Raw genomic sequence first — 55063 nt, forward strand, 5'->3', positions numbered from 1 at the left:
GCTGGTCCTCGCGCACGTCCGCGGCGCCCTCGGGAGGCGCGGGCTCAGGCGGTGCCGACTCCGAGGGAGCCGACTCAGGTGGTGCCGACTCAGGTGGTGCCAACTCCGACGGCGCGGCCGGCCCCGGTGGCGGGGTCGACACGGGCCCGGCGAGCGCCGAGGTGGCCGTCGCCGGGGCGGCGACCGGGACCGGACCCGCCACCGAGAGCGCGACCAGCGCTCCCGCCGCCCAGAACCGCCGCCTCAGCACACGTTCCCCTGGGTGCACTGGGGCACGGCGCTGGGCTCGTCGCCGAGGGCGCGGGCGATGCGTCCCGCGACCGCCTGGGCCGCGGGCCACAGTTCGCTGTGCAGGATCTCCTCGGGGGAGACCGCCTGCCGGGTGCGGCCGTCGGTGTAGCCGGCGGTGGAGAAGACGATGTAGGGACCGACGCCCACCCAGGCGTTGCGCTGGCGTTGCGCGGCCCCGAACAGCTCGGTCGCCGTGCCGGGGAAGGCCACGGGGCGCACCCCCACCCGATCGTCCACGGCCAGCTGCGCGGAGGCGGCGATCCGCCGCTCCTCGTCGCCGAGCACGGCGATGCCCACGGTGAAGGCGAAGGAGGACGTCTGGTCGACGTAGGTGGCCCGCAGCAGGGTGCGGCAGCCGTACTCCGAGAGCACCGAGCCCACCGGCGCGTCCGTTCCGGCCGCGCAGGCCACCTCGGGGGCGAGGCCGACCCTGCGGGCGTACTGCTGGACCCTGCCGAGGCCGATGTACTGCAACTCGACGGGAAAGACCAGGTCGGCGCTCCAGGTGTGCCAGCGCCTGGCGATGTCGTCCTGGATGTAGCGGGCCTGCTCGGCGGCGGTCAGCGGGCGCGAGCTCGTCTCGCGCACCAGACCGACCGTACCGGTCAGCACGTTGGTGGCGGCGATGGCGAGGATCGTGCCCATCAGGATCAGGAAGATCGTACGGAAGCGGATGCCCTGTTCCAGGGTCGCCAGCTCGGTCCGCCTGACCGCCGCGCGGTCGCGCCCCGCCGCCGGCCAGGCCCGCACGCGGGCCCGCCTGGCCGCGGAGCCCGGCGCGGGCGCCCGCCGGATCCGGCCACCGCCGGACCCGCCGATGCCGCCCACCCGGGAGCCTGACGGCGGCCAGCCGCCGCGAGCGCGGGGGGCGGGGGTTCCCAGAGGCCGCTCCGGCTCCTGGGACCGCCCTTGCTGCGACATACTCCGATGCTACGTCGAAGGACCTCTCCGCCCTATCTGCGGCGGGTATTTTCGCGGCACTCCGCGTGGCCGGACCGGGCCTCGGGAGTTCGCCCGGCGCCGCCGGGAGCTCACCGCCAGGGGGCCGCGACCGGGTCGGGCCCGGGTTCTTCGAAGGCCTCCGGCGGGCGGGTGCGGCCGACGAACACGGCGAGCGCGATCAGGGAGACGACCGCGCCGAACCCGGCGGCCACGGCCACGCCGCCGTACAGGGTGATCCGGTCCCGGTCGCGGTGGACGACCCGCACCGGCTCGACCGGCAGGCCCAGCGGGCGGGCGGGGTCGTGTCCCCCTGCCCCCTCGGCGGTGAGGGTGTGCCGGGAGATCCTGGCGGCGGCGGCGAGGGCCCGGGTCGCGTTGACGACGCCGAAGCCCGTACCGGTGTCGTAGCCGCCCGTGGGCCGCCGGGTGGCTCCCTCGGTGATCGCCTGCACGACCAGCACGGGCGACATTTTTGGATATTTGGCCTTAATGAGGGCGACAACCCCCGACACCAGGGCAGTCGCCTGAGAGGTGCCCCGGCCGACCCAGTACTCGTCCCCCGGACCGGCACCGAGGATGTCCACCCCCGGCGCGGCCACCAGGACCGAGGGGTTCCGGTTGGAGAACGAGGCCCGGCGCAGCCCGCGGTCCGTCGCGGCGACCGAGACCACTCCCGGGAAGGCCGCCGGGTAGGAGTAGGGGGCGTGGCCGCCGGCGTCCGGCTCCTCGGCGCCCTCGTTGCCCGCCGCCGCGACGAGCACGACCCCCTTGGAGATCGCGTAGCGGATCGCCGATCGCTCCTCCCTGGTCGCCAGCTCCTTGGAGATCGACATGTTGATCACGTCGGCGCCGCGGTCCACCGCGTGCCTGATGCCCCTGGCCACCACGTTCTCGTAGCGCTCGGCGGTGTTGAACTCCCGGAAACCCGGCTCCTCGTCCTCCAGGATGACCCGTACCGACAGCACCCTCGCGCGGGGCGCGACGCCGATCACCCCGTCGGCCCCGCCCGGCCCGTGGCCGTGCCCGGCGATCAGCGACGCCATGTACGTGCCGTGCAGCCTCAGGGGGCTCACCCCCGGCGGGTTGGCCCCGGCCGTGAAGTCCTTGCCCTCGGTCACCGAACCGACCAGGTCACGGTGGTCGCGGTCCACCCCGGAATCGAGCACGGCCACGGTCACGCCCCTGCCCTCGGAGATCCGCCAGGCGGCGGGCAGGTCGAGGGTCCGCAGCACCTCCCGCTGGCTGTCCCTGACGTCGTCGGCCCGCGCGGCCGGAACCGGGGCCAAGATCACCGGCACCACCACCACCGCCAGCACCACCGGCACCGTCCGCCTCGCAACGTTCCACAGCGCCCCCAGCGCCCGCAGCGTCCCCAGTGCTCCCGGCACCCGGCCCTCCGGCCTCGTCCTCGCGGACGGTCCGGCGGTGGCGGGGAGACGCCCCGGCGTGGTCAGCATCGCCACTCCGTGGAGACGCAGTCGGGGCGGGCGGGCATGGACAGATCGGCGAGGATGCGGTCGGCGATGTCCCCGGTGAACGCGAACAGGGTCGGCCGCTGCTCGCCGACCGCCCTGGCGGGCCGGCCGTCGGTCTGGCCGGCCGTGGCCATCACCACGTACGGGCCCGCCTGCCGGACGAGGCCCGCCTGGCGTCCGGCGGAGACGAACCGGTCGGTCACGGTGCCGCGGAAGGCCAGCGCCCTCAGGCCTGGCGAGGGAGCACCGCCCCCGGGCAGCGCCGCTCTGGCCCTGGTGGCGCCGGACTCGTCCGCGAAGGCCGCGACGCCGACGGTGACCACGATCCCCTGGAGCGCGTCGATGTAGGTGGCCCGCAGGATGCCCAGGCAGCCCGCCCGCCGCAGCGCCTTGCGCAACCTGGCGTCGACCGCGCCGTCACAGCGGGTCTCCGGCGAGATGCCCACCCGGCGGGCCTTCTCCTCACCGCCCTGCTCCGCGGCGTAGGGGACGGTCTCGGGGAAGACGCGCCCGGCGGGCCAGGCCTGCCAGCGCCTGGCCACCTCGTCGAGGGCGGCCCGGTCGAGCTCCGCCTGGGTCGGCCCCCGGGTGAGTTCCGTCGCCGCGGCGCTGCTCGCCACCCCGGCCACGATCGCGCAGAGCAGCGTCAGGGCGGAGGCCACGACCAGCGTCGGCCATGAACGCCGCCGCTGACGTGGGACTTCATTCACGCACCCGACCTTAATGCGGTGTGGCGGGTGTCATCCGCCGTTCCGTCCAGATCCGTCAGCGTGGAGAGGACTTGGTGACCTCGGCGGAACCCCGGCGGAACCCTGAACGGCGAGCGCCCCGCGGAGCGGGTGCTCCACGGGGCGCGGGTCGCGCGGGACACGAGGCCTTTCGGATCGTGCGGGCAGTCGTGCGGGCATGAGGCCTTCGGACGGAGCCCTCGGACAGGGCCTCAGTAGGTGGGCAGGCTCGGGTCGACCGTCTTGATCCAGCTGAGCACGCCGCCGCCCACGTGGACGGCGTCGGAGAAGCCGGCGCTCTTGACGACCGCGAGGACCTCGGCGGAGCGGGCACCGGACTTGCAGTGCAGGACGATCTTCTTGTCCTGCGGCAGCCTCTCCAGCGCGGAGCCGTTGAGGAACTCGCCCTTGGGGATGAGCACGGCGCCGGGGATGGACACGATCTCGTACTCGTTCGGCTCGCGGACGTCGATCACGTAGATGCTCTCGCCCTTGTCCTGCCAGGACTTGAGCTCGGCGGCGGTGATCGTGGAGCCGGAGGCGGCCTCCTGGGCCTCCTCGGAGACCGCGCCGCAGAACGCCTCGTAGTCGTCGAGCAGCTGAGTGACCGTCGGGTTCTTGCCGCAGAGCACGCACTCGGGGTCCCTGCGGACCTTGACCGAGCGGTAGTTCATCTCCAGGGCGTCGTAGATCATCAGACGGCCGACCAGCGGCTCGCCGATGCCCGCGAGGAGCTTGATGGCCTCGTTGACCTGGATGGAGCCGATCGACGCGCACAGCACGCCGAGCACGCCGCCCTCGGCGCACGAGGGGACCATGCCGGGCGGCGGGGGCTCGGGGTAGAGGCAGCGGTAGCAGGGACCGTGCTCGGCCCAGAAGACGCTGGCCTGGCCGTCGAAGCGGTAGATCGAGCCCCAGACGTACGGCTTGCCGAGCAGGACGGCCGCGTCGTTGACCATGTAACGGGTGGCGAAGTTGTCGGTGCCGTCCACGATCAGGTCGTAGGCGGCGAAGATCTCCATCACGTTGTCGGTGGTGAGAGCCTCGTTGTGGACGACCACGTCGACCAGCGGGTTGATCTCCCTGACGCTGTCGGCGGCGCTCTCCGCCTTGGGGCGTCCGACGTCGGACTGGCCGTGGATGACCTGCCGCTGGAGGTTGGACTCGTCGACCACGTCGAAGTCGATGACGCCGAGCGTGCCCACTCCCGCGGCGGCGAGATAGAGCAGCGCGGGGGAACCCAGGCCTCCGGCGCCCACACAGAGCACCTTGGCGTTCTTCAGGCGCTTCTGCCCGGCCATGCCGACGTCAGGGATGATCAGATGGCGCGAGTAACGACGCACCTCGTCGACGGTCAGTTCGGCTGCCGGCTCTACCAGCGGTGGCAACGACACAGTTCTGCTCCCGTTTCAGGGGTCCTTGATGCGGCTGGCGCAGCACGCTCCCCTCACAACCTAACCCGGTGCCCCTGTCATTCCCCAACCGGCGCGAGGGCCGTCTCGGCGATCAGGAGCCCGGCCTCGCGGGCCACCCGCTCGGGGAACTCCATCTGGGCCACGTGCCCGGCGTCGGGCAGCAGCATCAGCCGCACGCGCGGGAACGTCCGGACGGCGCGGGCGGCCATCCGGGGGTTGACGAGGCGGTCGTGGCGGCCGTGGATGACCAGCGTGGGCGCGGTCACCATGGCCGCCTGCCGCCACAGGTTCGTCTCCCCGCGCCTGAAGTACTCGGCGACGATGCCGCGGGCCGAGTTGATCACCGCCTCCACCGCGTACGGCAGGCCGTCCCTGCGGCGCAGCTCGTCGGCCGCCTCCTTGAGCCGGTCCGGGTGGATCCGCCCCATGTCGGCGTAACACATGGCGAGCGTGACGCCGAGCCTGCGCTCGGCGGGCACGAGGGTGAGCCGGCCCGCCGCCCACTCGCCGATGCGGGGCACGGTGGACAGCGCCACCCGCGCCGGGCCGTACCGGGGCAGGAGGTCGGGCAGGGCCGGCGAGATCAGGGTCAGCGAGCGGACCAGGTCGGGGCGGGTGGCGGCGACCCGCACCGAGACGGCGCCGCCCAGGGAGTTGCCGAACAGGTGTACGGGGGTGCCGGAGACCCGCTCGATCAGGGCGGTGACGGTCCGGGCGTGGGCGTCGACGGAGTAGTCGCCGCCGGGCGGCTCCGGCGAGTATCCGGCGCCGGGCAGGTCGAGAGCGTGCCCGGACACCACTCCGGACAGCTCGCCCATCAGGTCGGTCCAGTTGGTCGCGGAACCCGCGAGACCGTGCACGTAGACGGCCGTCTCGGCGGGCCCTCGCGGCGTCGACCGCACGTGGATCCGCTGGTCGCCGAGGTCGATCATCTCGCCCGGCCATATGGGGATTGGGCTGTTCACCGCGCCTCCTCCTGTCGTTCCACTGCCTTCCACGATAGTTCGGCCCACCACACGCCAGGCAACAGCCTCCGGCTATCACAAAAGACACATAAGCCTATTTTCCCCAGATGTCTTTTATTGCATGATTTATCATCATTAACTCGGTGGCGTTTCCGCTCCGCCCCCGCCCGTCGAGCGCGACCCCGGCGGCGGAACCCCACCCACCCTCGATGAACAAAAGCGACATTGAAGACATTTCACTTCAAAACAACTAATAAGAGTTCAACACGTGCCATAAATAGATAAGAGGTTAGCAAAACCCCTCGATTCCCGTTTCTCGCCAGACATAGGTGGAAATCATGACAAGCAGGGATGGCTCATCACCGGCCATCTCTGGCAATTCCGCCTTATGCGGAAAATGTCGAAAATCGGGGTAACCGATCATTTCAAGGGGGAAACGCATGCCCAAGTTCAAGAGTGTCATCGCAGGGCTCGCGATCAGCACCGCGCTGACCGGTGGAGCCGTCGCCATGGGCGCAGCGACCACCGTCACGAGCGCCAGCGCGATGACCACCGCGATCACCACGGCCGCCTACCCGACCTGGGGCGGCGGCTGCGGCTGGCGTCGCGGCTGCGGCCGTTGCTGCGGTGGCCACCGCCACCACCGTCGTAGCCACCACCGCTTCAAGCTGATCATCAACAACCACAACAACAACGACAACTACCTGCGCAACGACAACCGCAGCGACCGCCTCCGGCCCCTGACCCTCGGTGGCGACGACGACTAGTCGCCAGGCCTGGAACCGCGCGCTCGTGCGGAGGCGCGGCATCGTCAGAGGACAGGACCACTCACGGCTCGATCCGCGATTTCCGGCGGCTTCGAAACCGTGACGGAGGGACAGGACCACCGCGTTCGCCGCGGCGCCGCCTCTCACCCAGAGACGCCGGCCAAACAGCGACAGCGGAAACTTGAGGAGAGATCCCCAGGACCCTGACCCTCGCCACAGTGCGAGTTCTCATTTCACGAAGTCACAAGCGAGGCCCCGTGGTTTCCGGACCGCGGGGCCTTCGCGCGCGCCCCGGCTTCCCGCGCACCGCCTTTCCCGTCACCGCCCCGCACTCCGCCCCCCACCCCACCCCCATCCCCGCCGCCTCGGCGCCGGTACGCGAGGGTCGCACCGGCTCACCGGCGGGCGGCGCCCCGCCCCCTTCTCCGTTTCCAAAGAACAAATCCGACATTAAATACATTTCATTTCAAAACGACCAATAGGCATCCAACATCGACGATAAATAGCTAAGAGGAGTGCAAAAGCCTTCGATGTCCGTTTGTCAGCAGACATGTGAGGAAACTATGACAACCAGGGATGGCTCATCACCGGCCATCTCTGACGTTTTCCGGTTTATAAGGAAAATGTCGAAAACAGGGATAATTAGTCCTTCCAAGGGGGAAACGCAATGCCCAAGTTCAAGAGTGTCCTCGCAGGGCTCGCGATCAGCACGGCACTGGCCGGCGGGGTCGTCACCATGGGCGCGGCGACCACTGTCATGAGCGCCAACGCGATGACCACCACGGTCACCGCCGCCGCCTTCCAGACCTGCGGTGGCTACGGCGGGCGTCGCTGCTGCTGCGGCGGCGGCCACTGCCACCGTCACCACAGCCGCAAGCGCTTCAGGCTGATCATCAACAACCACAACAACAACGACAACGAGCTGTTCAACGACAACCGCAGCGACCGCATCGTTCCGCTTCTCACCGGCGGCGTCCGCGACTAGTCGTCGACCCGAGGCCGTACCCCTGATCGGGGCGCGGTCGCAGGACGGGCTCACTCACGGCCGGATCCGCGATCGTCCGCGGCTTCGAGACCGTGACGGAGGGACAGGATCCCCGTATCCGCCACGGCCGGGATTCCCACCCGGAAACATCGGCCGAACGGCGACAGCGGGAACCTGAGGGGAGACCCCCAGGACCCTGACCCTCATTTACAGTGCGAGTTCTTCATTTCACGAAGTCACAAGCGAGGCCCCGCGGTTTCCGAACCGCGGGGCTTTCGTCCGTTATATCCCGTTCATGGCACACCCCCTGTTCTCCGCCACCTCGGAACTCCCGTCTCCACCACCTCGAAGCCGAAGCACGCAGGCGGATCGCCCGCGGCAGGGACCGGTCCCCTCCACACCCCGTCCCCTTCCCGGAGTCCTGGACCGCACTCCGGAGCCGAGGCCTCGTGGCGGCACCGAGCGGCACGCGAGAGGACATGTGCGAGCGGCACCGGCTCGCCCCCGGCGATACCCGGTCCCATTCTTCTCCGCTCCGGAGAACAAATCCGACATTAAATACATTTCACTTTAAAGCGACCAATAAGTATCCAACGTCGACGATAAATAGCTAAGAATAGGGTAAAAGCCTTCGATCTCTGTTTGTCGGCAGACATGCGAGGAAACTATGACAACCAGGGATGGCTCATCATCGGTCATCTCTAGCCATCTCTGGCAATTTCCGACTCATACGGGAAATGCCAAAAATTGGTAAATCAATCCTTTCAAGGGGGAAACGCAATGCCCGAGTTCAAGAGTGTGCTCGCAGGGCTCGCGATCAGCACGGCGCTGGCCGGCGGGGTCGTCGCCATGGGCGCGGCGACCACCGTCACGAGCGCCAACGCGATGACCACCGCGGTCACCGCCGGCACCTTCACCACCTGGGGCGGCGGCGGCTGCTGCGGCCGTCGTCACCACTACCGTCGTACTCACCACCGCTTCAGGCTGACTCTCGACCAGGACAACTGCAACCGCAACCGCCTGGAGAACAAGACCCGTTCCGACCGCCTCGTGCCCCTGGAGACGGACAACAGGCCTCCTGGCCCTCCCGGACCGCCCCTGGCTTCGGCCGCGTCCTGATCCACGCTTGACACGGGATCGGAATACGACACCGGAAACGGCTGGAACCGCGTTTCAGAGCGGCTCGGAAACCGTGACGGTGGGCTAGAAGTCCCGTATCCACCAGGGTCGCGCTCCTCCACGGAGAAACGTCGATCCGAACGGTGAGAGCGGAAGGCCGGGGAGAGATTTCCCGGGATCCCGGCTCTCGATACAATGCGAGTTATCATTTCTCACGAATTGCAGGCGGGGGCTCCGCGGTTTTCCGACCGCGGAGCCCCCGCCCTGTCATATCCGGGCCCCCGCCCTGTCACATCCGAGACATCCGAAGCCCGGCACGGGAGCCCCCCGCCGGCATTCCCCTGCCCTCCCCCTCAGGCCACCCGCCTCCCCGCAGCCACTCGCCCCCCTCCCGCCTCAGACTGCGCGGCACACCTCCCGGCCGCCCTGCCTCCGGCTCCCGGGCCCGGCACGGTTCTCCCGGCCGGACGCCTCGTCACCGGCATCGCACTCACGTTCGAAACAGGCCCTCATGGATGCGAAACGCCGTCAATGCGGCAGGTGCCGTCATGGGCAATCCGATGCCGCGTCTTTCTCGGCGCGCGGCATCCGAGGTCGTACGCTGGGCGATGTCCGACGTTTGCAGGAGCCGGGTGAGGAGAGGGAACGTGCCGGAGCCCGGATGACGACAGGGGATGTCAGACATATGAACGCGCGCGGCGACACATCGCACGGGAAAGCGGTCGACGACCTTCCCGAGGAGCTCTCCGTCGAGACGCCCGAGGCCGACGCCGCCGAGCAGCACCGGCCGGTGCGCGAGAACGGCTCCGACGTGCCCGTCGACCTCCCGGCCGAGGTGGACCCCGCCGACGCCGCCGAGCAGAGCCGCACGGTGCGCGAGGAGGAGGCGGAGTGGCCCGACTCCATCCCCCTGGAGGCCGACCCCGCGGACACCTTCGAGCAGCGGCGCACCGTCGAGCTCGACGAGGACGATTATCGCTGACCCGGGTTACCCGCGCGTAGGATGGCCACGAACGCCAGGAGCTTGACACGAGGAGACCACGTGACCGCTACCCCGGACGCCAAGCCCCGGGGCACCCGGCTGCCCCGGACGGCCCGCCGCCGCCAGTTGCTCAGCGCGGCGCAGGAGGTGTTCGTGGAGAACGGCTACCACGCGGCCGCGATGGACGAGATCGCCGAGCGGGCAGGGGTCAGCAAGCCGGTCCTCTACCAGCACTTCCCCGGCAAGCAGGAGCTCTATCTGGCCCTGCTCGACCTGCACGTGGACGACATGATCACCCGCTGTCGCGACGCCCTCGCCTCCACCACGGACAACAAGCAGCGCGTCCAGGCCGCGATCGGCGCCTTCTTCGACTTCGTCTCCAGCCAGGGTGAGGCGTTCCGGCTGGTGTTCGAGTCGGATCTCCGTAACGTCGCCCCGGTCCGCCAGCGCATGGAGCGCAACCTCCGCGAGAGCGCCGAGATGATCAGCCAGGTCATCCAGGAGGACACCGGCTGCTCCAGCGACGAGGCGCGCCTGCTCGGCGTCGGGCTCGTCGGCATGGCCGAGGTCAGCGCCCGCTACTGGATCAGCAGCAACGGCTCCATTCCCAAGGACGCGGCCACCCAGCTCATCGCCCGCCTGTCGTGGCGCGGCATCTCCGGCTTCCCCCGCACCGTCGCCGACCACTGAGAGACCCCCGGCACCGCCCGCGCTCCCGGCGCCGGCCGGGCCGGTTTCCTCCGCTCCCTCGCCGGGCGTCGAGGAATCCCGCGATGTCCCGGCCTCCCGGCCGGCTGTTCGCCTGCCGCGATCATCTGTTCGCTTGACGCGATCAACCGGCGCGTCGGCCTTCCCGTGGGGCGACCATGGGACGAGCAACCCTCATCGAAAGGGAGCACGATGGAAATCAAGATCGGCGTACGTTCCGTACACCGTGAACTCGTAGTGGAGACCGACCTCACGGCCGAGCAGCTTGAGAGCGAGATCAGCGCCGCCCTCGCGTCCAGCAGCGGTGTCTTCACCATCACCGACGTCAACGGCCGGAAAATCATCGTCCCGGTCGCCTCGCTCGGCTTCATCGAGATCGGCGAGGAGGAGGCGCGCCCCGTCGGCTTCGGCGGCACGCTCTGACGGATTCCGGGCTCGCGCCAGGTCGCCTTCGCGGCATGGCGCGGTCCGCGGATCCGGCGCGAGCGTGGCCCTCAGCCGCCCGAGCACTCGTCCCGCTCGCCGAGCCCGCAGCAGCGCGGGCGTCTGACACGGCGGAGATGCTCCCGCCCCCGGCTGATGGCCGGACAGCCCGCGCCTCCCCTGCGCAGCACGGGACGCGAAGTCCAGCGGTTCGGCCCACATCTCGTCAAGGAACTGCCATAGCGGCGCGAGGCCCTCATGTCTCGCACGCTACCGGATCCGTCCGCGGCGCTCCGGCGTTCACGCCAAAGGTGAATCGGGCTCTCCCACGTAGCGGGGCGGAAAACACCGATTCGTCACCACGGCGGACCGGCACCCGGGAGGCCGCCCGCGCCCGGTCCCGCCGGGCGGAAACGGCGGTCACGACGGCCGGAAGGCCGGTGGAGACCCGGCCGCCGCGCTACGGGCCCGGGGTCAGCCCCAGGGCGGTCATCCGCTGGCCGTGCTTCTCGGTCAGCCGGGCGAACATCCGGCTGATGTCCTCCCCTGCCGCCTCCACCAGCAGGGCCGCGAGCTCGGGCCTGGCGGCGGCCACGTGCTGTCCCTGGCTCAACGCCTCCCCCACCAGGCGCCTGGCCCACAGCGCCAGCCGCCCGGCCTGCCTGGGGTCCTCCTGGAGCGCCACGCGGACCCTCTCGACGGCGAACTGCGACCGCCCCTCGTCCGCAAGGACCTCGTCGACGAGGTTCCGCGTCTCGTCGTCCACGCCGATGGCCGCCTCGCGGTAGAAGTCGAGCGCGATCCCCGTGCCGACGTACGCCTTGACCAGAGCCTCCAGCCAGTCTCCGGGAAAGGTCAGGGCGTGCCAGTCGTCCAGCGGCCCGGTGAACGGCGCCATCGCCTTCTCGGGATCCACCCCGAGGGAGGCGAGCCGGTCGCGGAGCAACTCGAAGTGCGCGTACTCGGCCGCCGCGAGACCGCCGAGCGCCGCCTGGTCGGTCAGCGAGGGGGCGTACCGGGTGGCGTCCTCGGCGAGTCTGAGGAAGGCGGTCAGCTCGGCGTAGGCGAGGACACCGAGCAGGTCGGAGACACCGGGAGGGGAATCGGTCATGGAGGCAGCCTACGAGCTGAGCGACCTCGCGATTCACCGGGAATACGAAGAAATCGGTTCTCCGTTGTGGTATCGAGTACACTGCTCTGTGAAAGTGCGACCGCACCGTGTTAATCCGGGATATCCACTCTCGGACGCCCCCAAAAGTCGGCGTGACGCCGCAGCGGTCGCTGATGACATGAGAGGGCTGGACCTTCCGCGAGGACCCGGCACGGGGAACACGTTTTCTGCCCGTGGTCCCGGCAGGCCTGCCTTCAACGGAGATTTAGGCAGGCCAAGCTGACGACGTTCCGAGACCTCGGAGTCACCCCAGAGATCGCCGATGCCCTTGAGACCGAGGGCATCATCGCGCCGTTCCCGATCCAGGAAATGGCACTCCCCCTGGCCCTCAACGGCCAGGACATCATCGGCCAGGCGCGCACCGGCACCGGCAAGACCTACGCCTTCGGCGTGGCGATGCTGCAGCGTGTCGGCAAGCCGAGGAAGAACCGCAAGAAGCCCCGCGGGCTGGTCGTCGTACCGACCCGCGAGCTCGCCGTCCAGGTCACCGAGGACCTCGTGACGGCGGCCGGCAAGCTCGGCTCGCGGATCCTCACCGTGTACGGCGGGCGCGCCTACGAACCCCAGATCGAGGCGCTCAAGCAGGGCGTCGACGTCATCGTCGGCACCCCGGGCCGCCTGCTCGACCTGGTCAAGCAGAAGCACCTCGACCTCAGCCAGATCGGGACGCTCGTCCTCGACGAGGCCGACCGGATGCTCGACCTGGGCTTCCTGCCCGACATCGAGCGCATCATCAAGCTCATCCCCGCGGAGCGGCAGACGATGCTGTTCTCCGCGACCCTGCCGGGCGAGATCGTCGCCCTGTCCAGGCGTTACCTCACCCGCCCCACCCACGTGCGGGCCGAGAACAACGACATCGAGGCCGAGGCGACCCCGCAGACGACGCAGTTCGTCTGGCGCACGCACCGGATGGACAAGATCGAGATCGTCGGCCGGCTGCTGCAGTGCGAGGGCCGCGGGCTCACGATGATCTTCTGTGAGACCAAGCGCGCCTGCGACATGGTCGTCGAGCAGCTCAAGGAGCGCGGCTTCGCCGCCGCGGCCGTGCACGGCGACCTCGGCCAGGGCCAGCGCGAGCAGGCCCTGCGGGCCTTCCGCAACGGCAAGATCGACGTGCTGGTCGCGACCGACGTCGCGGCGCGCGGCATCGACGTCGACGACGTCACCCACGTCGTCAACTACGACTGCCCGCAGGACGAGAAGGCGTACGTCCACCGGATCGGCCGCACCGGCCGGGCCGGCAAGACGGGCGTCGCGGTGACCTTCGTCGAGTGGGAGGACCTCACTCGCTGGAAGGTCATCAACAACGCGCTCTCGCTCGCCTTCCCCGAGCCGGTCGAGACCTACTCGACCTCCCCGCACGTCTTCAGCGACCTGGGCATCCCCGAGGGCACCAAGGGCGTGCTGCCGCGCGCCAACCGCTCCCGGGCGGGCCTGGCCGCCGAGGAGGTCGAGGATCTCGGTGAGACCGGCCGCATCCGCTCCCGCTCTCCCCGCAAGGGGCGCGAGGACGACTCCCGCAGGGGACGCGAGGACGATCGCGAGGAGCGCCGCGAGCGCCCCGCGCGCACGTCCCGCGAGCGCCGTCGCACCCGCGGAGGCCGTACCGGCGAGGAGATCCCCGCGCCGGTCGTGGCCGAGGAGGTTCAGCCCCCTGTCGTCGAGATCGCCGAGGTGGAGACGGACATGGCAACCCGCAGGGACATCCGTGACGAGCAGCCCGCCGAGACCGCGCCCCGCAGGGGCCGGGCTCGCAAGGCCGGGCTGAACCCCGAGGTGAGCCTCGTCGGCACGGCAGAGACCCCGGCGACCCCGGCGACCCCGGCAGCCCCGGCAGCCCCGGTGGCCGCGGTTCACGCCGAGCCCGCGGCGGAGGAGCCGGTTCGCCGGCAGCGCCGTGGCAGGCGCGAGCAGCCGGCGGACGTCCCGGCGACCCCGGCGATCTCGGAGGCCCCTTCGGCTCCGTCGTGGACCGCGGAGCGGGTGGCGGAGTTCACGGATCGCGGAGAGGACGACGACACCATGGCAGAGCGCTGGGACGACGAACCCGTGGTGGAGGCCTCCAAGCCCCGGCCGCAGCCCGAGAAGATCATCCCCCCGAGCCCGTTCGCGGTGATCTTCAAGTCGCCGGACCTCGCGTCGGAGGACGACGAGATCGCCCCCTCGGCGGCCTCGGAACGGGTGCAGAGCCGTCGCCGCCCGCCGGTGCGCGGCGGCCAGCAGCAGCGGGGAACGCGTCGCCCCAACTAGCAAGTGTCACCATGAGAAGGGGCGCGACCATGTCGGTGGCGCCCCTTTTCACGCTCCCGACCCCTCCCGGACGCACGGAGCGATGTCACCAAGAGAGGTATCGTGGGGCCACGTGAGTACGCCGCGTTTTCTGACCCTGCCTCCTGGCGTCCGCTCTCGCCAGATCGAGACGGCGGTGGGCGCCTTCGCCGTACTGGAGGCCCTGCCCGTCAGCGGCATTCCCGAGCGGTGGCCCGCCCTGCTGGTTCCCGGCCTGACCGGCAGCAAGGAAGACTTCATCGCGGTCCTGCAGACGCTCGCGCAGTCGGGCCGTCAGGTCGTCGCGATCGACATGCGCGGCCAGTTCGAGACGAGCGGCCCTGACGACAGGAGCGCCTACACCTGCGCCGCGCTCGGCAACGACGTCGACGTCCTGGCCCAGGTGATCGGCCACGGCGGCCCGATCCACCTGGTCGGCCACTCGTTCGGCGGCCTGGTCACCCGGGAGGCGGTCATCGACGGCCGCACCCGGTTCGTGTCCTACACGCTCATGAGCTCCGGGCCCGCGGCGATCGTCGGGCCCCGCGAGCGCGCGGGCCGCTTCATGATCTCGGAGTTGCCCGGCGTCGGCCTGGAGCACCTGTGGCACACCCGGATGGAGCCGGAGGCCCTGGCCTCGGGGGTGTCCGACGAGATCATCGCCTTCCTGCGCAAGCGGCTGTTCGCCAACTCGCCCGTCGGCATGATCACGATGACCGAGGAGGTGCTCTCCGCGCCGGACCGGTGCGACGATCTCACCCAGGTCGGCATCGACACCCTGGTCCTGTACGGCGAGCACGACGACGGCTGGCCACCGCGCATGCAGTCGGAGATGGCCCGCCGCCTGGACGCCGACTGCGTGGTCGTCCCCGGCGCGGCCCACTCCCCGGCGGTGGAGGCCCCGGAGACCACCGCCGCCGCCCTCATCCGCTTCTGGAACGCCGCCGAGAGCCGTCTGAGGAGCTGAGCCGGGGACCCCGTTGGACGGGCCGCCGGCCGCCGTGTAAGCATGTGCCGACCATGGCGAGCATCGAGGACATCGTCGTCCAGCCCCCGCACACCGTGACGTGGCTGGTGCACATCGACCGCTCCATGTGGATCGGCGGGGTCGGCGGCCTCATGCTCCAGGCCCTGCACCCGCTCGCGATGCGCGGGGTCTGGCAGAACTCCGACTTCCGGCGGGATCCGTTCGGGAGGCTGCACCGTACGGCGGACTTCGTGGGCAGGGTCACCTTCGGCAGTCCCGCGGAGGCCGACGAGATCGGCCGCCGCGTCCGGGGGATCCACCGGCGGCTGCGCTTCGACGACCCCGACACCGGCCGGGTCCGCCGGGTGGACGACCCGGAGCTGCTGCTCTGGGTGCACTGCGCGGAGGTCTCCTCCTACCTGTCCGTGGCACGGCGGGCGGGCCTGGGGCTCAACGACCGCCAGGCCGACCGCTACCTGGCCGAGCAGCGCCGCAGCGCCACCTATGTCGGTCTGCACGCCGAGGACGTGCCCGGCTCCGTGGCGGAGCTGGACGACTACCTCGCCTCGACACGCCCGCTGCTGAGGGTCACCCCCGAGGCCGTGTCCACGGTCCGCTTCCTGATGTGGCCGCGCCTGCCCGCCGGGCTGCGCGCCCTCACCCCCGGCAAACCCGCCTACTTCCCCTTCGGGGCGCTCTGCTACTACGCGCTGCCCGGCTGGGCCAGGCGGATGTACGGCGTGCTGCCCGAGGTGCCGCCGGGCGCGGTGACCGCGGCGCTGAGGGCGTTCCGGCTGGCCATGGACACGCTTCCCGAGCGCGTCCACGACCGGGCGTTCATGCCCGCCACCCGCGAGATGCTCGCCCGCTCGCGCGAGCGGCTCGGCGCGGCGGGCTACGACATGGCGGGAGGGCTCAGGGGACTGACCGATCCGCGCCGCTGGCCGTCCCGGCCCTCCTGACGGCACTGACGGCACTGACGGAACGCTCTCGCGAATGCGACCGCGGCCCCGGCCCGGTCGGGCAGGTCTCGCGACTCAGTCGGCGAGGGCGGCCCAGGGCTCGCGGTCGTCGCCCGCGGCCTGGCCCTCGGGGCAGTGGCGGCGGAAGTCGCACCACGAGCACAGCGGGCCCGTACGGGGCGGGAAGACCGCGTCGATCTCGGGGGGCACCGCGGGCGGGGTGCTGTCGCCGTCGCCGCGCGCCCTGGGCGGGGCGGTCCCCCTGGGCCGGGTGGTGGCCGACCACTCCTTGTAGCGCTCGTCGGCCTCGGAGGCCTCGACGGCGATCTCCTCGGCGTGGCCCAGGTGGCGGGCCAGCGACTCGTCGGTGTGCTCCCACTCCACGATCGAGGCGGTCGGCAGGTGGTGCAGCTCGACCCGGTGGCAGGGGCGGCGCATCATCCGGGAGGAGGCGATGGCGTAGATCGCCAGCGCGAGCGAGGAACGGGCGTCGTCGGTGCTCAGCGGGCGGCGGCCGGTCTTGTAGTCGACCACGACCAGCTCCTCGCCGCGCCGGTCGAGCCGGTCCACGCGGCCGGAGAGCGCCACGACGGAGGTGCGCGTGGCGACCGTGCGCTCGACGCCGACCGGCTCGGCGGACGGGTCGAGGCTCGCCACGTATCCGGAGACCATCTCCCCGGCCCGGTCGCGCCAGGTCCGCGACTGCTCGGCGTCGCGGAAACCCTCGTTGATCCATCCCCTGGTGAGCAGGCTCGCCGCGACCTCGGGCGTGCGCCGCTCGTACGGCTCGCGCCACCAGGCGGCCAGGGCGTTGTGCACGCTGGCGCCCACGCTGTTGTGGGCCCACGGCGGGCCCTTCTGCGGCGTGGGCCGGTCCAGGTAGGTGAACCGGTAGCGGCGGGGGCAGTCGAGCCAGTTGTTCAGCCGCGACGGCGTGCAGGCGTAGAGCCGCCGCGGCATGCCCTCCAGGGGAAGCTGGTCCATTTACAGCAGGTCGTTCCGGGGATTCAGCCGGATTCCCGCCGCGCGCGTGCCGTCGGTCAGCGGACCCTCCTCTTCCGGCGCCTCGGGGCCGCGGGTCAGCGAGCCGGAGAGCCAGGCGTCGAACTGGGGCTCCAGATCGCCGATGGTCGTCTCCTCGCCGTGCGCGGGCAGCACCCGGGTGCGGTGCGGCAGGGTGAACAGCCGCCCGCCGATGGCGGTCAGCTGGTCGGCCAGGGCGGGATACTCACCACCGATCCTGCCGGGGCCGTCGGCCTGGAGGGTCTTGCCGGTGAAGACCACGTCCAGGGCCTCGCAGTACAGCGACACGCCGCCGTGGGAGATGCCCGGGGTGGACATGACCTCCAGCTGGACGCCGCCGACCTCGAACAGGCCCTCGTCCTCCATGTCGATGTCCGGCCAGGTGTCGGGCCAGGTCAGCCGCCACAGTGGCCGGTCCTTCGGGTGGAGTGCGACCACCGCCTCGTCTCTGGCCGCGACCTCGATGGCCGCGCCCACGTGGTCGGGCAGGCCGTGGGTGCAGATGATCGCCAGCACCTCACGCTCGCCGACCTTCTCCAGGATCTTCTCCGCGTCGCGCGCGGCGTCGATGACGATGACATCCTCGTCGTCACCCAGGATCCACGTGTTGTTCTCGACCTTGTGCTCGACGCCGTCGACATCGACGACGCCCTCGGTCACCACTCGCTCGATACGCGCTGTCACGCTTCCGAACTTTACTGCCTCCCCCCGCCCTCCGGTTCGGACGCGAGGGTCAAGGCTCCGGAGAAGGAGCGGGCGGGGAGGGCGACGGGAGGGGCGGGTGCGCGGGCGGTGTCAGGGTGCCGGGACGTCCAGACGCGGGGAGAACGCCCCGAAGGGCAGGTCGAGGGTCTGGTCCTGGTCGCGCAGGTCGCGCAGGGACAGCTCGGCCAGGGTGATCAGGTAACCGGCCTCGGGCGGCCACACGACCGCCCAGAGCCAGTTTCCCAGTGCCTCACCCGCGTAGACGGCCCGGTCGGGGGCGGCGGTGACGCACCACAGGGCGGCCGGATGGCCCCTGACGGCGATCTTGGCGTGCGGCGGGCCCGTGTCGAACCCGGTCCCCGGATCGGTACCCTCCAGCCCCGCGAACGCCGCGCCGAGCCCCACTCCGGGCTCCTCGGCGATGATCAGCAGGTCGGCGGGACCATGGGTCAGCGAGGGACCGGAGAGCGCGACCACGGTGGCCCGCACGTCGCTGCGCTCGTCGCCCACCTCGCCGAACCCCGTGACCAGCCACCCCGTGGGCAGCGGCCAGGGGACCCAGACGGGTACGCGGGAACCTCGGGTGACGGCCTCCACCGCGGCGGAGGACGGAGGTCTGGGTGGCTGGAACGGCAGGACATCGCCGTGGGGACCGCATCTCCAGGAGCTTGACCAAGCACTCGGCGGACGAAGCGGGCCGAAACACCGTGGGCACGTAGGGGCGGCTTTCACGACTACCCACGCTGCTTCTTCGGCGGGCCATCCGTCAAGAGGCCCGGTCGTTATCACAACGTAATCTTTTCCATGTGCGCGTAAATTGTGTCGGAGCGATCATCCTTGACGGCTCGGGGCGGATGCTTCTGGTCCGCCGTGGCCGGCCGCCCGGTGAGGGCCTGTGGTCCATCCCCGGCGGGCGGGTCGAACCCGGGGAGTCCGATCCCGAGGCGGTCGCCAGGGAGGTCCTCGAGGAGACCGGCCTGACGGTCGTCCCCGGGCTCCTGGCCGGGACCGTGGACCGCCCCGGCCCCGGCGGTGTCGTCTACGAGATCCGCGACTATCTCGCCGTCGTCTCCGGTGGCACGCTCGCCGCCGGGGACGACGCCGCGGACGCCCGCTGGTTCGCCCCCGAGGAGCTTGCGCGCCTCCCCCTCGCCCCGGGCCTGCTGGACGCGCTGGTCGAGTGGGCGGTCATCGCGCCCGGGTGAGCTCACGGGGTCCGGTCACGGGACCGCCGCGAGCGTGGAGCACCGCGGTTCCCGGTGCTTCCCGGTGCTTCCCGGTGCTTCCCGGTGCTTCCCGGTGCTTCCCGGTCATCGCGACGAGGTGAGCGTGGAACGCCACAGGGTGAGGTGGTCCGCGCTGTAGGTGGTGGAGCGGCCCAGGGCCACGACCTGGCCGCCGGAGACCGCCACCGCGCCGAGCCACTGGGCGCCCTCGCCGTCCAGGCCGCCCTGGCTCGGGGTGTGGCGCTGCCACTTCAGCCCGTCCTCCGAGGTCCAGGCCGCGCTGTCTCCGGCCCCCGGCGCCCCGTGCCAGCCGACGGCCACCACGCCCTCCGGTGTCGCGGCGAGGTCCTGGACGGCGGACGCCCGGTCCGCGGGGAACCAGGAGAACTCCCAGCTCGCCCCGTTGTCGTCCGACACCGCGCCGAAGGCCTTCATGCCGTCCTCGGTCCTGGCCGTGCCCGCCGCGACGACGTACCCGCCGTACAGGACCACGTGCCGCAGGCCCGCGGACGTCGCCCCCGGGGGCAGGACCGGTTTGCGCGCGGTCCAGTTGACCCCGTCGGCCGACACCCAGACCACCCCGGTCTCGCGCTCGGCCGTGCCGGTGCCGCCGACCGCCACGTACCCGGACGAGGTCGCCGAGACGTCGTGCAGCCGCACCCCCGTACCGCCCGCGGGAAGCTTGGCCGCCCTGGAGTAGCGCTTGAGGTCGGTGGAGAACCACAGGACGGGCACGGTGGCGGCGGGTCCGCGGTCCTCGCCCGCGATGACGTAGCCGGACGGCCCCGCCGCCACCGCGTGCGGGGCGAGGAAGTCGTGGTCGCCCGCCGGAGCGAGGGGACCCAGCACCGGCACCCTGCGCCAGCTCTGGCCGTCGGAGGAGGTGAGCAGCAGCGGCTCGGTGGAGGAGGCGTCGGTCATCGTGCTGCCCGCGGCCAGCCAGCCCCGCCTGCCGTGCGCGACGTCGGCGAGCGCCTGTCGCCTGGGGCCGCCGAGGAGCTGCGCCGGGCCGCCGGCCTTCCAGTCCTCGCCGCTCGCGCTGCTCCAGATCCCGGCGTCGCCGGAGACGGCGCCGACCGCGACGAACCTGCCGTCCCCCGCGGCCACCCTGGCCGTCTCGCGGGCCGCTCTGGCGAGACCCTGGATCCCGCTCAGGGGCACCGGCCTCGGCTCGCCGCCCTCGGGCGCGGTGATGAGGACCACCCGGTTGTCCACGTCGGCGGCGCGCTCGTCGCCGCCGACGACGAGCGTGCCGGTGTCGGACAGCGCGAGTGCCCGCAGCGAGCCCGGCACCTCGCCGAGGTCGGTGGTCCTGCTCCAGTCGCGGCCGTCCTCGCTGGTGTGGACGGTGTAGCGCTCGAAGCCCGACTCGACGACCGCGGCCACCCCCGCAGAGGAGGAGGCGAGGCGCTTGACGCCCGTGCCCTCGGGCCCCAGGCCGGTGATGGTGCCGCAGGCCTTCCAGTCGGCGCCCTCGGGCGAGCAGTAGACGCGGACCTCTCCCTTGTCGCTGCGCTGCTGGGTCGGTACGAGCACGAACCCGCCGGCGGCCACGGCCAGCGCGCCCGGCTCCGGGATGACGTCGTTGAGCGCGGTGCCGGTCCGCTGCCAGCTCCTGCCCCCGTCGGCCGAGCGCAGGATGACCGAGGTGGACTGGCCCTGGGCCGGGTCGGCCAGCGCGACGACGGCGTCCCCCCTGGCGACGACCGCCTTGATGCCGCGCACCTTGTCCGGCATGCCGATCTCGCGGGTCTCCACCCGGTCCCAGGCACGCCCGTCCGGTGAGACCCAGGCGACGGCCCCGGTGGTGCCGTCGTCCAGTACTGCCGCGCCGACCGCGACGAACCCGGAGCCGGTCCTGGCCAGATCCATGATCTTGTCCCCGCGCGTGAAGGCGCCCAGCTCGCCGGGGTCGGCGGCGGTCCAGGTCTGGCCGTCGGAGCTGGTCCACAGGCCGTGCCCGGAGCCGAGGGGGTCGTTGCCCGCGGCCAGCCAGAGGCCGTCGCCGCCCGCCACCCGGCCCACCGTGGTCGGTCCCGTCTCGTATCCCTCCGAGCCGGTCACCTTGCCCAGCCGCCAGGTCGTGCCGCCGTCGGGAGAGACCAGGAACAGCGGTCTGGGGACCGGGCTGGTGGTGTCGCTGCCGACCGCGACCATGACGGAGCCCACCGAGGCCACCGCGTTGAGCACCTGGTTGGATCCGTTGCCGCCGACACCTGCCTGCGGCACGAAGTTGTCGTCGCCCGAGCTCACCTCGTCGCCGACCAGCCGGAGACCGGTGGCGAACGGGCTGCTCACCCAGCCCCACAGGACCAGGCCACCGCCGACCGCGACGGTGAGGACCAAAACCATCAGGAACGGGATCACCAGGCCCCGGCCGCGCCTGCGCCTGGTCGGGGTGGAACGGCGCACGGCGGAGGGCGCGCTGGCCGGGCGGTGGTGCCGCCCGCCGTTCGGCCCCCGCCTGTCGGGCGGGCCCTGCGCGACGAGCAGGTCGGGCCTGGCGGGCCTGCCGCCTGGCGGGCGCCCCACCCGGCGTACGGGCTCGAAGTCGTCCTCGACCGGCACGGAGGACCGCTCGGGTCCGGCAGGCCACTCAGGTCCGGGGCCGGGCGCCGATCCGCGATCCGGACCGGTGTCCGGCCTGGCCCGCGCTCCGGGTTCCGCCCTGGGCTCTGGGCCGGGTTCCGGGGCCGGTTCCGGCGTCGCCGCGATGCTCGGCTCGACCCTGATCCGGTCCTCGGGCGCGGGTGGCGGCGGAGGCTCCGTCCGTTCGTCCCTCGCCGGCTCTCGGGGGGGTGCCGAGGCGACCAGGAGATCGGGCCGCTCCGCCCTTCTCCTGCCCCTGCGCTCGGGGGCCGGCCCGGAGGCGACCAGGAGGTCCGGACGGTCCACCAGGCGCGGCCGCCCCTGCTCGGGCGTGGCGCGGCGTCCCGGCCCCGCGGGTCTCTCCTCCGCGGGCGGAGGAGAGGCGGCGGCAGGGCCGGCGGGAGGCTCCTGCGGGGGCGGCGGTCCGGCGGGCCGGGCGGGAGGCTGGGGTGCGGGGCCGTAGGGGCGGGCGTACGGGCGGCGGCGCTCGCCGCCCAGTCCCTCGGGGCGGGCCTGGGGCGGCTCGCTGTCGTCCGGGGTGGGCGCCGCGAACGGCGGGAGCATCCACGGGGAGGCCATGGGGCGCCCTCGCGCCCCGTCGTCGGAGGGGCCCGGCGGGGAGTGCTGGATCGTCGGCGGGGACGTGTGGGACTCCTGGGACCTGCCTTCGTGTACAGCATCGTCGTGAACGCCGTCGTCGTCCGCCGGCCACTCTTGCGAGCGCGGGTCGTGAGGGCCCGAGGCCACGCTCAGCACCTCCTTGCAGGAAGCCCGTTCCAGCCCGGAGTCACCACCCCGGACCGTTCCAGTCGTCTCCGTAACAGCAGGCCGCAACCCCTACGGATGCGGCAAATCGCACGCGACCCTACTACTACCCCGTTCTCCGGAAACGATCACCTCCCACGGCCGGATACCCGGCCCCGTCCGTACACAGTCAAGAGCAACACGTCCGGGCCGCGATGACGAGACCTCTCTAGTCAGATTTATCAACCGAGCGCCGGAATTGTCGGGTTTTATCCTTTAAATTTCAAAAACATCAGCCACTGGAAGATCCCCCTGAATCCTCTGTCGCGGGGACCGGACGGCCGGCGGGCCCGAGACCGCCTCGGCGCCGGCCGCCCCGCCCCCTCACGGCGTCGCGGGGCATGACCTTTTCGGCCATCAGTCACAACTTTTCCGGTTAATCCGCCTTGAATGACGCCTCGATCCGCCTAGAGTCGCGAATCACCACGATCATCAGCGGCCCGCCTCCGGCGACAAGCTCTTCGGCAAGAAGTTCTCCGCGAAGAATCCGGCTTCGTCCGCCCATGTGCGGATTAGTTCACAGACTCCCGGAACGATGGCATGTACACCTGACTTCACAACCCACCACCCCAGGGAGCAGATATGACACGGCTGGGGCCCGTATACACACTGGCGGCAGGAGCGGTGATGGCCGTCGCCCTCGGCGTGGCCAGCGCCACCACCTCACCCACCACACAGACCGTCAACGCGCAGGACGACGCACCCCCTCCGGTGGCCCAGGTCACCACGGTGGCGTCGCCGACGCCGGAGCCGGAGGTCGTCAAGACGGCCAAGCCCACCCCCGTCAAGGCCGACTACGCCGGGCGGGTCACCGGCAACGGCGGGCTGATCGCCATCTCCATCAGGAACGGCAAGGCGGTCGGCTACTTCTGCGACGGCAAGATCGAGGCCTGGATGAAGGGCAAGGCCGCCGACGGCAAGGTCACCCTGTCCGGTCGCCACGGCGCCTCGCTCACCGCCCAGCTCGGTGGCGGCAGGGCCGCGGGGAGCCTCGGTTTCGACGGCAGGAAGTGGAGCTTCAAGGCTCCGACCGTGAAGAAGCCCTCCGGCCTCTACCGGGCGACCGCGCTCGTCCGCGGCGCGAACGTCCGCGCCGGATGGATCTACCTCGACGACGGCACCAGGGTCGGCCTCACCCTCGTGGGCGACAAGGTCGCCGACGTGCCGATCCCAGAGCCGGGCGAGAACGCCGTCGTGAACGGCGTGGAGGTCGATCCGCAGGACGTCGACGAGTTCATCGAGGGGTTCTGATGAGTGACACGCAGATCACACCTGTCCAGCACCGGCAGCCGAACAACCTCGCGCCGCTCCTCGTCCCGCTCGTCGTCGGCGGGCTGGTCGCGGTCGGGCTGGGCGTCTACGGGCGGGTCCACGCGCCCACCGGGTACGCGATCGGCCTGGCCGGATTCTCCGGGGCGCTGGCCATGAAGGCCTGGCTCACCACCGGCGCGTTCCTGCTGGCACTGGTCCAGCTCTTCTCCGCACTGGTCATGTGGGGCCGGATCAAGCTGGACGTGCCGTGGATCGGGACCCTGCACCGCTGGTCGGGGCGGGTGGCGTTCATCCTGACGATCCCGGTGGCGCTCCACTGCCTGTACGCGCTGGGCACCCAGTTCGACGTGCCGCGCGTGATGATCCACTCGCTGCTCGGCTGCTTCTTCTACGGTGTCTTCACCGCGAAGATGCTGTCGCTGCCCAAGCGGGGCCTGCCCGGCTGGACCCTCCCGGTCCTCGGCGGGCTGACCTTCGTCGCCCTGACCGGCCTCTGGCTGACCTCGTCGTTCTGGTTCTTCACCACCATCGGGGTCAAGTTGTAGGCGGGGTGAAGGCCGTGGTGCGCCGCAGACCTGCGGCCCTGCCCTTCGCCGCGACCACCAGCGCCATCTTCCTGGACGCCTCGTCGATCATCTCGTCGCCGAGCATGACCGCGCCGCGCCTCTCGACCGTCGTGTAGTACTCGTACGCGTCGAGGATCAGCTCGGCGTGGTCATAGTCCTCCTGCGACGGCGAGAACACCTCGTTCGCGATCTCGATCTGGGAGGGGTGCAGCACCCACTTCCCGTCGAATCCGAGCGCCGCGGCCCGCCCCGCCACGCGGCGGAAGCCGTCCAGGTCCCTGATCGCCAGGTACGGGCCGTCGATGGCCTGCAGGTCGTGTGTCCTGGCGGCCATCAAAATCCGCATCAGGATGTAGTGGTAGGCGTCGCCCTCGGTGTAGCCGGGCGGCTGCTCCCCGACCACCAGGGTCCGCATGTTGATCGAGGCCATGAAGTCGGCCGGGCCGAACACGAGCGCCTCCAGGCGCGGGGACGCTCCGCCGATGGCGTCCACGTTGACCAGGCCCCTGGCGTTCTCGATCTGGGCCTCGATGCCGATCCGGCCGACCGGGAGGCCGTTCGCCCTCTCGATCTGGGTGAGCAGCGTGTCGAGCCACATCACCTGGGCCGCGTCCTCCACCTTGGGCAGCATCAGGCAGTCGACGAACTCCCCCGCGCCCTCCACGACCTCGATGACGTCCCGGTAGGTCCACTGGGTGCCGAGGTCGTTGACCCTGACGACCCTCGTCCTGCCCGACCAGTCGCCCTCGCGCAGGGCGGCCACGATGTTCTTGCGCGCGCCCTCCTTGGCGAGCGGCGCGACGGAGTCCTCCAGGTCGAGGAAGACCTCGTCGGCGGGGAGCCCCTGCGCCTTCTCCAGGAATCTGGGGTTGCTGCCGGGCACCGCGAGGCACGATCGTCGGGAACGCATGGGGAACACGCTAACGCCCGTCGGGGGACGGACGACAGACCGGACGGACGTTATGGCGTCCGCACAAAGACCCCGCTTCGTTCTTGGCGATGATCTCGTAGGACCCTTGCCGGAGATGTCAGAAGAATGGACATCAAGAATCTGCCAAAGGAGACACGCACCATGGCAAACGCTTCTTCGGTGGCCAGGCCCGCCGTACTGTCCGACCTCATCCCGGCCTCCCGCGTCCGCGACGTCGCGCTCGTGGCCGGTGGCGCCGCCCTGACGGGCCTGGCGGCGCAGCTCAGCTTCCCGCTGCCCGGCTCGCCGGTGCCGGTCAGCGGCCAGACCTTCGCGGTCGTGCTGGTCGGCGCCGCCCTCGGCATGAACCGCGCGGTGCTGAGCATGGCGCTCTACATGCTGGCCGGTGTCGCGGGCGTGCCGTGGTTCGCCGACGGCGCCTCCGGCTTCGGCGGAGCGTCCTTCGGGTACGTCATCGGCTTCATCGCCGCGGCGGCCGTCGTCGGCAAGCTCGCCGAGCGCGGCGGTGACCGCACCGTCCCGCGCACGATCGGCACGATGATCCTCGGCAACCTGGTCATCTACGCCTTCGGCCTGCCGGTCCTCGTCGCCGTCGCCCAGGTGGATCTCGCCACCGGCCTCGCCCTGGGCGTGGTGCCCTTCCTGCTGGGCGACGCCCTCAAGATCGTCGTCGCGGCGGGGCTGCTCCCGGCGGCCTGGAGGCTCTCGCGACGCTGACCTCGCGGCGTGTATGGCCTGTACCGCCATTCGGGGAGGCACAGGCCGTACATTCGTCTCATGGGTGTGATCGAGGAGGGCGCGAAGAAGTCGAGCGTCCTGTGGCTGTCGCTGGACCGGCCCCGGCTGGCCTGGCACACCTGGCACGACGGCGCGATCTACCTGGTCACCGGCGGGGGCGAGCAGCCGCTGCCGGGGCTGGCCGAGGCCGGGGAGGTACGGGTGACGCTGCGCAGCAAGGACAACGGCGGGCACCTGGTGGCCTTCGAGGCCTCCGTGGAGGTGGTGGACCAGGCGAAGGCCCTCGACGCGGTCGCGGCGCTCGCCAAGGAACGGCTCAACGCCCCCGACGGCACGAGGCTCCTGGAGCGCTGGGCGGCGGCCTCCAAGGTGATACGCCTGGTCCCTCGCGAACCCGCCTGACCGCCGCCGCCTTCCGGCACGACCCCGCCGGCCGCCGGGCCCATCCGGCGACGCTCATCCCGGCTCATCCCGGTCCACACCGCCTCATCCCGGCATGCCGGCTCCTCCCGGTCCACCCCGGCTTATCCCGGTTCACCCCACGGGAGCCGGTTCCCCGGTCTCTCGCACGGGTGCGGGCGCCGGCAGCGCGGCCGTGGCCCGCTGGGCCAGGTAGGCGCCGACCAGGACGATCGCCCCGCCCGCGACCTGGAAGGGCCCGAGCGCCTCGCCCAGCAGGATCCAGGCGACCACCGCCCCGGCGATGACCTCCAGCGAGGCGACCGTGGAGCCGATGGCGGCCGACAGGCGGCGGATCGCGAGAACGCCGAGGATGTAGGCGGCGGCCGTGGCGACCACGATCAGCCAGACCAGCGCCCCGACGACCGGCAGCGTGTGGCCGCCCTCGGGGGTGGCGGTCCCGCTGAGCGCCCCCCAGGGGATGTTCCACGGCCGGGAGATCGGCAGGAGCGCCACGGCGGCGCCGAGCAGGCCCCAGGCGATCAGGCCGAGCGGGTCGACGTCGTCGCCGAAGCTGTCGCTGAGCAGGAAGTATCCGGCGCAGCCCGTCATCGCGGCGAAGGCGAGCAGCAGTCCCACCGGGTCGAGGGCGAGACCCGACCAGACCTCCACCACGATGCCGAGCCCGACCACGGCGACGACGGCACCGACGAAGGCCGCCCGCGGCAGCCGTACCCGCCGGACGAACCGCACCCAGAGCACCACCACCACCGGCGAGGTGTACTCGATCAGCAGGGTGACGCCGACCGGCAGCCGGGTGATCGCCGCGAAGAACAGCGCCTGCACACCGGCGACCGCGATCATCGCGTACGCCAGGAGGAACGGCAGCCGCGAGCGGGGGATGCGCAGCGCCGAGGGCCGGGCGACCGCGAGGATGCCGACGAGCAGCAGCCCGGCGCCCGCCATGCGGACCCAGACCGCCTCCAGCGGGGCCAGTCCCGCCGCGCCCAGGTATTTGGCCATGGGTCCCGAGAAGGCGAAGCACAGGGAGGACGCGAGCGCGATCAGCAGTCCTGCACGTCTCATGACCCACCGTTTCTGTAATTACCGTTAAGCACGTTTGATGCTGGCATGTCGAGATATCGGACAGCAAGCCGATTCCGGATCGTGAGCCGGGGTGCGTGGCAGCGACCGGTCGGCCCGAGATGCGGCCTACGCTTCAGATGTGAGGATCTTCATCGCGCGTCTCGCCGGCACCCCGGTCTTCGACCCCGCCGGGGACCAGATCGGCCGGGTCCGCGACGTGGTGGTGGCCATCGCCGGCAGCACGCCGCCGCACGTGCACGGGCTGGTCGTCGAGGTGCAGCCCCGGCGCAGGGTCTTCCTGCCGATCACCCGGATACGGTCGGTCAAGGCCGGTGCCGTCGTCTTCAGCGGCCAGCTCAACATGCGCAGGTTCGAGCAGCGGGCGACCGAGACCCTGGCCATCGCCGAGCTGCTCGACCTCGGCGTGCAGGTCGACGGCGAGCGGATGACGGTCCTGGACCTGGCCATGGAGGAGACGAGAGGCTCCGAGTGGCTGATCACCAAGGTCGCGGTGGTCGGGGGTCCCCCCGGCATCGGACTGCGCCGGCGCGGCGCGACCAAGATCGTCGACTGGGGTGAGGTCCGCGGCTTCGGCGCCGTCCAGAAGGACCAGGGCGCAGCCAACCTGCTGGTCGCCTTCGAGTCGATGCGTGCCGCCGACCTGGCCGGGGCCCTGCACGAACTGCCCGACAAGCGGCGGGTCGAGGTGGCGGCGGCCCTCGACGACGTACGGCTCGCGGACGTGCTGGAGGAGCTTCCCGAACGGGACCAGATCGGCATCCTGAGCAGGCTCGCCCCCGAGCGGGCCGCGGACGTGCTGGAGGAGATGAACCCCGACGACGCGGCCGACCTGCTCCAGGATCTCCCCGCCGAGCAGGCCGAGGCGCTGATGGCGCTCATGGAGCCCGAGGAGGCCGCACCCGTCAGGCGGCTGCTGATCTACCCCGAGAACACGGCGGGCGGGATGATGACGAGCGAGCCGGTGGTCCTGCCCCCGAGCGCGACGGTCGCCGAGGCGCTGGCCAGCATCCGCCAGCGCGAGCTCACCCCGGCGGTGGCCGCGCAGGTCTACGTGGCCCGGCCGCCCGTCGAGACGCCCACCGGCCGCTTCCTCGGCCTGGCCCACTTCCAGCGGCTGCTGCGCGAGCCGCCCTCGACCCTGCTCGGCGGCATCCTGGACACCTCCCTGGACCCGATCAGGCCGGGGTTCAGCCTGAACCAGGTGACCTCCTACCTGGCCAACTACAACCTCGTCGCGGCTCCCGTGGTGAACGAGGCGGGCCGCCTGGTCGGCGCCGTCACCGTGGACGACGTACTCGACCACCTGCTGCCGGAAGACTGGCGCGAGCAGGACGACCGGCCGAGGGAGGGCGATGATGCCTGACCGCCTCGACCAGCCCAGGCAGCCCGGCCTGCGGTTGCGCCCCCACTACGACCCCGAGGCGTTCGGGCGGCTGTCGGAGCGGATCGCCCGCTTCCTCGGCACCGCCAGGTTCCTGGTCTACATGACGGGTTTCGTCGCCATCTGGGTCCTGTGGAACGCTTTCGCCCCCCAGTCGATGAAGTTCGATCCCTACCCGTTCATCTTCCTGACGCTGATCCTGTCGCTCCAGGCCTCGTACGCGGCGCCGCTGATCCTGCTCGCCCAGAACCGGCAGGACGACCGCGACCGGGTCCAGAACGAGCACGACCGCAGGGCGGCGGAGCGCAACCAGGCCGACCTGGACTACCTCACCCGGGAGATCGCCGCCCTGCGGATGGCGCTCGGCGAGGTGGCGACCCGCGACTACATCCGCTCGGAGCTGCAACGCCTGCAGGAGGACCTCCAGGAGCCCCAGGAGTCCGTGGAGTCGTGAGCCGGGGGTCGGGCGGCCCGGCCCCTCCCGCCAGGCGGACGCGCGGGCTGAGCCCGTACCCGGTGACACGGGACGGGGGGTGAGCCGGGCGGGATACCCGGCTCACCCCCCGCGGGCCTCCCGAGGATCGGAGGCTCCTGGAGATCACTCCTGGATCAGAAGAACTGATTCTCCGGCTCCGGCAGGTCCAGCTGCCTCGGGCCGCTCCACCTGGCCGTGTCCTTCGGCACGTCGGTGCTCCGCAGGGTGCTGATCGCCAGCGGCAGGAGCACCCTGCTCCCGGCCAGGTCGACGGTGACGTTCGCGCCGGTGGCCGTCTCGTCGCTGTAGGTCGCGTCGGTGCCCGCGATCACGAGGGCCAGCCTGTGCCCCTTCTTGAAGACGTAGTCCTGCGGCAGCGTCTCCCAGCTCACCCTGCCGTAGGTGCCCGCGGGCAGCGGCGAGGGCGTGCTGAGCGAGTCGCGGTTCTGCACGTCGATCCAGCCCCGGGCGACGATCTCCAGCGGGCGGGTGGCCCGGTTGGTGACGACCTGCCTGTAGCAGGCGTCGTCTTCGGCCGTGCTCTCGCCGTGGCAGCTCTCCTCGGTGACCGTGGTGATGCCCTGGCCGCGCCGCCAGTCGATCCGGGTGTCCTCGCCGAAGTCGACGAGGAGCGCGGTCAGGTTCGAGGTGGGCTTGTCGAGCGCGACGCGCAGGTCCACCACGGGCGTGCCGGACAGGCGCAGGTCCAGCGGCAGCGCGCCGGTGGTGAAGGCCACCCTGCCCGGCTTGACCGTCCCGACGTCGGCGACCATCGCCTCCTCGGACTGGCGGATGTCGGTGAACGTGGCGGTCTGGCCCTTCTTCGCCGGTACGAGGCCGAACGAGCCGTCGGCCGCGGGGCGGAAGGGGATCTTCAGGGCGAGCGGGGCGGGCCAGTCGCGCTGGGTGGTCCAGCGGTCGAGGCTGCTCTGCACGTCGGCGCGGGGCTCGCGCATGATGCCGTTCTGCACGCCGAGCAGCCAGTGGTCGAACCAGCGGTGCAGCGTGTCGACCCAGATGTCACGGCGCCCCTCGAAGTCGAAGGGATCCACGTGCTGGTACTGCCCGACCCAGATCTTGCGGGGCACGTTCCGGTCGGCCAGGGCCTTCCACCATGTGGAGAAGTTGTCGGGCATGACGTTGAGGTCGTTGACCGTGTGCACGGCGAAGACGCTGGCGCGCACCTTGGAGACGTCGGCCAGCGAGCCCGCGATGTAGTCGCGCTCGGCCCAGAAGTCGTTGTAGTTCCCGGTGTCGTCGCCGTCCTCGGCGTCCAGGCGCGCCCAGGTGGCCGCGCACTTGGCCGTGGGGTCGCTGTCGACGTAGTTGCCCAGCCACGACATGTAGTCGTAGTTGTAGATCACCCCGTTGGAGCGCTGGTACTTGTACCAGGAGCTGATCGCCGAGATCGGGACGATCGTCTCCAGTCCCTGCACGCCGGTCGCCGCCACGGCGTTGGCCAGCGTGCCGTCGTACGACTTGCCGATCATCGCGGCCTTGCCGGTGGTCCAGTCGGCGACCGCGGGCGTGCCGTCGGCGCGGTAGGCGGTGGCGCGGCCGTTCAGCCAGTCGATGACGGCCTTGCCGCCCAGCACGTCGGCCCGCCCTCCGACGTCGGGACAGCCGTCGGACCTGGTGGTCCCGATCATGTCGACGTTGAGGACGGCGTAACCGCGCGGCACGAAGTAGTTGTCGTAGTACAGGGGGAATTTCGTGACGTTCCCGGCAGCGTCGTAGACCTTCCGCTCGGCCTCGTTCCCCCGGCCGGAGTTGTCGTAGTACGGGCTCTCGTCGATGATCACCGGCACCTTGAGCCCTGGACCGGACTCCTTCGGCCTGATGATGTCGACCCGGACCCGATCCGGCCTCCCGTCGGCGTCACTGTCGACGCTCGACTCGACGTAGACGTGCTCGCGGACCGCGTCGGCGTACGAGAAGACCGGCTGGGTCCGTCCCCGCTCGACGGTGAGAGAGGGTTGGGCGGCCGCGTGGGCCGGGGTGACACCCGCCGCGACCACGATGAGGGCGGTGAGGGCTGCTCGTAACGTGGGCATCGAGCCTCCGCATTAGTCGTGAATATCCGCAATCTCCACGAGTGTCCGTATAACCGGCAAGATCCTTTATGTGTTCGACATCACTCTGGGTCTGGCATGTGACATGGCGCTCAACGGCCTTGTCCGAAGGAGGGTCAGAACGGCCGAGCCGGATCGCGGCAAGCCGGATACCCGTCATGTCGCTAGAAAGAGCCCGCGGCCGTGTCCCGGGAACGCCTCGGTGACACTCCGCGCCGGATACGGCCCGGTCCGGCCGGGAACCGCGACAGGCCGGTATGGGCGGTACCTGGACGGGACCCCGCGACCCGGGCAGGGCCGGTGCCGGCACGGGGCCGTTGCGGCTCAGGACAGGCCGGTGCCGGCCCCGCGGCTCAGTACGGGTCGGTGTCGGTCCGGGGGCCGGGGAAGAGCTTGGTCAGCATGGCCGCGCACCGCCGCAGCTCGTCGGCGTCGAGCATGTCCGGGAACTGGGCGCGGACCCCGCGCAGGTAGGTGGGGCCGGCCTCGGCCAGCCGCGCGGCGCCCGCGTCCGTCAGGACCGCGAACAGGCCGCGCGCGTCGCTCGTGCAGGCCTCGCGCTCGACCAGGCCGTCGCGCTGGAGGCGGTCGATGAGCCTGGTCAGGCCACTGCGCGAGAGCAGCACCCGGTCGGCCAGGTCGTTCATCCTCAGCCGCCGCTCGGGCGCCTCGGACAGCTGCGACAGCACCTCGTACGAAGCCAGGGCCAGGTCGTGCTCGACCAGCAGGTCGGCCTCCAGAGCCCGGGTGATGCGGACCTGGGCCCGCTGGAGCATGCGCCAGACCACCAGCTCCGCCGAGCCGAGGCTCTCTCTTGACTCGCCCGCCGTGAGGGTCACGGAGTAACCTTAGAACGTTGCACGCGCATCTACACAGCGAATTGTCCGAATTCAGTGATCGTCGCCGGATTCGGAATTCCTTCCGGTGTCCCCGGGTTCATACCATGGACTCACGACGCCGACCGTTCCCCGAGGGGATCGGCCTCCTGCCAAGCCATACGGGCACCACGACGGGCGGTTCCCGCCCGTGAGACGCCTCATCGATAACAGACAAGGAGGGACGGCATCCCCGTCGCCCCCGGGTGGCGTGATTGCCGACACTTCGATGGCACCTACCCCGGAACTGGTGATGGCCGCCCTCGCGACCGTCAACGACCCTGAGATCCGTCGGCCGATCACCGAACTCGACATGGTCAAGAGCGTCGACATCTCCCCCGAGGGAGCCGTACGTGTCGCGATCTTCCTGACGGTGTCCGGCTGTCCCATGAAGGACACCATCACCCGGGACGTCACCGGCGCGGTCTCCAAGATCGACGGAGTGACCGGCGTCTCCGTCGAGATGGACGTCATGAGCACCGAGCAGCGCAAGACGCTGCAGACCAAGCTGCGCGGCAACAAGGGGCCGGAGAAGGAGATCCCCTTCGCCCAGCCCGGCTCGCTGACCCGCGTCTTCGCGGTCGCCTCCGGCAAGGGCGGCGTCGGCAAGTCGTCCGTCACCGTCAACCTCGCCGCCGCGATGGCCGCGAGCGGCCTGAAGGTCGGCGTCGTCGACGCCGACATCTACGGTCACAGCGTTCCCCGCATGCTCGGCGTCTCCGAGCGCCCCACCAAGGTCGAGGACATGATCATGCCGCCGGTGGCGCATGACATCAAGGTCATCTCGGTCGGCATGTTCAAGCCCGAGGGCAACACCCCGGTCGTGTGGCGCGGCCCGATGCTCGACCGGGCCCTGCACCAGTTCCTGGCCGACGTCTACTGGGGCGACCTGGACGTGCTGCTGATGGACCTGCCCCCGGGGACCGGCGACATCGCGATCTCCGTGGCGCAGCGGATGCCGTCGGCGGAGCTCCTGGTGGTGACCACCCCGCAGCAGGCCGCCGCCGAGGTCGCCGAGCGCGCCGGGTCGATCGCCGTCCAGACCCACCAGCAGATCGCCGGTGTCATCGAGAACATGTCGTGGCTGCCCTGCCCGCACTGCGACGAGCGGATCTCGGTCTTCGGCGAGGGCGGCGGCCAGACCGTGGCCGACGCGCTGACCCGCACCCTCGGCTCCCGCGTGCCGCTCCTGGGCCAGGTGCCCATCGACATGCGCCTGCGCGAGGGCGGCGACGAGGGCAAGCCGCTGGTGCTGACCGACCCGGACGCCCCCGCGGCCACCGAGCTGAGCCGCATCGCCGCCTCCCTGAGCAAGAAGTCGGGCAGCATCAAGGGCCTCCAGCTCGGCATCTCGCCCACCCGGCGCGGCTGAGCCCCGGCCACCGTGGCCTCTGTGGCCACCCGTCCCGCCGGACCGGCCGCACGCCCCGGGAGAACGGACCGGCTCCACCCGGCCGGTCCGGGCTCTCCCCCGGCACGACGACGGCGGCGCCCCTTCATGGGGTGCCGCCGTCGGCCGTATGAGACGCGTGTCAGCCGGATGAGGCCCGAAGACAGGATGAGGCCCGAAGACCGGGCGAGGTCCGGCGATCAGGTCGCGTCGGAGTCGTACGGGGGGATCTCGCCGTAGCCCAGCTCGTCGGCGCCGCTCATCGCGTGGTCGGCCGGTTCGGCGGTGGCTGTGGTGGCCGAGGTGGCCGAGGTGCCGTTCCAATCGTCCTCGAGGTCGGCGGTGAGGTGCTTGCGGACGAAGTTCTTCGGGTTGAGGTCGGCCGGGTCGAAGTCGGCGAACTCGGGCCCGAGGCCCGTCCGCAGGTCGTCTCTCGCGTTGTTGGCCATCCGGCGCAGGTTGCGCAGCGTCTTGCCCGCCTGCGAGGCGGCCTGGGGAAGCTTCTCCGGGCCGAAGACGAGAAGGGCGATCACCACCAGCGCCACGATCTCAGGCCAGCCGAGTCCGAACACGGTGATCTCCTACCGGGAGGATGCCAGAAGCTCCTCTCCGGCCACACACCGGAGAGGTTCCACACTAACGCCCCTGCTCGTGAGCACGCGCCCCGCCCTCACGCTCAGGAGGGTTTGGGAGAGGGCTGCTCGGGGGCGGCGCCGACGGTCACCGTCGCGGTGTTCTCCTGGCCGCCACGCTGGTACTTGATCGAGAGCTTCTCCCCGGGGGCCCTGTTGCGGATCATGGCGATCAGCTCGTTGCCGTCCTGGAGCACGACACCCTCGACCTCCAGGATGACGTCTCCGGGCTTGAGCCCCGCCTGGGCGGCGGGACCGTTCGGCTCGACCGGCTGGGTGCCCTGCCTGGGCTCGGTGGCGATGCGCACCCCGACGCCCTGGTACGTCGGGTCGATGGCGACGCCGATCCGCGACTTCTTGGCCTTGCCCGTGGTGATCAGCTCCTGGGCGACCCGCCGGGCGTGGTTCACCGGGATGGCGAAGCCCAGGCCGATGCTGCCGCTCTGGCCGCCGACCGACCTGCCGAGCGTGGCGATCGCCGAGTTGACGCCGATGACCTCACCGTTGACGTTGACCAGCGGGCCCCCCGAGTTGCCGGGGTTGATCGCGGCGTCGGTCTGCACGGCGCTGAGCCAGGTCGCCTCGGAACTGTTCTCCTCGCCCGCCTGGACGGGACGGTTGAGCGAGCTGACGATGCCGGAGGTGACGGTGCCGGTCAGCCCCAGCGGGGATCCGATGGCGATGACCGGATCGCCCACGACCACGTTGTCGGAGTTGCCGAGGGTGATCTCGGGGGCGCCGAAGGTCTCCGCGGGCTTGACCACGGCCAGGTCGGACTCGGGATCGGTGCCCACGACGACGGCGGAGGTGGACTTGCGGTTGTTGAACTGGATCTGGATCTGGCCGCTCGGCTCGGCGTTGGCCACCACGTGGTTGTTGGTCACCACGTAGCCGCCCTTGATCAGGAAGCCGGAACCGGTGCTGGAACTCGCTCCGCCCTCGACCGCCAGCGACACCACGCTGGGCAGGACCTTCGAGGCCACACCCGCGACGGATTCGGGGGGCCGGATGCTGGAACCCGTCGGCGCCCCTCCCAGGCTGAAGGAGGGGTCGCGCCCCGAGCCCGCGGGCTTGGTGAGGAGGTAGGTGCCGACGCTGCCCAGCGTGGAGGCGAGCAGCGCGACCATCAGGGCGAGGATCACCAGCGTGGCGGTACGCGGCCCGCGCCGGACGGGCGCGGGTGGGGGCGGCGGGCCGCCGAAGCTCCCGGGAGCCCCCAGGCTCCCCGGAGGCGGCGCCCAGCCCGGTCCCATGCCGAACGCCTGGGCGGGCGGCGGGGGCGGCGGGGGTGGCGCGGCCTGGGAGGCGAAGGCCGCCGTGTCGTGCCTGGGTCTGCCCGAGGGGTCGCCCCAGTGCTCCCCGGTGAAGCCGGGATCCCGGCCGCCCTCGCCGGGCGGCACGTCCCTGTCGCCGTACCTGTCGTCGTGGCGGAGCAGCTCGGGCTGGTCCTGCCGCCCGCCCCACCGGGCGCGGTCGGGCGGGGCGCCCAGCTGGCTCCAGCCGTCGTCGCGGGGCTGCTCCGCCGGGAAGGGCCCCTCCCCGGCGGGCAGGAACTCCGGGCGGGAGAACTCAGGGCCTGAGGAGTCGGCGCGCCGGGACTCGGCAGTGCCGTGTCCGCCGTCGGTGAAGTCCGACGGCGTACGCCCCTCAGCATCGTGCGCCTCATGGGAAGTACGGGCATCGTCGGTCATCGAATACTCACTACTCCTTGCCTCGCAGGCGGCCGCTCACCGAGTCAACCCGGCAATCTTCCCCCGAGCGGCATACGAGATGTGTAAAGCACGCGTTATCCGAAGGGATTGACCCAGGAGAGCAGGCGGCTCGCGCCTCGGCCGAGCCGCGTCCAGAGATCGGGAACGGGCTCGTGCGGCAACGCCGCGACAGCGGCGTCGACCATGTCGGCCGGCGCGTCGGCAAAGACGGTGTAGACATGACCCCCACTCGCCCAGATCGTCTCCTGCCCAGCTGGGTCTCGAACCCAGATCGTATGCCCCTTGCGCTCCTCCGCATGCCAATCACGGAGGCGTTCCTCATCAAGCATCCCAGACTGGATAAAAACCGACACAACCGACAGGCCGTCTGAGTAGCCCAGATACAAGTATCCAGGAGGGATGTCGTGCGCGGCGAACAGCTCCAGACGCCCGGGCAGGGTGCGGGGGAACCGCCGGCCTTCGGCTTCCAGCCGGGGAAGCTCTGCCAGGTCCGGGCCGCCGGCGGCCATCACCGGCACCGTCCCCCTCGCCACCGGGTCGAGCGTCAGATCGACGAAGGCCCCGGCGCTGACGACCCGGCCCTCCGCGTCCATGAGCTCGCGGCGCAGCACCGGGCCCCCGGACTCGTCGAGCCAGTATCGGGCGGCGGCCGTGCCGTCGGCCCGCAGGACGTCCACGAGGCGGGCGGGGCGCCCGCAGGCGAAGCCCTCCCCCGCCGTCACGACCCGGTAGTTGCGGGCCAGGACCTCGAGCATCGCCTCGGACGGGCTGGACATGCCCCCGGCCGGGGTGCCGGGATCGGCCTTCCGCACGGAGCCTGAGGGCTCGGCGCGGACCGTCATTCCCTCCCCGGGGACGTTTCGCACCTCCAGCACCGACGCGGCGGCGCCGGAGGAGCCGTCGGCGCCCCAGGCGGTGACGTACTGGGTGCCGGAGTATCCACGGGACCGGCCCGCGACCGCCGCCTCACGGAGCAGGTGCAGGCCGGTGTCCTCGCTCTCGACGTCGTCCGGCGGCACGGCGTGCGGGGACCGGACGGCGTACGCCGGACCGCCCGCCACCAGCCCCAGCAGCAACAGGGCGGCCAGGATGACCGTGGCGGGCAGCCGGATCACGGAGAGGGGGAGAGAATCGGCGTCGCCGATCCGCCATAGGGCGCGGTGTTCCTGTGCTGGTTGGCGAACATGTCGACCGGTGGCACGACGCGAGGGTTGGGGTCGGTCCCGCCTACCACGAACAGCGTCCCGATCGCCACGGCCGCCGAGGCGACGCCCACCGCGACGTATCCCGCCCTCCGGGCACGGCGAGGGCCCCCGGAACGGCCCCGGGGCCGGTTGTCGGGGGGAGCGACGCTGTGCATGCTCGGAATGGGCGCGCCGCCGAAGGTGCGTGAGGCCGGAAAGGGGCGCTCACGCGGGGGCAGCGGGCCGCCGGGCTCCGCCATCCGCAGCAGGGACATCGTCAGGTCCGTCGGCATCGCGGGACCGTCGAGGGAGCGCAACCGGCTCTTCAGCGCCCGCATGGCGTCGACCTCGGCCCTGCAGGGGGCGCAGAAGGTCAGATGCGACAGGGCACGGTCGCGCTCGTGGTGATTCAGCTCACCGTCGACCAGTGCGGAAACGCGTTCTCCAAGGTGACTCATGCGCACTCCTTGCCAAGTGGCTCGTCGTGACATTCGTCATGACTGTGGTTTCTCATGCGAATTCCTCCCCGTGGGTAACGCTCGGGGGGAATTGGTCGTTCCGCGGCGCGCGATGCTCAAGCGCCTCACGCAGCTGCGCCCGCCCACGGTGGATCCGGCTGCGTACCGTGCCGAGCTTCACGCCCAGCGTCGCCGCGATCTCCTCGTAGGACAGCCCCTCGATGTCACACAGAACGACGGCCGCGCGGAACTCGGGCGCGAGCGCGTCGAGTGCCGCCTGGATGTCGGGCTCCAGATGGGTGTCGTCGTACACCTGTGCGGGAGAAGGCTCGCGCCCGCGCAGCCGCTCGGCGGCGTCGTCGGCGAGCCCCTCGAACCTGATGCGCTGCTTGCGCCGCGCCATGTCGAGGAACAGGTTGGTGGTGATGCGGTGCAGCCAGCCCTCGAAAGTGCCTGGCGTGTAGTTCGACAATGACCTGAAGACCCGGACGAAGACCTCCTGTGTGAGATCTTCCGCATCGTGCACGTTGCCGGTCAGCCGATAGGCCAGCCGGTAGACGCGCGCCGAGTGCGTCCGGACCACCTCCTCCCATGTAGGAGGCGTCCAATCAGACACGGGAGCTTCGGCCTGGTGGTCGGACTCCTCCACCAGCACTCCTCTCTCCGGGACCACCGCTATCGCCATAGTGCCTGGTTTCGTCCCTTCGTGCGCACTGACTACCTTCAGGACCGGCAAAGGCCGCTTAAACCGTGCAACGCACCGGGGGTGACATGAGTTCCCGATCGGGCCTGCCTCCCTTAGGCTGCGACCCAGTGCCTATATGACTGTGTACGGAGAAAGCGGGAGGAGAGGCCGATGGCAGAGACGCCGACAAGTCCGTTGGAGGCCACTCTGGCCTATGCCGACGAGTTCCACAGGGAGGACGACATCCTGCGGGCCGCGCGCATGCGCGGCGCGGAAGTGGGAGCGCCCCCGATCCTGCCCGGTGGCGGCGCCGCTCTCTGCTTCCTCGCCACCGCCATCAACGCCCGCGCCGTCGTGGAGATCGGCACCGGCTGCGGCGTCTCGGGGTTGTGGCTGCTCCGCGGCATGCGCCAGGACGGCACGCTCACCAGCGTGGACGTGGAGCCGGAGCACCAGCGGCTGGCCAGACAGAGCTTCGCCCAGGCCGGATTCTCCGGCGGCCGGATCCGCCTGATCACCGGCCGCGCCCTCGACGTGCTCCCCCGACTCTCCGACGGCGGCTACGACCTCGTCTTCTGCGACGGCGCCATGCACGAGTACGCCGACTATCTGGCCGAGTCCGTACGGCTGCTGCGGGTCGGCGGCATCGTCGTCTTCGACAACGCCCTCTGGGGCAACCGGGTGGCCGACCCCGTGCAGCGGGACCCCGACACGGTCTCCATCAGGGAGCTGGGCAAGCTGGTCCGCTCCGACGAGCGGCTCCGCCCGCTGATGATGCCCCTGGGGGACGGCATCCTGGCGGCCGTCAAGCTCGCCGACTGACACCGCCCCTCCGGCACCCCGGTCAGCGCTTCTGGAACCCCGACAGCCATTCGAGCAGCAGGCGCACGCCGAACCCGGTGGCCCCCTTGCTGAAGACGCCCTCGTCCGCGCCGCTGCGGCCGACACCCGCGATGTCCAGGTGCGCCCACGGCCGTCCACCGGTGAACTCGCGCAGGAACAGCGCCGCGGTGACGGAGCCGGCGCCGTAGGTCGAGCCCGCCTCGATGTTGGTCATGTCGGCCACGGACGAGTCGAGCGCGGGGACGTAGTCCTCGATCAGGGGCATCCGCCAGAGCCGCTCCCCGCTGGTCGTCCCCGCCCCGGCCAGCGCGCCGGCCAGCTCGTCGTCGGAGGCGAAGACCGCGCCGAGGTCCTTGCCCAGGGCGATGCCGATCGCCCCGGTCAGCGTGGCGATGTCGACCATGACGTCCGGGTCCAGCTCCGCGTCGGCGTAGGCCAGCGCGTCGGCCAGGACCAGACGCCCCTCGGCGTCGGTGTTGAGCACCTCCACGGTCCGGCCGCCGTACTGCGTGATCACGTCGGAGGGGCGCTGGGCCGTGCCGGAGAAGGCGTTCTCGGCGGCGGCGACGAGGCCGGTGACCCGCACCCGCACGCCGAGCGCGGCCAGCGCGCCCAGGACCGCGATGACGACGGCCCCGCCGGCCATGTCGGTCTTCATGAACACCATGTTGCTCGTCGGCTTGAGCGAGATGCCGCCGGTGTCGTACGTGATGCCCTTGCCGACCAGGACCACGTGGCCGGTCGCGTCCTCTGGCTCGTAGGAGAGCTGGATCAGCCGGGGCGGGTTCACCGACCCCTGCCCGACGGCGAGGATGCCGCCGAACCCGCCGGAGCGCAGCTCCCGCTCGTCCCACACCCGCACCGCGACGCCCTGCTCGGCGGCGCGCTCGGCGAGCCAGGCGGGGGACTTCACCGAGGAGGGGGTGTTGGCCAGGTCCCTGGCGAGCGCCACGGCCCCGGCGATCACCTCGGCCTCGGCGACCTCCGCCTCGACCCCCTCGCCGACGAACTCGAGCGTCACCGGCGCGGACTTCACCTCGCCGACCCTGAAGGTGTACGTGGCCAGCAGCGCGCCCTCCACGAACGCGGCCACCGGCCCGCTCGGGAGCACGATCCTGATGGCGTCCCTGCCCTTGCCGCGCCGCGCCACCGCCGCGCCCGCCCTGCGCAGGGCGGGCGCGGAGCCGTCGCCGACCCCGTAGAGGAGCACCCGGCCGACGGCGTCGCCGTTCGCGACGGGAACCTCGACGATCTCACCCGCCTCGCCCTTGGCCTTGTGGTGGGCGAGCAGTGCCGCCGCGGGCACCGGCAGCTCGATCTCGGGCGCGAGGTCCTCGGCGAAGGGGACGGCCAGCAGCTCGGCGTCACCGGGGAGCCCGGAAAGCACGGTCCCGGCTTCCTCCCCGGTGGCGGGCTCCGCGCCCGCGGGGGGCGCGGCGGAGAGCCCCTGCGCGTAGGGAACGCGAGGCAGGAGCAGATAGGGGGAGATGGGCATAGGGGTAACTCCAGTCATCAGGCCCGGCGTGGTGGAGAACGCCGGGGAGAACACCGCGGCCCTGGCGCGAGCCGCCGTGAGGCGGTCCGGCGGCCAGGGCCGTGTTCGTCGTCGGTCGCGCGGGCCATCGCAGGTGTCATGCTCCCCGAGCAAGCTCAAATAGGGCCCGGCTCCACCACTTCTGTCTTAGATCGGGATCAACCGACTATTTTCTTCAGTTCCTCAGCGAGGGCACCGGCTTCGTCCGCCGAAAGCTCGACGACAAGGCGGCCGCCACCCTCCAGAGGAACCCGCATGACGATCCCCCTGCCTTCCTTGACGACCTCCAGCGGACCATCACCGGTCCTCGGCTTCATAGCCGCCATGCGTGTATCCCTTCCTGCTTCGGGCTCCGGATCTCCGACTGACCCGAGGGTGGCCGACGCATTCACGTCTTCTGTGATGTCCTATTATCCCGCCTCCGCACGGAGAATGGGAACGATCAGTCTCAGCGTCGGCTCATCCGGCGATCAAGACCGTTGTCCGGGGCCCCTCGGACGACCAAACTTGTCCTCGTGAACGCCCGCGCCGCTCTCTTCGATCTGTACGGGGACCACCTCAGGTCCCGAGGCGGTCGCGCGTCCGTGGCCGCCCTCGTCCGGCTGCTCGCCCCGCTGGACATCGCTGCTCCCGCCGTGCGCACCGCCGTCTCGCGGATGGTGCGGCAGGGCTGGCTCGCGCCCGCCCGGTTGCCCGGAGGCCCCGGTTACGAGGTCACCCCCAAGTGCGTGCACCGCCTCGACGAGGCCGCGCTGAGAATTTACCGAGTCGGAACGATCACGTGGAACGGCCGGTGGCACATCCTCGTGGTGGAACCCGTACGCGAGCGGTCCAGGCGGGAGCGCCTGCGCTCGGATCTGGCCTTCATCGGGTACGCGCCGATGTCGGAGACGACCTGGATCGGGCCGCGGCCCTCCCCCGAACTGGACGCGATCCTCGAGGGCGAGGACCTGTCCGTGGACCGGTTCGACGCGGTGCTCGACGGTGACCCCGCGGCGCTGGTCGCCAGGACCTGGGACCTGGACGGCATCGGGGCCGCCTACGAGGAGTGGATGGCCCAGGCGATGGACCTGGTCGGCAGGCTGCCCGGCAACGCGGGCGACGACCAGGTGTTCGCCACCCGGAGCAGGCTGCTGCACGGGTGGCGCAACTTCCTGTTCCGCGACCCCGGGCTTCCCGCCGAGCTCCTGCCCCGGGGCTGGCCCGGGGAGAAGGCCAGGATCTACTTCGAGCACGAGGCCGGGCGGCTGCTCCCGGCCGCCGCCGCCTTCGTCGACCGCCACCTCGGCGAGGCGTAGCGGAGATCGTGCCGCAACCGTGACGGACAACCGTGACGGGGACCGTGGCGAGCCCCCGGCCCCCCGGCGGACGTCCCGGCCGGCGAGCCGGACACCGCGGCAGGGCCGTCGGCGGCTTCCTGGGGCCGCTCCCGACCGCGAGGGCGTCAGGCCCGGCGTGTCCAGCAGTCGGCCAGGTGATCGTTGACCAGGCCGATGGCCTGCATCAGCGCGTAGGCGGTGGTCGGGCCGACGAAACGGAAGCCGTGCGCCTTGAGGTCCTTGGCCAGGGCCTTGGAACCGGCGGTCTGGGCGGGCACGTCCGCCAGGGTCTTCGGAACGGGCGCGCCGGGGTCCGCGTGCTTCCAGACGAGGTCGGACAGGCCACCGCCGAGCGCGGCCCGCGCGTTGGCGATCGTCGCCTCGATCTTGGCCCGGTTCCTGACGATGCCCGCGTCGCCGAGCAGGCGGGCGACGTCCTCGTCGCCGAATCCGGCCACGGCCGGGATGGAGAACCCCTCGAAGGCCCTGCGGAAGTTCTCCCGCTTGCGCAGAATGGTGATCCACGACAGGCCGGACTGGAACGACTCCAGCGCGATCCGCTCGAAAACCCGGTCGTCGCCGGTGACCGGACGGCCCCACTCCTCGTCGTGGTAGGCGACGTAGTCGGGGGCGGAGGTCGCCCAGCCACAGCGCACGAGCTCCACAGGCTCCACGGCCTCGACGTGGCCCGCGGCCCGCGAGGTCTCGGTCACCGCGGGCCCTCCGTCTCCTGCCGCTCCCCCGTACGAAGGCCGACGGAACCGGGAGACGACTCCTTCGAGGCCGAAGTCCCGGAATCCGAAGTCCCGGAAGAGGACGGCGAGGACGGCGAATCCGGCACCGAGGACGTCTCGGACGGTTCGGCCGGCCTGGCGAACCGCGACCTGCCGGACGGCCTGGCGGCCTCGGCCGTCCCGGCGGCCTCAGTGGTCCCAGTGGTCTCAGGGGCCTCGGGAAGCTTCTCCGGCTCGGACGGTTCGTCCGGCTCGGAGGGCCTGGCGAACCGCGACGCACCGGACGACGTGCCGCCCTCGGCCGCCCCGGTGGCCTCAGGGTCCTTGGGGGCCTTCTCCGGCCCGGAGGGCTCACCGGACCCCCTGGGCTCGCGCTCGGCCGGCGACCCGTTGGACAGCTCCTCGGCCGCCCCGAAGCCGTCCCTGGCGGGAAGCTCGTACGGCGCCTCGAGCCCGCGCTGAGGGGGCGGGGAGCCGGGGTTGAGCTCGTGGCGGGCCTGGAGCCTGCCGGCGAGCAGTTCCGAAACCCGCTGCTCCAGCACGGCGATCCTGGTGTCACGCTCGCTCAGGGCCCCGGCGACCCGGTTCAGGGTCTCATCCACGCTCTGCGTGTTGTATCCGACGAGGCTCACCGGGAGCTGGAGGGCCATGAAGTCGACCGCGCCGAGCTGACCCGCCTGGGGCAGGTTCAGCGGGGGCACGTCGGGGGCGAACTCGCTCAGCTCGCCTCCCCGGCCCATGGCGACCACCGTGACACCGGCGATGACGGCTACGGCAGCGAAGGCTAATACGACCAGCACATACGAATCGTGCCACATCTCCGCTGGCCTAGGATCGGATCATGACGTTCGTCGTGCTCGGACCCGGTGACCGGGATGAACCCGGCTGGGTCGAGGCCCGTTCGATCGAGGAGGTCGAGGAGCTCGTCCGTGCCGGGCACACCGTGGTCGTCACCCCCGCCCGGCTGGCCGCCGCCGAACCCGCCCCGTCCGCCGCGTCCGCCGAGAACGCCGAGAACAGCGGCAACAGCGGGGACGCCGGAGCCGCCGTCGCGAGAGAGCGGGACGCCGAGGCCGCGGAACTCACCGCGGCCTCGATCTGCGCCTGGGCCGGCGCCCGGGTCTTCCGTACGGAGCGCGTCGACCAGGTGCGGCTCGCGGTCGAGATGACCGACTCCCTCGCCGGGCGGCGTCCGCCCGCGCTAACCCGCCGTGGCCTCGCCTAGCTCCTCCGGGCTCGGCTCCAGGTGCCTGGTCGACTTCTCCAGCAGCCGGAACGCCTCGTCGACCGTGGTGGTCCAGGAGATGGCGTCGAAGACGTTCGGGCGGGTGAAGCCCGCCTCGTCCATGCCCTCGACCAGCTCCCGCAGCGGCGCGTAGATCCCCCAGGGGTCGAGGAGCACCAGCGGCTTGTCGTGCAGGCCGAGCGTGCGGGACGTCCAGATCTCGAACAGCTCCTCCAGCGTCCCGATGCCCCCGGGCAGCACCAGGAAGGCGTCGGAGCGGGCGTCCATCACCCCCTTGCGCTCGCGCATGTCGGTGGTGACCACCAGCTCGTCGGACTCCTCGTCCGCGATCTCGATGTCCACCAGCGACTGGGGGATCACCCCGATGGTGCGGGCGCCACCCGCGCGGGCCGCGCGGGCCACGGCTCCCATGCAGGAGACCCTGGCTCCACCGCTCACCAGGGCGTGCCCGCGCCTGGCGAGCTCGGAGCCGACCTCCTCCGCCAGTTTCAGATACTTCTTGTCGATCTTCTGACTCGATGCGAGGAATACACAAATGAACACGTGCCGACCTTATTCGGCGTCGCCGACCGTGGTCATGGCCGCCTTCCGCTCCTCCTCCAGTCGCCCGCCCCTGTTGTTGTCGGCCTCGACGATGATCCGGACCGCCTCGTCCACGTCGTCGGTGACGTGAATGAGATCCACGTCCGCCGGAGAGATCTTTCCCGACCCCATGAGGGTGTTCTTGATCCAGTCGAGCAGGCCGCCCCAGAACTCCGTTCCCATGAGCACCACAGGGAAAGAAGTGACCTTCTGGGTCTGGACCAGGGTGAGCGCCTCGAAAAGCTCGTCCATGGTGCCGAAACCGCCGGGCAGCGTGACGAATCCGCAGGAGTACTTCACGAACATGGTCTTGCGGACGAAGAAGTAGCGGAACTCGATGCCGAGGTCGACGTACTCGTTCATGCTCTGCTCGAAGGGCAGCTCGATGCCCAGGCCCACCGAGACGCCTTCCGCCTCCACGGCCCCCTTGTTGGCGGCCTCCATGCAGCCGGGGCCGCCACCGGTGATCACGGCGTAGCCCGCCTCGGACAGCTTCCGGCCGAGCTGGATGCCCATCTCGTACTCGGGGCTGTCCACGGGGGTTCGCGCGGACCCGAAGACGGTCACCGCCTGGGGCAGTTCGGCGAGCTGGCCGAAGCCCTCGACGAACTCGGCCTGGATGCGCAGCACCCGCCACGGATCCATGTGCAGCCAGTCGGCCGGCCCCCTCCGATCGAGGAGTCGCTGGTCGTGGGTGGAGTCGGAGACGAGATCGCCGCGAACCACCGCGGCTCCCTGACGACGTTCTGGACGTGTTTTCTTCATGCGGGTCACCGTAGCGCCGTCCCAGAAAAATCTTGAAAAATCTCCATGAAAACATGGAACCGGACTTTGAACAGGGTGCGTCTAACTGCACGAGGGTGCTGCTCGGGACTGAAAGTGGCTTTCCCCGCCAAATGGCCGGCGAGGAAAGCCACTTTCATTTGTACCGGCCCCTCCCGGGTCCCGCACACCGAGGATCTCGCGAACGGCGCACCGGCCCCGAGGGCCCCGGCCTCTCTCAGGACAGCCAGCCGAGCATTCCGCGCTCGCAGTCGGCGATCTTCCTCAACGAGACGAACTCGTCCTTCTGGTGCGCCAGATTCGGATCTCCGGGACCGTAGTTGACCGCGGGCACGCCCAGGCCGGAGAAAAGCGAGACGTCGGTCCAGCCGAGCTTGGCGCGCGGCGTGCCGCCGACGGCCTCGACGAAGGCCGCCGCCACCGGATGGGTCAGGCCGGGCCGCGCCCCGGCGGCGGCGTCGGTGAAGCGGACCTCGTACCCCTCGAACACCTCGCTCACGTGGGCGCGCGCCTCGTCCAGCGACAGGTCGGGGGCGAAGCGGTAGTTCACGGTCACCACGCACTCGTCGGGAATCACGTTGCCCGCGACGCCGCCGCCGATGCCCACCGCGTTCAGGCCCTCGTGGTACTCCAGCCCGTCCACGACGGGAAGCCTGGCCTCGTAGGCGTTCAGGATCGCGAGCACCGGCTGGGCCGCGTGGATGGCGTTGACCCCGAGCCAGGACCTGGCGCTGTGCGACCGCTTGCCCCGGGTGACGATCTGGGCCCTGAGCGTGCCCTGGCAACCGCCCTCGATCACGCCGTCGGTGGGCTCCATGAGCACGGCGAAGTCACCCGCGAGCCAGTCGGGGTGCCTGCGGCTGAGCCGGAGCAGACCGTTGCGCTCGGCCTCGATCTCCTCGCAGTCGTAGAAGACGTAGGTCACGTCCCTGCTGGGCTCGGGGAGACCGGCCGCCAGTTTCAGGGCGACCGCGACGCCGGCTTTCATGTCCGAGGTGCCGCAGCCGTACAACCGGTCGCCCTCGACCCGGCTGGGCAGGTTGCCGACGACGGGGACGGTGTCGAGGTGTCCGGCGATCACCACCCGCTCGCCGCGGCCCAGGTGGGTGCGGGCCACGATCGACTCCCCGTCGCGCTCGACGGTCAGGTGCCGGAGCGGCCGCAGCGCCTCCTCCACGGCGTCGGCCAGGGCCTTCTCGCCGCCGCTGACCGACTCGACGTCCACGATCCCGGCGGTGAGCTCCCCGACATCCTGTGTGAGGTCCAGACGCGTACTCATGCCCGCGACCCTAGTACTCGTACGGGATCCGGCCCGCCCCGGCCCCGCTCACGCAGGAGAGAGATCCGGCCCGCCCCGGCCCCGCTCGCGCGGGAGGCGGTCACCCGTGCAGGAGGCGGTCGAGTTCGGCCCTGCCGGGCCGGTGGCCCTCCTCCAGGCGTTCGAGCACCAGGACGCAGCGCAGGCCGAAGCCGCCGCCGGGAAAGTCGTGCCACCGGGTGCCTCCGGTCGCCACGCACCAGTCGGGGACTCGCCCGCGGCCCAGTTCCTCACCCGTCCGCACGTCGACGACCGGGGTCGAGCCCGACAGGACCGTCCCGGCGCCGACCACGGCGCCCCGGCCCACGCGGGCCCCGTCGACGATCACGGCCCCGCCGCCGATCAGCGCGCCGTCCTCGACGACCACGGGCACCGTCCCCGACGGCTCCCCGGTGGCGCGGGGGTCCTCCGCGCCGTCCTGGCCACCGGTCTCACCGACGCCCGCTCCCTGGGACAGGCGGACGTTCCTGCCGATCTGGGCACCCGCGCCGATCGAGACCCACGTGCCGACCGTGCTGCCCTCGTCCACGTGGGCGCCGATGTCGACGAACGAGGGCATCAGCACGACGCCCGGCGCCAGGTAGGAGCCCCAGCGGGCGATCGCCCCCGGCACGACGCGCACCCCCTCGACGGAGGTCTTCAGCGGGACGCGGTCGTGGTGGTGGAAGTCGCCCACCTGGGACCTGGCCATGCCGAGCACCCGGAACGCGAGCATGACGGCCCGCCGGGCGCGCTCGTCCACGACCACCTCGCCGGTGCGGGAGACCTCGGCCACCCTGGCCTTGCCGCTGTCGAGCATGTCCACCGCGCTCACCACGACGGCACGGGCCTCGGCGTCGGCGGGGCTCAGCTCGGCCCTGCGCCACCACAGCTCGTCGACGGCCGCGGGCAACGGGCTGACATCGCTCTGGGTCATGGCCCGGAGCCTATGTTCGCGGGGTTCTACCAGACCGCGCAATCGCTGGGGGCCTGTAGGTTCTTGACCGTGCGACGGCGCTTCTCAAAAGGGGTCATCGCGATCATCGTGATCGTGACCGTGCTCGCGGTGGCCATCACCGTGGGTCTCTTCACCTTGCTCAGGCGGGTGACACCGCTCGTCGACCTCGGCGAGGGATGCAAGATCACGACACCGGAGGGCTCGCTGGAGCTGGATCTCGAACAGGCCAAGGTGGCGGCGGTCATCGCGGCCGTGGCGGCCCGCAGGAAACTGCCCGAGCGGGCCGTGGTGATCGCCTACGCCACCGCCATGCAGGAGTCCAAGCTGGAGAACCTGACGGGCGGCGACCGCGACTCGGTCGGCGTGTTCCAGCAGCGCCCCTCCCAGGGCTGGGGCAGGCCCGAGCAGCTCGTCGACCCCGTCTACGCCTCGGGGAAGTTCTTCGCCGCGCTGGTGAAGGTGAAGGGCTACCGGAAGATGCCGCTCCACGAGGCGGCCCAGGAGGTGCAGCGCTCGGCCGACGGGTCGGCGTACGCCCAGCACGAGGACGACGGGAAAATCCTCGCCGCGGGGTTCACCGGGCGCGTGCCCAAGGCCGTGCACTGCTGGTTCCCCGCCCCGGCGGGCAAGACCCCTCTCCCCGACGAGCGGGGGGCAGAGCGCGGGCTCGCCAGGGCCCTGGGACCGGGGGACGCCTTCGAGGCCCCCTCGCGCAGGCGCGGCTGGCTGGTGGCCGCCTGGTCGATCGCGCACGCCAAGACGTTCGGGCTGTCCAGGATCCGCTACGACGGCCAGTCGTGGGTCTCGGCGAAGGGCCACGACGGCTGGAAGGCCGAGCCGGGGTCCTCCGCCAGAAAGGTCCAGCTCTCCTAGCCGCCGCCCTGCTTCTTCTCGATCCTGATCGTGCCGGGGGCGAGGGGCTGGGCGTGGGAGGAGCTCCAGCCCTTGCCCTGGAGTCGTTCGAAGCTGAGCAGGCGGCCGTCGGCGGCCCGGTAGTCGGCGAAGTCGAGCAGGCCCCGCTCGGGCATCGAGGTGACGCCCTCCCCGCGGAAGGCCGCGGTGCCCCGGTCGACGGGGAAGAAGTCGACCCCCTCGACACTCAGCGTGGCCTTGGCGGGGATCATGCCCTCGGTGGGCACCGGCGTCCACAGCAGCACCTCCAGGTGCGGCGGTTCGCCGCCCAGGCCGTCGCGCATCTGGATCGACAGCCACTGGTAGCGCCGGGTGCCGTCGTCGAGGAGGTATTCGGTCCACTGGCTGCCCTGCCATGACAGGTACAGGGCGCCGAGGACGCGGCTGCGCACCCCCTGACAGTCGATCGTGTCACCGACCTTGATCGTGCGGGGGTCGGGGTAGTCGATGCCGACACGGCCCATGGACGGTTGGGCCTGCGGCTGCGTGGCCTCAGCCGAGAGGAGGGGGGTCTCGCCGGAACGCTCGGAATCGCCGGCCTTCCTGTCCTGGCGCGTCGTCGCGAAGAACGCGCCGAGCAGCAGGACGAGCGTGGCCACACTCAATCCGAGTATCACGGCGACCTCGGTGGTCATGCCGCGCGATCCTACTGGAGGCGGCGCACCGCCGCACTGATGCGTTCGTCACCGGCCGTCACGGCGATCCTGATGTGCCGGTCGCCCGCGGTGCCGTAGAAGTCGCCGGGCGCGACGAGGATTCCCCTGCCGGCCAGCGCGCGGACCTGGTCCCAGCAGCCCGCCCCGTTGGACGCCCACAGGTACAGGCCCGCGGTGGAGTGCTCGATCTTCCAGCCGGCCGCCTCCAGGGCGGGACGCAGCGCCGCGCGGCGGGCGGCGTATCGGGCCCGCTGCTCCTCGGCGTGCTCGTCGTCGTCCAGCGCCACGGCCATCGCCGCCTGGACCGGCGCGGGCATGATCATGCCGGCGTGCTTGCGTATCTCCAGCAGCCGCTTGATCAGCGCGGGGTCGCCCGCGACGAACCCGGCCCGGTAACCGGCCAGGTTGGAGCGCTTGGACAGCGAGTGCACCGCGAGCAGGCCCTCGTGCGAGCCGCCGCAGACGTCCGGGTGCAGGATCGAGATCGGCCGCTCCTCCCAGCCCAGCTCGATGTAGCACTCGTCGGAGGCCACGACCGCGCCGTGCTCGCGCGCCCACGAGACGACCTTGCGCAGGTGCTCGGCGGGCAGGACCCTGCCGGTCGGGTTGGACGGGGAGTTCACCCAGACCAGCGGCACCCGCTCGGGCCCGAGCGTGAGCAGCCCGTCGGTGGCGTACGGCTCGGCGCCCGCGAGGCGCGCCCCCACGTCGTAGGTGGGGTAGGCCAGCTCGGGGAGGACCACCCGCTGCCCCGGACCGACGCCGAGCAGCGTCGGCAGCCAGGCCACGAACTCCTTGGAACCGATCAGCGGCAGCACGTTCGCCTGGTCGAGGATCACGCCGTGCCTGCGTCGCAGCCATTCGGCGGCGGCCGAGCGAAGGCGCTCGGTGCCGTACGTCAGCGGGTATCCGGGACTGTCCGAGGCGTCCGCGAGGGCCTGCCGCACGACGGCGGGCACCGGATCGACGGGAGTGCCCACCGACAGGTCGACGATCCCGTCGGGGTGCGACGCCGCGAGCTCCTTCAGCGGCGTGAGCCGGTCCCACGGGAAGTCCGGCAGACCGTTCATCGGAACCTCGCCGGGACGCTCGTGGCCTCTGACGGGTCGGGAATGGCGTTCATGATGATCAGCCGTCGTCCTTCACTGGGGCGGGTCTGCCTGAGACGGGACCGGAGGAGGGCGGCCGTCATGGCCGCCTCCCTCCGGCACCCGCTCCTAGTGGCTCTCGGCCTGCGGGGGCAGGGCCGCGACGACCGGGTGGTCCTTCTCGATCTTGCCGACCTTGGAGGCGCCGCCGGGCGACCCCAGGTCCTCGAAGAAGTCCACGTTCGCCTTGTAGAAGTCCTTCCACTGCTCGGGCAGGTCGTCCTCGTAGAAGATGGCCTCCACCGGACAGACGGGTTCGCACGCGCCGCAGTCAACGCATTCGTCGGGGTGGATGTAGAGCATCCGCTCACCCTCGTAGATGCAATCGACGGGGCACTCCTCGATGCACGCCTTGTCCAGGACGTCCACGCAAGGCTGCGCGATGACGTAGGTCACCTCGGGCTCCTTCTTCTTTACGCACCTAGGCACGACTTCGACCGCGAGTTGCTACGCCCTAGTATTGCCGTGCCTGCCATGTGTCTGAAACGGGAGGGGGCAAAAGCCGATGGCCCTTGGTTTCAGCGCTCGCCTGAACATCACCATAACCCCTTCCGACGTGGGCAAAAGAGTCACCACTCGGAGACGGGTTCCTGAAGGGTTCCGCGACGCGGTGGGTGAGCTGGAGTTCTGGCGCGACGGCGTGCTCGGCGTGCGCAGGCGAAACGGCGTCCTGGTGGAAATCGATGAGGAGACGCTCGCCGCGGCGAAGGTCGTCCCGGAATCTCCGCGAACCCCGCGCCCGCGCGCGTGACCGGCCCGGTAGTCCCCGCGCCCACGCGCGTGACCGGGGCGGCCCACCCGGCCGACCTCGGGCACCGACTTTCGGGCACCGACTTTCGGGCACCGGCTCTCGGGCACCGGCGGAGTCCCCGCGCGGCGCGTGCGGACGACGGCCGGACCCCGCCGGGTAAGCCGCTCGCCAAGACACGTGTAAGCCGTTCGCCAATAAGGGCCGCGCCTGCTCGACCAGACGAATGACAGCGGAGAGTATTCCGTTCGTGACCGTACGTACCAGCGCCGCAGCCGCCGTGATCCTCACGGCCACGATCGCCGGATGTGGCGCCCCGGCTCCTCAGAACGTCCAATTCCCGCCCCTCAACACGCAGGCCGCCTCCCTGAAGGAGGGCTTCTCGACAATGGAGCGCCTCGTCGAGGCGGCCAGGAAGGAGGGGGCTCTCACGGTGATCGCGCTGCCGCGCGACTGGGTGAACTACGGCGAGATCATCGACACCTTCTCCGAGGAGTACGGGATCAAGGTCAACCAGCTGGAGCCCGACGCCAGCAGCGCGAGGGAGATCGCGGCCGCGGCCACGCTCAAGCCGGACGTGTTCGACCTGAGCATGGACGTCGCCGCGGCCAAGTCCGCCCTCTTCGCCCCGTACAGGGTCCAGGGCTGGCAGGACATCCCCGACCGCCTGAAGGACCACAGGGGCCTCTGGTACGCCGGGTACGGCGGCTACATGTCCATCGGCTACGACCCGAACAAGGTCGCGGCCCCCGCGTCCTTCTCCGACCTGCTCAAACCGGGACACAGAGTCGCACTGCCCGGCGACCCCCGGGAGGTGTCCGCGGCCTTCAACGGGGTGATGGCCGTCTCCCTGCGGGGCGGCGAGGCGAGGGCCGAGCGGGGCGTGGAGTTCTTCCACCGCCTCAAGGGCGAGGGCAATCTCGCGGCCACGCCCAAGGCGGCCTCGGTGCTCGTCGACTGGGACTACCACAACGCCGAGCGGGCCGCCGTCGACAAGGCGTGGAAGGTCGCGATTCCCGGTGACGCCGTGCTCGGCTCGTACTACGTCCAGGCCATCAACAAGCAGGCCCCGCACCCGGCCGCGGCCCGGCTCTGGCAGGAGTTCCTGTTCTCCGACAAGGGTCAGAACCTGTTCCTGAAGGGCTATGCCCGCCCGGCCAGGATGGAGGCCCTGCAGATGCGCGGCACCCTTGACCGCGAGCTGGCCGCGAAACTGCCCGCGACCAGCGCGAAGCCCGTGATCCTCTCCATCCCGGAGATCGACAGGGCCAGGGCCTACCTCCAGCGCGAATGGGTCAAGAAGGTGAGATGAACCTGAGGCTGCCGAGACTGATATGTCGTGACTTCCCAGAGGCTCTAAAGTGTCTGGAGAGGCCGACAGAGGCCTCGCGTCTCAGAATGTGAGCTGATCGTCTTGCGATACGACACCCCGAGCTCGATGAGGTGGAGCGCTCGCGCCTATGACAGCAGCTTTGGGTACGTTTCAGCGCACGGCGCCCCCCTGGTCGAGCTTCTCGACCCGCAACCGGGGGAGCGCATCGTGGATCTCGGCTGCGGCACCGGGATGCTGACGGCCGAGATCACCTCCCGGGGCGCCCGCGTCCTGGGGATCGACGGCTCGCAGGCGATGATCGAGAAGGCCCTGGCCCAGTATCCGGGGCTGGACTTCATCGTCGGCGACGGCCGCGACTTCACGGTGGCCCAGCCGTACGACGCGGTCTTCTCCAACGCCGCCCTGCACTGGATGGGCCGGGAGCCGGACGCGGTGATCACCAGTGTCCGCGAGGCCCTCACCCCGGGCGGGCGGTTCGTGGCCGAGATGGGCGGCGCGGGCAACTGCGCCGCGCTGACGGCGGCGCTGTCCACCGCCTGGCGGGAGTACGGGCTGCGCGAGCCCGACCTGCCGTGGTACTTCCCCACCCCCGCCGAGTACGCCACGCGGCTGGAGAAGGGCGGCTTCACCGTCCGCCTGCTGGAATACTTCGACCGGCCGACCCCGCTCGACGAGTGCCCCGGCGGGGCGGCCGACTGGGTCCGCATGTTCGCGGGTTCGCTGCTCAAGGAGGTGCCCGCGGAGATGATCGACCCGCTGCTCCGCCGGGTGAACGAGCTGGCGGCCCCCGCCCTCCGGCGGGAGAGCGGTTGGATGGCCGACTACGTGCGACTGAGGTTTGCGGCCGTACGCCGCTGAACCGACCCAATGTGCCGCGGCGATTTGCCAGACTATGGTCTGTTCCATGAGTCTCGTTCCCCGGCCACATGGAGTGACTCGGGCGGCTTGAGGGGCTGGTGAAGGGAACGGATGAACTTCTGTCTGAGTGACCTCGTGCCGCCGCTGCGCTGGAGCGACGCGGCCACGATCCCACTTCTGCGCGAACAGCCCGACCTACCGGACGCTTGGTGGCGGAGCCTGCCGATGGCCCGCGTGCTCGCCGTGCTGGGCCCGGAGAGGCTGGCCGACATCCTCGCCTCGGTCGCCCTGAACCACTGGCCGGCCGCCGCCGTGGGTGACGTGCTCCCCGCTCTGCACGTCCTGGACCCGGACGACGCGGACGAGCCCTGCACGGCCATCGCCCTCGACCGGGCCGGGTCCTGGCCGGGCCTTCTCGCGCTGACCGGCCACGACCTGCGCGACCAGCCGTTCATCCAGCCGGTCCCGCTGCTGCACGCCCTCTTCACGGCGGTCTTCACGCGCCTGGCGGCCCCCGCACACGCGGTCCCGGTCCCGGCGGCGCCCACCGCCGGAGCCGCCCGGACGCCCGTCTCCCCGCGTGAGACCTCCGAGTCCTCCCCCGAGCCGGTGGTCTCCCCCGCGCCCGCCGCGAGCGAGCCCGCCGCCGAGGATCTCCCGGAGCAGGACGCTCCGCCCGTCGCGGCCCACTCCGGGAACGCGCCGGAGCCGGAGTCCCTCGCCGAGCCCGTGGCCCTGCCGAAGCGCAAGCCCCCCCGGGAGCGCGACGCCCTGCCGGTGCCCGAGGCCCGTCGCACGGCGGATCCGGACGCCGGCCCCCAGGAGGCCCCCGGGTCGCTCTTCCAGCCCGCCTCGGCGAGGAGGAACCGGCCGTCGAGCATCTCCGAGGGGGAAGAGCGGTTCGCGCCCGCCCCCGAGGACGTGAGGGCCGCCGAGGCCGGGTTCGCCGCAGAGGCCGGACCCGCGGAGACGGAGGCCGTCTCCGAGGCCGAGCCCGTCGCCGGGCCCGCGGCCGAATCCGGGGACGGCCGCGAGGACGACCGGGCGGGCGACCCCGTGCCCGCCGGCGCCCTCGAGGCGGAGGACGTCGCCGAGGTGAAAGACGTCCCCGAGCCGGTCGCGGAGAGTCACGAGGACCACGAGCACGCCGAGGACCACCAGGACGCGGAGGACCACCAGGACGACGGGGCCGCGCGTCCGCCGGTGCGGCCGGCGCCGAAGAGCCTGCACGCGCTGGTGGACGGCGTCTTCGCCAACGTGGAGGACAAGCGCTGGGCGGTGGCGCAGAACAGGCTGTTCAGCGACGCCCCGGCGACCGTGGAGGCGCTGGCCAAGCTCTTCGCGGTGCCCCCGGAGGTCATCGGCGACATAGAGGCCGACCTGCGCCGGGAGCTCGACGAGTGGACCGCCTCCGACGAGGCCGCCCCGTACCGGGAGCACCTGGAGGAGGTGAAGGGGATCCTCGGCAAGGCCGCGCCCAGGGAGCGGCTGATCAACGCGGTCCCCTGGCACACCCAGGAGCTGCACTCCCTCGACGTACCGGCCTGGCAGTTCGTGCTGGCCACCCTCCCCGGCTACCACCTGGTCGACGAGTGGCTGGTGGAGGGCGACATCACCGAGCTGCGCCACCGCACCCGCGACATGATCAGCGGCGCCAAGCCGCCGCTCACCATCAACAAGGCCCTCGACATGGTCTCCTCGCTGGGCATCCACCCCGAGG

Annotated in this window: 56 protein-coding genes (2 of these 56 only partly in view); 25 read left to right on the forward strand and 31 right to left on the reverse strand. The window is 71.2% G+C overall.

Annotated features, from left to right (window positions below):
* The 6 genes from ACTOQ2_RS17030 to ACTOQ2_RS17055 all read right to left on the reverse strand — a co-directional run.
* On the reverse strand, positions 1-250 hold the start of the coding sequence (locus ACTOQ2_RS17030) for a S8 family peptidase (RefSeq protein ID WP_440100517.1). Its footprint begins 1139 nt before the window's first position; 250 of the gene's 1389 nt are visible here — the first part of the coding sequence; its start codon is at positions 248-250; its stop codon lies beyond the left edge, outside the window.
* On the reverse strand, positions 244-1212 hold the full coding sequence (locus ACTOQ2_RS17035) for a hypothetical protein (protein ID WP_440100518.1): 969 nt from the start codon (positions 1210-1212) through the stop codon (positions 244-246). Before ACTOQ2_RS17035 ends, ACTOQ2_RS17030 begins: the two co-directional genes overlap by 7 nt.
* A gap of 110 nt (positions 1213-1322) precedes the next feature.
* Positions 1323-2690, reverse strand: a complete 1368-nt coding sequence (locus ACTOQ2_RS17040) for a S8 family serine peptidase (RefSeq protein ID WP_440100519.1) — start codon at positions 2688-2690, stop codon at positions 1323-1325.
* A complete protein-coding gene (locus ACTOQ2_RS17045) occupies positions 2684-3418 on the reverse strand; it encodes a hypothetical protein (RefSeq protein ID WP_440100520.1) in 735 nt (244 codons plus the stop codon). The genes ACTOQ2_RS17040 and ACTOQ2_RS17045 overlap by 7 nt, the downstream gene beginning before the upstream one ends.
* Positions 3419-3648: 230 nt before the next feature.
* The gene (moeZ, locus tag ACTOQ2_RS17050; RefSeq protein ID WP_440068511.1) at positions 3649-4830 is read right to left on the reverse strand and encodes an adenylyltransferase/sulfurtransferase MoeZ; all 1182 of its coding nucleotides are present in this window, start codon (positions 4828-4830) and stop codon (positions 3649-3651) included.
* 77 nt (positions 4831-4907) lie between these two features.
* Entirely contained in the window at positions 4908-5816 is a 909-nt protein-coding gene (locus tag ACTOQ2_RS17055) for an alpha/beta fold hydrolase (RefSeq protein ID WP_440100521.1), read from the reverse strand.
* A 440-nt stretch (positions 5817-6256) separates the two neighbouring features.
* On the opposite strand from ACTOQ2_RS17055, the gene ACTOQ2_RS17060 reads away from it, so the two are divergent.
* From ACTOQ2_RS17060 to ACTOQ2_RS17085, 6 genes are all read left to right on the forward strand, one after another.
* Positions 6257-6583 (forward strand): hypothetical protein, encoded by a 327-nt coding sequence (locus ACTOQ2_RS17060; protein ID WP_440100522.1) that lies wholly within the window; start codon positions 6257-6259, stop codon positions 6581-6583.
* 667 nt (positions 6584-7250) lie between these two features.
* Positions 7251-7568 (forward strand): hypothetical protein, encoded by a 318-nt coding sequence (locus ACTOQ2_RS17065; RefSeq protein WP_440100523.1) that lies wholly within the window; start codon positions 7251-7253, stop codon positions 7566-7568.
* 780 nt (positions 7569-8348) lie between these two features.
* On the forward strand, positions 8349-8687 hold the full coding sequence (locus tag ACTOQ2_RS17070) for a hypothetical protein (RefSeq protein WP_440100524.1): 339 nt from the start codon (positions 8349-8351) through the stop codon (positions 8685-8687).
* Between the two features lie 685 nt (positions 8688-9372).
* Positions 9373-9669 carry a hypothetical protein gene (locus ACTOQ2_RS17075; RefSeq protein ID WP_440100525.1) on the forward strand — a complete coding sequence of 99 codons (297 nt, stop codon included), beginning with the start codon at positions 9373-9375 and terminating at the stop codon, positions 9667-9669.
* Between the two features lie 60 nt (positions 9670-9729).
* Complete coding sequence (locus ACTOQ2_RS17080; RefSeq protein ID WP_362685409.1) at positions 9730-10359, forward strand: TetR/AcrR family transcriptional regulator; 630 nt, start codon at positions 9730-9732, stop codon at positions 10357-10359.
* Positions 10360-10569: 210 nt separating this feature from the next.
* Entirely contained in the window at positions 10570-10800 is a 231-nt protein-coding gene (locus ACTOQ2_RS17085; RefSeq protein ID WP_440068504.1) for a DUF3107 domain-containing protein, read from the forward strand.
* Between the two features lie 460 nt (positions 10801-11260).
* Here ACTOQ2_RS17085 and ACTOQ2_RS17090 read toward each other — a convergent pair whose 3' ends face one another.
* Complete coding sequence (locus tag ACTOQ2_RS17090) at positions 11261-11911, reverse strand: ferritin-like fold-containing protein (RefSeq protein WP_440100526.1); 651 nt, start codon at positions 11909-11911, stop codon at positions 11261-11263.
* Positions 11912-12280: 369 nt separating this feature from the next.
* Here ACTOQ2_RS17090 and ACTOQ2_RS17095 point away from each other — a divergent pair, with 369 nt between their 5' ends.
* From ACTOQ2_RS17095 to ACTOQ2_RS17105, 3 genes are all read left to right on the forward strand, one after another.
* On the forward strand, positions 12281-14221 hold the full coding sequence (locus ACTOQ2_RS17095) for a DEAD/DEAH box helicase (RefSeq protein WP_440100527.1): 1941 nt from the start codon (positions 12281-12283) through the stop codon (positions 14219-14221).
* 112 nt (positions 14222-14333) lie between these two features.
* Positions 14334-15206: an alpha/beta fold hydrolase gene (locus ACTOQ2_RS17100; RefSeq protein ID WP_440100528.1), complete on the forward strand. Its 873-nt coding sequence runs from the start codon at positions 14334-14336 to the stop codon at positions 15204-15206.
* A gap of 53 nt (positions 15207-15259) precedes the next feature.
* Positions 15260-16168, forward strand: coding sequence for an oxygenase MpaB family protein (locus ACTOQ2_RS17105; RefSeq protein WP_440100529.1), 909 nt, complete (start codon positions 15260-15262; stop codon positions 16166-16168).
* Between the two features lie 75 nt (positions 16169-16243).
* Here the strand turns inward: ACTOQ2_RS17105 and ACTOQ2_RS17110 are convergent, their stop codons facing one another.
* From ACTOQ2_RS17110 to ACTOQ2_RS17120, 3 genes are all read right to left on the reverse strand, one after another.
* Positions 16244-17152 carry a RecB family exonuclease gene (locus ACTOQ2_RS17110; protein ID WP_440100530.1) on the reverse strand — a complete coding sequence of 303 codons (909 nt, stop codon included), beginning with the start codon at positions 17150-17152 and terminating at the stop codon, positions 16244-16246.
* The gene (locus ACTOQ2_RS17115) at positions 17153-17875 is read right to left on the reverse strand and encodes an MBL fold metallo-hydrolase (protein ID WP_362685388.1); all 723 of its coding nucleotides are present in this window, start codon (positions 17873-17875) and stop codon (positions 17153-17155) included.
* 111 nt (positions 17876-17986) lie between these two features.
* Positions 17987-18685 (reverse strand): DUF6758 family protein, encoded by a 699-nt coding sequence (locus ACTOQ2_RS17120; RefSeq protein WP_440100531.1) that lies wholly within the window; start codon positions 18683-18685, stop codon positions 17987-17989.
* 17 nt (positions 18686-18702) lie between these two features.
* On the opposite strand from ACTOQ2_RS17120, the gene ACTOQ2_RS17125 reads away from it, so the two are divergent.
* Positions 18703-19101: an NUDIX hydrolase gene (locus ACTOQ2_RS17125; RefSeq protein ID WP_440100532.1), complete on the forward strand. Its 399-nt coding sequence runs from the start codon at positions 18703-18705 to the stop codon at positions 19099-19101.
* A gap of 105 nt (positions 19102-19206) precedes the next feature.
* Here ACTOQ2_RS17125 and ACTOQ2_RS17130 read toward each other — a convergent pair whose 3' ends face one another.
* Positions 19207-22458: a hypothetical protein gene (locus tag ACTOQ2_RS17130; protein WP_440100533.1), complete on the reverse strand. Its 3252-nt coding sequence runs from the start codon at positions 22456-22458 to the stop codon at positions 19207-19209.
* Between the two features lie 639 nt (positions 22459-23097).
* Here ACTOQ2_RS17130 and ACTOQ2_RS17135 point away from each other — a divergent pair.
* On the forward strand, positions 23098-23766 hold the full coding sequence (locus ACTOQ2_RS17135; protein WP_440100534.1) for a hypothetical protein: 669 nt from the start codon (positions 23098-23100) through the stop codon (positions 23764-23766).
* Entirely contained in the window at positions 23766-24332 is a 567-nt protein-coding gene (locus tag ACTOQ2_RS17140) for a DUF6529 family protein (RefSeq protein ID WP_362685373.1), read from the forward strand. Before ACTOQ2_RS17135 ends, ACTOQ2_RS17140 begins: the two co-directional genes overlap by 1 nt.
* On the opposite strand, the gene ACTOQ2_RS17145 is transcribed toward ACTOQ2_RS17140, so the two are convergent.
* Positions 24322-25263, reverse strand: a complete 942-nt coding sequence (locus ACTOQ2_RS17145; RefSeq protein WP_440100535.1) for an HpcH/HpaI aldolase/citrate lyase family protein — start codon at positions 25261-25263, stop codon at positions 24322-24324. The genes ACTOQ2_RS17140 and ACTOQ2_RS17145 overlap by 11 nt on opposite strands.
* 162 nt (positions 25264-25425) lie before the next feature.
* Here ACTOQ2_RS17145 and ACTOQ2_RS17150 point away from each other — a divergent pair, with 162 nt between their 5' ends.
* Positions 25426-26001 carry a biotin transporter BioY gene (locus ACTOQ2_RS17150; protein WP_440100536.1) on the forward strand — a complete coding sequence of 192 codons (576 nt, stop codon included), beginning with the start codon at positions 25426-25428 and terminating at the stop codon, positions 25999-26001.
* A gap of 60 nt (positions 26002-26061) precedes the next feature.
* Positions 26062-26424, forward strand: coding sequence for a hypothetical protein (locus ACTOQ2_RS17155; protein ID WP_440100537.1), 363 nt, complete (start codon positions 26062-26064; stop codon positions 26422-26424).
* A 132-nt stretch (positions 26425-26556) separates the two neighbouring features.
* Here the strand turns inward: ACTOQ2_RS17155 and ACTOQ2_RS17160 are convergent, their stop codons facing one another.
* Entirely contained in the window at positions 26557-27507 is a 951-nt protein-coding gene (locus tag ACTOQ2_RS17160) for an EamA family transporter (protein ID WP_440100539.1), read from the reverse strand.
* Positions 27508-27646: 139 nt separating this feature from the next.
* On the opposite strand from ACTOQ2_RS17160, the gene ACTOQ2_RS17165 reads away from it, so the two are divergent.
* Both ACTOQ2_RS17165 and ACTOQ2_RS17170 read left to right on the forward strand, forming a co-directional pair.
* On the forward strand, positions 27647-28891 hold the full coding sequence (locus ACTOQ2_RS17165; RefSeq protein ID WP_440100540.1) for a magnesium transporter MgtE N-terminal domain-containing protein: 1245 nt from the start codon (positions 27647-27649) through the stop codon (positions 28889-28891).
* Positions 28881-29363, forward strand: a complete 483-nt coding sequence (locus ACTOQ2_RS17170; RefSeq protein WP_440100541.1) for a DUF1003 domain-containing protein — start codon at positions 28881-28883, stop codon at positions 29361-29363. Before ACTOQ2_RS17165 ends, ACTOQ2_RS17170 begins: the two co-directional genes overlap by 11 nt.
* A 155-nt stretch (positions 29364-29518) precedes the next feature.
* Here ACTOQ2_RS17170 and ACTOQ2_RS17175 read toward each other — a convergent pair whose 3' ends face one another.
* Together ACTOQ2_RS17175 and ACTOQ2_RS17180 are read right to left on the reverse strand one after the other, a co-directional pair.
* Complete coding sequence (locus tag ACTOQ2_RS17175; protein WP_440100542.1) at positions 29519-31438, reverse strand: Xaa-Pro dipeptidyl-peptidase; 1920 nt, start codon at positions 31436-31438, stop codon at positions 29519-29521.
* A gap of 371 nt (positions 31439-31809) precedes the next feature.
* Entirely contained in the window at positions 31810-32295 is a 486-nt protein-coding gene (locus ACTOQ2_RS17180; protein ID WP_440100543.1) for a MarR family winged helix-turn-helix transcriptional regulator, read from the reverse strand.
* Positions 32296-32560: 265 nt separating this feature from the next.
* On the opposite strand from ACTOQ2_RS17180, the gene ACTOQ2_RS17185 reads away from it, so the two are divergent.
* Entirely contained in the window at positions 32561-33703 is a 1143-nt protein-coding gene (locus ACTOQ2_RS17185) for an Mrp/NBP35 family ATP-binding protein (protein ID WP_440068467.1), read from the forward strand.
* A 218-nt stretch (positions 33704-33921) separates the two neighbouring features.
* Here the strand turns inward: ACTOQ2_RS17185 and ACTOQ2_RS17190 are convergent, their stop codons facing one another.
* The 5 genes from ACTOQ2_RS17190 to sigE form a co-directional block, all read right to left on the reverse strand.
* Positions 33922-34293: a sec-independent translocase gene (locus ACTOQ2_RS17190; RefSeq protein ID WP_440100544.1), complete on the reverse strand. Its 372-nt coding sequence runs from the start codon at positions 34291-34293 to the stop codon at positions 33922-33924.
* Between the two features lie 104 nt (positions 34294-34397).
* Positions 34398-36044, reverse strand: coding sequence for a S1C family serine protease (locus tag ACTOQ2_RS17195; RefSeq protein ID WP_440100545.1), 1647 nt, complete (start codon positions 36042-36044; stop codon positions 34398-34400).
* 95 nt (positions 36045-36139) lie between these two features.
* Positions 36140-37180 (reverse strand): sigma-E factor regulatory protein RseB domain-containing protein, encoded by a 1041-nt coding sequence (locus tag ACTOQ2_RS17200; protein ID WP_440100546.1) that lies wholly within the window; start codon positions 37178-37180, stop codon positions 36140-36142.
* Positions 37177-37707 carry an anti-sigma factor family protein gene (locus tag ACTOQ2_RS17205; protein WP_440068460.1) on the reverse strand — a complete coding sequence of 177 codons (531 nt, stop codon included), beginning with the start codon at positions 37705-37707 and terminating at the stop codon, positions 37177-37179. The genes ACTOQ2_RS17200 and ACTOQ2_RS17205 overlap by 4 nt, the downstream gene beginning before the upstream one ends.
* Before the next feature lie 52 nt (positions 37708-37759).
* On the reverse strand, positions 37760-38392 hold the full coding sequence (sigE, locus tag ACTOQ2_RS17210; RefSeq protein WP_329085768.1) for an RNA polymerase sigma factor SigE: 633 nt from the start codon (positions 38390-38392) through the stop codon (positions 37760-37762).
* A 171-nt stretch (positions 38393-38563) separates the two neighbouring features.
* On the opposite strand from sigE, the gene ACTOQ2_RS17215 reads away from it, so the two are divergent.
* Complete coding sequence (locus ACTOQ2_RS17215; protein WP_440068458.1) at positions 38564-39214, forward strand: O-methyltransferase; 651 nt, start codon at positions 38564-38566, stop codon at positions 39212-39214.
* Positions 39215-39236: 22 nt separating this feature from the next.
* On the opposite strand, the gene ACTOQ2_RS17220 is transcribed toward ACTOQ2_RS17215, so the two are convergent.
* Together ACTOQ2_RS17220 and ACTOQ2_RS17225 are read right to left on the reverse strand one after the other, a co-directional pair.
* Positions 39237-40730 (reverse strand): leucyl aminopeptidase family protein, encoded by a 1494-nt coding sequence (locus tag ACTOQ2_RS17220; protein WP_440100547.1) that lies wholly within the window; start codon positions 40728-40730, stop codon positions 39237-39239.
* Between the two features lie 197 nt (positions 40731-40927).
* Entirely contained in the window at positions 40928-41095 is a 168-nt protein-coding gene (locus tag ACTOQ2_RS17225) for a DUF3117 domain-containing protein (RefSeq protein WP_440068454.1), read from the reverse strand.
* Positions 41096-41284: 189 nt separating this feature from the next.
* Here ACTOQ2_RS17225 and ACTOQ2_RS17230 point away from each other — a divergent pair, with 189 nt between their 5' ends.
* Entirely contained in the window at positions 41285-42067 is a 783-nt protein-coding gene (locus tag ACTOQ2_RS17230) for a PaaX family transcriptional regulator (protein WP_440100548.1), read from the forward strand.
* 146 nt (positions 42068-42213) lie between these two features.
* On the opposite strand, the gene ACTOQ2_RS17235 is transcribed toward ACTOQ2_RS17230, so the two are convergent.
* Positions 42214-42801, reverse strand: a complete 588-nt coding sequence (locus tag ACTOQ2_RS17235) for a DNA-3-methyladenine glycosylase I (RefSeq protein WP_440100549.1) — start codon at positions 42799-42801, stop codon at positions 42214-42216.
* Complete coding sequence (locus ACTOQ2_RS17240) at positions 42798-43622, reverse strand: hypothetical protein (RefSeq protein WP_440100550.1); 825 nt, start codon at positions 43620-43622, stop codon at positions 42798-42800. The genes ACTOQ2_RS17235 and ACTOQ2_RS17240 overlap by 4 nt, the downstream gene beginning before the upstream one ends.
* 41 nt (positions 43623-43663) lie before the next feature.
* Here ACTOQ2_RS17240 and ACTOQ2_RS17245 point away from each other — a divergent pair, with 41 nt between their 5' ends.
* Positions 43664-44047 carry a hypothetical protein gene (locus ACTOQ2_RS17245; protein ID WP_440100551.1) on the forward strand — a complete coding sequence of 128 codons (384 nt, stop codon included), beginning with the start codon at positions 43664-43666 and terminating at the stop codon, positions 44045-44047.
* Here ACTOQ2_RS17245 and ACTOQ2_RS17250 read toward each other — a convergent pair.
* The 4 genes from ACTOQ2_RS17250 to ACTOQ2_RS17265 all read right to left on the reverse strand — a co-directional run bounded on the left by ACTOQ2_RS17250 (position 44024) and on the right by ACTOQ2_RS17265 (position 47667).
* The gene (locus ACTOQ2_RS17250; protein WP_440100552.1) at positions 44024-44611 is read right to left on the reverse strand and encodes a TIGR00730 family Rossman fold protein; all 588 of its coding nucleotides are present in this window, start codon (positions 44609-44611) and stop codon (positions 44024-44026) included. The genes ACTOQ2_RS17245 and ACTOQ2_RS17250 overlap by 24 nt on opposite strands.
* A gap of 9 nt (positions 44612-44620) precedes the next feature.
* Entirely contained in the window at positions 44621-45415 is a 795-nt protein-coding gene (locus ACTOQ2_RS17255) for a TIGR00730 family Rossman fold protein (RefSeq protein ID WP_440068444.1), read from the reverse strand.
* A gap of 235 nt (positions 45416-45650) precedes the next feature.
* On the reverse strand, positions 45651-46712 hold the full coding sequence (gene dapE, locus ACTOQ2_RS17260; RefSeq protein ID WP_440068442.1) for a succinyl-diaminopimelate desuccinylase: 1062 nt from the start codon (positions 46710-46712) through the stop codon (positions 45651-45653).
* A 100-nt stretch (positions 46713-46812) separates the two neighbouring features.
* Positions 46813-47667: a 2,3,4,5-tetrahydropyridine-2,6-dicarboxylate N-succinyltransferase gene (locus ACTOQ2_RS17265; protein WP_440100553.1), complete on the reverse strand. Its 855-nt coding sequence runs from the start codon at positions 47665-47667 to the stop codon at positions 46813-46815.
* Positions 47668-47736: 69 nt separating this feature from the next.
* On the opposite strand from ACTOQ2_RS17265, the gene ACTOQ2_RS17270 reads away from it, so the two are divergent.
* Complete coding sequence (locus ACTOQ2_RS17270; RefSeq protein ID WP_440100554.1) at positions 47737-48561, forward strand: hypothetical protein; 825 nt, start codon at positions 47737-47739, stop codon at positions 48559-48561.
* On the opposite strand, the gene ACTOQ2_RS17275 is transcribed toward ACTOQ2_RS17270, so the two are convergent.
* The 3 genes from ACTOQ2_RS17275 to fdxA all read right to left on the reverse strand — a co-directional run bounded on the left by ACTOQ2_RS17275 (position 48558) and on the right by fdxA (position 50800).
* Complete coding sequence (locus ACTOQ2_RS17275) at positions 48558-49235, reverse strand: DUF4178 domain-containing protein (protein ID WP_440100555.1); 678 nt, start codon at positions 49233-49235, stop codon at positions 48558-48560. The genes ACTOQ2_RS17270 and ACTOQ2_RS17275 overlap by 4 nt on opposite strands.
* A gap of 11 nt (positions 49236-49246) precedes the next feature.
* Positions 49247-50326 carry a succinyldiaminopimelate transaminase gene (dapC, locus tag ACTOQ2_RS17280; RefSeq protein WP_440100556.1) on the reverse strand — a complete coding sequence of 360 codons (1080 nt, stop codon included), beginning with the start codon at positions 50324-50326 and terminating at the stop codon, positions 49247-49249.
* A 147-nt stretch (positions 50327-50473) separates the two neighbouring features.
* Positions 50474-50800, reverse strand: coding sequence for a ferredoxin (gene fdxA, locus ACTOQ2_RS17285; RefSeq protein WP_344902423.1), 327 nt, complete (start codon positions 50798-50800; stop codon positions 50474-50476).
* Positions 50801-50909: 109 nt separating this feature from the next.
* Between fdxA and ACTOQ2_RS17290 the strand changes: the two genes are divergently transcribed.
* The 4 genes from ACTOQ2_RS17290 to ACTOQ2_RS17305 form a co-directional block, all read left to right on the forward strand.
* Positions 50910-51155 (forward strand): putative acetyltransferase, encoded by a 246-nt coding sequence (locus ACTOQ2_RS17290; protein ID WP_440100557.1) that lies wholly within the window; start codon positions 50910-50912, stop codon positions 51153-51155.
* Between the two features lie 247 nt (positions 51156-51402).
* Positions 51403-52464, forward strand: coding sequence for an ABC transporter substrate-binding protein (locus ACTOQ2_RS17295; protein WP_440068433.1), 1062 nt, complete (start codon positions 51403-51405; stop codon positions 52462-52464).
* A 126-nt stretch (positions 52465-52590) separates the two neighbouring features.
* Positions 52591-53343 carry a class I SAM-dependent methyltransferase gene (locus ACTOQ2_RS17300; RefSeq protein WP_440068431.1) on the forward strand — a complete coding sequence of 251 codons (753 nt, stop codon included), beginning with the start codon at positions 52591-52593 and terminating at the stop codon, positions 53341-53343.
* A gap of 111 nt (positions 53344-53454) precedes the next feature.
* Positions 53455-55063 carry the 5' portion of a hypothetical protein gene (locus tag ACTOQ2_RS17305; RefSeq protein WP_440100558.1) on the forward strand. Its footprint extends 704 nt past the window's final position, so 1609 of the gene's 2313 nt are visible here — the first part of the coding sequence; its start codon is at positions 53455-53457; its stop codon lies beyond the right edge, outside the window.

The organism is Streptosporangium sp. H16 (assembly GCF_051918855.1).
In the GTDB taxonomy this organism is placed as follows: Bacteria; Actinomycetota; Actinomycetes; order Streptosporangiales; family Streptosporangiaceae; genus Streptosporangium.

Bases quoted from the DNA above. Each gene is read 5' to 3' on its own strand.
- ACTOQ2_RS17150 (WP_440100536.1), top strand. From the start codon at position 25,426: ATGGCAAACGCTTCTTCGGTGGCCAGGCCCGCCGTACTGTCCGACCTC.
- ACTOQ2_RS17225 (WP_440068454.1), bottom strand. From the start codon at position 41,095: ATGGCGGCTATGAAGCCGAGGACCGGTGATGGTCCGCTGGAGGTCGTC.
- ACTOQ2_RS17075 (WP_440100525.1), top strand. From the start codon at position 9,373: ATGAACGCGCGCGGCGACACATCGCACGGGAAAGCGGTCGACGACCTT.
- ACTOQ2_RS17195 (WP_440100545.1), bottom strand. From the start codon at position 36,044: ATGACCGACGATGCCCGTACTTCCCATGAGGCGCACGATGCTGAGGGG.
- ACTOQ2_RS17040 (WP_440100519.1), bottom strand. From the start codon at position 2,690: ATGCTGACCACGCCGGGGCGTCTCCCCGCCACCGCCGGACCGTCCGCG.
- ACTOQ2_RS17095 (WP_440100527.1), top strand. From the start codon at position 12,281: ATGGCACTCCCCCTGGCCCTCAACGGCCAGGACATCATCGGCCAGGCG.
- ACTOQ2_RS17145 (WP_440100535.1), bottom strand. From the start codon at position 25,263: ATGCGTTCCCGACGATCGTGCCTCGCGGTGCCCGGCAGCAACCCCAGA.
- ACTOQ2_RS17245 (WP_440100551.1), top strand. From the start codon at position 43,664: ATGACGTTCGTCGTGCTCGGACCCGGTGACCGGGATGAACCCGGCTGG.
- ACTOQ2_RS17220 (WP_440100547.1), bottom strand. From the start codon at position 40,730: ATGCCCATCTCCCCCTATCTGCTCCTGCCTCGCGTTCCCTACGCGCAG.
- ACTOQ2_RS17160 (WP_440100539.1), bottom strand. From the start codon at position 27,507: ATGAGACGTGCAGGACTGCTGATCGCGCTCGCGTCCTCCCTGTGCTTC.
- ACTOQ2_RS17300 (WP_440068431.1), top strand. From the start codon at position 52,591: ATGAGGTGGAGCGCTCGCGCCTATGACAGCAGCTTTGGGTACGTTTCA.
- ACTOQ2_RS17255 (WP_440068444.1), bottom strand. From the start codon at position 45,415: ATGAAGAAAACACGTCCAGAACGTCGTCAGGGAGCCGCGGTGGTTCGC.
- ACTOQ2_RS17215 (WP_440068458.1), top strand. From the start codon at position 38,564: ATGGCAGAGACGCCGACAAGTCCGTTGGAGGCCACTCTGGCCTATGCC.
- ACTOQ2_RS17185 (WP_440068467.1), top strand. From the start codon at position 32,561: ATGGCACCTACCCCGGAACTGGTGATGGCCGCCCTCGCGACCGTCAAC.
- sigE (WP_329085768.1), bottom strand. From the start codon at position 38,392: ATGGCGATAGCGGTGGTCCCGGAGAGAGGAGTGCTGGTGGAGGAGTCC.
- ACTOQ2_RS17110 (WP_440100530.1), bottom strand. From the start codon at position 17,152: ATGGACCAGCTTCCCCTGGAGGGCATGCCGCGGCGGCTCTACGCCTGC.
- ACTOQ2_RS17105 (WP_440100529.1), top strand. From the start codon at position 15,260: ATGGCGAGCATCGAGGACATCGTCGTCCAGCCCCCGCACACCGTGACG.
- ACTOQ2_RS17090 (WP_440100526.1), bottom strand. From the start codon at position 11,911: ATGACCGATTCCCCTCCCGGTGTCTCCGACCTGCTCGGTGTCCTCGCC.
- ACTOQ2_RS17135 (WP_440100534.1), top strand. From the start codon at position 23,098: ATGACACGGCTGGGGCCCGTATACACACTGGCGGCAGGAGCGGTGATG.
- dapE (WP_440068442.1), bottom strand. From the start codon at position 46,712: ATGAGTACGCGTCTGGACCTCACACAGGATGTCGGGGAGCTCACCGCC.
- ACTOQ2_RS17205 (WP_440068460.1), bottom strand. From the start codon at position 37,707: ATGAGTCACCTTGGAGAACGCGTTTCCGCACTGGTCGACGGTGAGCTG.
- ACTOQ2_RS17265 (WP_440100553.1), bottom strand. From the start codon at position 47,667: ATGACCCAGAGCGATGTCAGCCCGTTGCCCGCGGCCGTCGACGAGCTG.
- ACTOQ2_RS17065 (WP_440100523.1), top strand. From the start codon at position 7,251: ATGCCCAAGTTCAAGAGTGTCCTCGCAGGGCTCGCGATCAGCACGGCA.
- ACTOQ2_RS17035 (WP_440100518.1), bottom strand. From the start codon at position 1,212: ATGTCGCAGCAAGGGCGGTCCCAGGAGCCGGAGCGGCCTCTGGGAACC.
- ACTOQ2_RS17140 (WP_362685373.1), top strand. From the start codon at position 23,766: ATGAGTGACACGCAGATCACACCTGTCCAGCACCGGCAGCCGAACAAC.
- ACTOQ2_RS17170 (WP_440100541.1), top strand. From the start codon at position 28,881: ATGATGCCTGACCGCCTCGACCAGCCCAGGCAGCCCGGCCTGCGGTTG.
- ACTOQ2_RS17070 (WP_440100524.1), top strand. From the start codon at position 8,349: ATGCCCGAGTTCAAGAGTGTGCTCGCAGGGCTCGCGATCAGCACGGCG.
- dapC (WP_440100556.1), bottom strand. From the start codon at position 50,326: ATGAACGGTCTGCCGGACTTCCCGTGGGACCGGCTCACGCCGCTGAAG.
- ACTOQ2_RS17085 (WP_440068504.1), top strand. From the start codon at position 10,570: ATGGAAATCAAGATCGGCGTACGTTCCGTACACCGTGAACTCGTAGTG.
- ACTOQ2_RS17275 (WP_440100555.1), bottom strand. From the start codon at position 49,235: ATGACCACCGAGGTCGCCGTGATACTCGGATTGAGTGTGGCCACGCTC.
- ACTOQ2_RS17155 (WP_440100537.1), top strand. From the start codon at position 26,062: ATGGGTGTGATCGAGGAGGGCGCGAAGAAGTCGAGCGTCCTGTGGCTG.
- ACTOQ2_RS17290 (WP_440100557.1), top strand. From the start codon at position 50,910: ATGGCCCTTGGTTTCAGCGCTCGCCTGAACATCACCATAACCCCTTCC.
- ACTOQ2_RS17175 (WP_440100542.1), bottom strand. From the start codon at position 31,438: ATGCCCACGTTACGAGCAGCCCTCACCGCCCTCATCGTGGTCGCGGCG.
- ACTOQ2_RS17060 (WP_440100522.1), top strand. From the start codon at position 6,257: ATGCCCAAGTTCAAGAGTGTCATCGCAGGGCTCGCGATCAGCACCGCG.